Below are 55394 nucleotides of genomic sequence, written 5' to 3'. Positions count from 1 at the left end.
GTGGGCATGTTCCGGCGGTGCGGGTCCTCGCTCATGCTGTCGCGGAGCAACCTCATCGCGGACGCGCCGTCGGCGAGGGCGTGGTGGATCTTGGTGTAGATCGCGTAGCGGCCGTCGGCGAGGCCCTCGATCAGGTGCATCTCCCACAACGGCCGGCTGCGGTCGAGCAGGGTGCCGTGCAACCGTGACACCAGGGTCATCAGTTCGGCCATTCCGCCCGGCTGCGGCAGGGCGTCGCGGCGCACGTGATGTTCCAGATCGACCTCGTCGTGCGGAAGAGTGTCCCAGCCCCACTGGCCGAGTGACGTCACCGAGCGGCGGGCCCGTTTACGGAAGGGCGCCGCCACCTGGTCGCCGATCAGCGCCGCATCGAACATCGCTCGCACGTCGGACGCAGACGATCCCTCGGGTGGGGTGAACACCGCCAGGCCGCCGACGTGCATCGGATGCTCGCGGGATTCGCCGAGCAGAAACAGTGAGTCGGTCGGCGCCATCGGCAACAGCATGTGGTGTCCTTACCTTTCCCCCGGAACTGATGGTCGAGTCGATGTAATCGGGCCTCAATGTCACGTTCATGTGTGGTTCAGATCACAAAAATGTCTCGCCGGTTCTGTTCTGCAGCACCGCCACCGGCCGCGCTACCTGCGCAGATGGCCACCACTTCTGGACGTTTGTGTAGATGGCCGGAGCGTGGAGTGTGCTAGAACTGGTCAGGCATCGACAGTGACGTGACTCACAGTGTTTGTCCTAGGGGGATTCGTCGGCACACCGGCGGATCCCGGTCGATGCACGAGAGCGAAGGACCAACGCCCCATGATCGAGGACACCACCGAACCACATCTCGCCCCGGTTCCCGGCCCGACGCGCCTGATTCCCCGACGGCGGCCCGACGGTCGCGAACTCCTCGCCACCGCGAAGGGGATCCTGATCGCCGCCCGAGACTGCAGCGACGATCAGGCGTTCGACGAACTCCTCGACGTATCCCGCCGTCATCACCTGACCGTCCTCGGCGCCGCCCGGAGTTTGGTCGACCTCGCCGCCGGACCCCCACCCCGGCGCCGCCGATCCGACGCCGTCCGATTCGACGAATGGGAACAGCTGATCACCCAACTTCCCCCACGCCGCCACGCGCACGCGAGCTGACGCGACAGGATGCGCACAATCATGTCTGAGACCGACTGTTCGAACGACACCACCGGCACCACAGCGAGTCAACCGGGCGAGAGCGCGTCGCCGGTCGCCGACGACGCGATCGTGTGGCCCGAACCCAGCCCACTCGATTCCTGGTGGGAGCACGTGGTCCACGACCATTCGGCCCCGCCCGCCGCCGAGTCCGCACTCGGTACCGACACGTAGCGGTCCGGCGACCGGGCCGAGGTCGCGATTTTCGGCCGAAACCGCATGCCGCGAGACGTATCCCGTTGCTACCGTCAGTCATCGCTGGGATGGTCCTGCGTGAGAATCGAGAGGCGAGCGGCCCTCATCTTCTGAGCGCTGATGCGGAGGAGTCGGAAGGTTCCGAAGCGACCCGGGTCCGGGTTGGGACGGCTCGGCGCGCTTGTGTGGGCCACCACGGCCGCGCGGGTTGTGGCATCCTGGGTGCACAGTGTTCGAAGTCGCGGGGGTGACATGACTGTTCATACATTGCTGCGGTCCACAGGCAGGCGTGGCTGGACGTTGCGATGCGATCTGTGCGAGCACACCTTCGACGCTGCCGTCGCCGGCCGGCCCGAGGCGGTCGCTTTTGCCCGCATCAACGGATGGATCGTCGGCGAGCGCACGTGGTGCCCTATGTGCGCGGCCACCCACACCTCCCGCCGCGCAGCCTGAACCCGCGGATCTGCAGCCCTGACCCGGGACTGCGTGTTCCGCGGTGAGGATGTACCCGGGAGTTTTCGGCGTCCGCTGGTAGCTAGCCTCGATCCTTCCTGCGGCTGATGCGTCGGCCTTGTTGGGTTCGGCGTGGTTGTCACCGTCCCATGTCACAGGATCCGAGCCGGTGTCGGAACTCGAGGGGCCGGCCGCGACTCACCCCCCGATTGGCCCGCCCTGTATGGCGATCGTCATGTGGTGCTCCGAGAGGCGTTCGGGTTGCGGTGAGCGTCTGGTGGCGGTGGCTCGATCCCGGCGCGGTTGCCTTGTCCCTCGCCCGCCCGGTCGTCGTATTGCCGATAACACGGCAGGCACCGTCGTTCGAGTGGTCTCATTGGGGGAACGATCATCGCCGCAACGGCAACGGCAACGGCAACGGCAACGGCAACGGCAACGGCAACGGCAACGGCGATGTCGCGGCGCGGTCTTGGTGGTGGGTCACGTCCGGACGTGGGGGACAAACGCATGGATATGCGAATCATCGAGGTTCCACTCGATGGGAGCAGGTGGTGCTCGTCGCGGTGGACGGCGAGGATGTCGATGGGGGCGGGATGCTGTGGCGTCAGTCGTCAGCGTGGACGAGATGCTCCCAGTGTGGGGATCGGTGCGGTCGAGCGATGGATGACGTGATCATGCCGACCATGCACACGATTGTCGATCGAGTGAATGAGGGAACACCTGCCCGGGACTCTGTCGGGGTCACCGGCGACGGCGAAGCCGCCGGATTCCACGTCGACCAATCCAGGCGCTGCAGCCGCACAACGCCCGCACCCTCGACGACCGGGGGCGGGTGCTGCAAGCACAACATGACGAGGCGGTGCAGATCGCCGCCGAGGAGGTGCATCAGCGCCACATCGAGTATCTCACCGGTTCCGCCGCTCACTTCCGCAGCGGACGCATCGACGTGATGCCGGTGACCCGCGTCTACCACGGCACCGGCGGTGTGTCCGGGTGAGAGATGACGACGCGACACCGGGGACGGCTGATCCTGCCGACATGGTCGGCCGACACTTCCGTCTTCCCGACTACTACGAGGTCGGGCGGGAGAAAGTCCGCGAGTACGCGCGGGCGGTTTTCGACCCGCACCCGGCACACCGGAACGAGGCCGCCGCCGCCGATCTCGGCTACGCCGGGCTGATCGCGCCGCTGACCTTCGCCTCACTGCTCGGTGGCGCCGCCCAGCAGCGCGTGTTCGCCGACCTCGTCACCGGCTACGACCTGAGCCAGGTCCTGCACACCGAGCAGCGCCTGCACTTCCACCGACCCCTCACTGTGGGGGACCGCCTGATCTGCGACATATACGTCGATTCGTTCCGCCGCAGCCACGGACAAGACCTCATCGTGATCAAGAACGTCATCACCGACGTCCACGGCACCCTCATGCAGACCACCTGGACCACCATGGTCGCCCGCACTCCGGACAGGGCCCCACGCCCGCGACCACCTCGGCCGTGACCATCCGCAGCCCATACGGCCATGTCAATATCGCACGGTGAGACGCAACCCGTCAGAGGGAGCGAAGCGTCCGTTTCCTGGGTCCCTACTATTCGCACGCCCAACTCAGTTCGCTCCGTGCGTCACCGTTTCGCGGCTGTGGTCCACCGCGGTGACGGCCCCGTGGGTTGTCCCGTTCCCTACATGAGGGACCCGCCCGATTGCCGTGCAGACGTCTGGGATTGGCAGTAATCGCCCAGCTCATGTGTCCGGTCTGTCGGCCCGGCCGGGCCGGTGACACCCTAGGTAGCTAGAGATGGCGTAGCCGGATTGTTGAGTCAAGTTTGCGGTGTTCGGGTCACGTTCGGCGGTGTTCGGGTCACGTTCGACTGCTTGATATTCAGGCTGCGAGTTGCGCTGTGGCGGTGAGGATATCGACAGCGGTGCGGTACGCGGTCGCAATCGCTCGGAGGCGGCCGGGAGTGGTTGTCGGGGTGGCGAGTTCGGCCAGGCCGGTGCGCAGGACCCGATCGTGGACACAGGTGAGGAACTTCGCGGTGTCGAGTCCGAGGTCGGTGACCTGGTACCGGTGAGTGCCCTCGATCCGGACGATGAGGTTGCGGGTTTTCAGCCGGCGCAGGTCGTAGGTCATCTGCCCGGTGGACACCGTGTCCGGGTCGAGTCCGCGCAGCTCGCCGGTGAGGGTGCGCAGGTCCTTGTTGGTGAAGCCGTTCGGGTGCAGCCGGAAGACCAGCAGTGCGGAGAGCGGGGCGTGGCTGCGCTGATCGGCGAACCGCAAGCCCGGGACGCGGGGGCCGGCGGCGGTGGTGACAGGGCCTCCGAGTGCGGTGTGGCGGCGACCTGGACTCGAAAGCGTCGGAGAGATCGCTGGCCGATCTTCAGGGGAGGAAAATTTCCGGACGGATAGGGCTGCGGGCAGTCTGCTGTCAACTTGCCAGGACTTGTGAAAGTAGATTTCAGGTCTCGGTTTTGGAAGTGCGCCACCCACGGAAATCGCCGAATTCTATTATGGTAAACTAACTTTGGTAAGCCTCTGGAGGCTGGAACGTCGAATCGCAGCGCATTATGCTGCTGGACCATGGACGCTCCCAACTCCCTCACATCGAACGTCACAATCGGACTGCACAAGACGGAACCACATACCGATGCAATTGCTTCGCGATTGAACTGGCTTCGCGCCGGGGTGATGGGCGCCAACGACGGAATCGTGTCCATCGCCGGTCTTGTGGTCGGGGTCGCTGACGCGAGCCCCGAACGCTCGCCAATCTTCACGGCAGGAATCGCCGGGGTGGCGGCCGGTGCAGTGTCGATGGCACTCGGTGAATACGTCTCGGTGAGTACCCAGCGTGACACTGAACGAGTAATGCTTGCCGAGGAGAAACGAGAACTCGAAGAGGACCCTGAGCAGGAGTTCGCGGAGCTTGCCGCGCTGTATCAAGCGAAGGGCCTAAGCGCCGGCACAGCACTTACGGTCGCTCACGAACTTACCGAGCGCGATGCGTTCGCTGCCCACGTAGATATCGAACTGGGCATCAATCCTGACAACCTGACCAATCCGTGGCATGCAGCCTTTTCTTCCGCAGTCTCGTTCACAGTCGGCGCATTGTTGCCACTCATCGCTATTCTCATAAGCCCTGTGCCCGCGCGCATCCCGATCACTTTCGGGGCAGTCTTGATCGCACTTGCGCTCGCTGGCACGATAAGCGCCCAACTGGGCCGTGCCGCACGCAGTCGGGCGGTCCTGCGCATCGTGGCGGGCGGTGCGATCGCGATGATGGCCGCATATGCAATCGGGCACCTGATCGGTGGCCCCCTTTAATCTCAAGCTACCGCTGCCATGATTTTGAGCAACACCGCTCCGGCTGGGAGGAGCGACGACGACCCTCGCACAATATGTGTCTATCCGATCTGTGCCACGGTCCAGGATCTCTCCTGCCCGCCAGAGCTTGCGGGGGCGTCGATCTTGCCGGACGGAACGGCCATCGTCGTTCTGGCCCCGTTGAAGAACCGCCCAACCTGTGAAACTAGGGGCTCGACTCCGGCGCCTATTCCGGTGCGTGACTGCGGATGAAACCCGCATCGTGGCCTCACTACCCGCCGAGAGACGACTCGCGCTGCTGCTCTGCACCCAGGGCTCCATAGGTGGCGAGAACGGCACCTGTGGAGCGCGTTGACTGTACGATCCAGACGCGGCCGCGGACGACCTCATCCCGTTCTCCAGTTGATCTCACTCCGTTCCGGGTCGCCGACATCCTGACAGATCTCGCCAAGCTCTCCGACGGCGACATCGGCGACTTGTCATCGGACACAAGCAGGCAGAACTGGCGGTCAGCTTCGTCGACGACCCGCGACCCAGAGGCCCTACCGCTACCAACGCCACCGGAAGGGTCGGCTGCGGTTCCGGCCTCTCTCGTGCCTGGACCCCGCTGAGCTGCCCAATGTGCTGGCACGCGACAGGCTTGAGCTTCCTCGTATCTGATGCTTCCAGTCGGAACCGAACGCAGATCTGCCGACGATGCTGATGGTGCACCGCGACCCTTGATGACGGGACACCAGAGATAGCCTGGGCGTGCAGGTGCTGGCCAACCGCGGATACGCCATGCTGGAGGGCAACTTCCGGGCGTACACCGGATAGGGCACGGGCCATACCCAGGCCATGATCGGAGAGTTCGTCGGCTCGATACCACGACTTGATCGACGCCTGCTGATCCGTCCAGCGCGGGCCGGCCGCGGCCGCTGAGTGTCGAGGCGAAGCCGCTTGAGGCGGTATTTCGTCGCCAGGCCGGACAAGGTCCGTTGCAGCTGAATTCGCCACCATCATCGAAGTTCTGATGAGTGATCGTTCGGACCGGTACGGAACACTGCTGACAGTCGGCTGACTTTCTGGGCGCGCTTCAAGAGGGGGAGGTCACTTCCGTCGCGTATTGTGCTTCCCCGGGCTTCGAAATCGTCTAGGAAATTTGTCGCCCAAGCGGTTTCCGAGGGGCTTGGGCTGACTATTTCGTTGATCGTTGGTGCTTGTTCGGGGTCAAGGCAAAGTTTGCCTGTGAGCCCGAGTCCCACTGCGGTCGTTGTTCGTTTGTGGAGTAGACGACGACTGCTGCCGAGTGTCGGGCCATCAATCGGTCCGGGTAGGTGCCCGAGACGGCTGGCGACGACGAGTCGAGAACGCGGGTAGGCCATTGCGAGGTCGTTGTCGTTCGTGCCGGTGTCGCGGCGGTAGTCTCCGCTGCCGAAGGCGAGCCGGAATGTTCCGCGAGTCGAGGCGATGCGTGATGATTCTTCGATCCCTAATGCTGATTCGATCAGCCGATAACGGGTGTTGTACCGCCGAGTCGATCGAAGGTCTCGGTGACCTACTCGGCAGATTCTGTCTTTGCGAGCATGACACCGGTCAGCCCAGGTAGGCCTTTGAGTTGGTCGACATCGTCGGACCAGAATGATGTGGAGTGATCGTTGATCCGCACCCACGCCACTTCGCGTTCGAGCCAGCGGACGACTGTCTCGCGTGCTTCCGGCTTATGCTGGGGAGCAACAGCATCTTCGATATCAAGCACGATTTGGTCGGCAGCGGAACGTTGCGCGTCCTCGAGTCGGTCGAGGCGAGTGGTATTGACAAGCAGCCAGGACCGAGCGAACTCGGACGAGACTTGGCGGGATGTAGCTGGGGCTGAAAGCGACATGTTGTGTGCCTTTCAATGCAGTCCTGTGCCTGCAGTGTGGTGGCGTGGGAGAGGGGCGAAGCTCTGGTAGACAGTCGGCTAAATGAGACAGACCTTGTTCTCAAGGCGTTCCGGTGCGTTTCTACTGCTTCTGGCTGGTATCTGCAGGTGCGCACTCAGCCCGGCGGAGATCAGTGTCCGATTCTCACGGGTAGAGGCCGCGGATGCGGTCCGCGTGGGCCACTCGTTCGACGGCAACCAGTGTCGCGGCCGAGCGCAGTGACACCAGTTCTTGCGTCGCCACGTCTGCCACGTGCCGCCACGCTACGAGGATTCGGTCAGCGAGGCGGGCTTGCAATTCGTCCCGACTCCACCAGTTCGCCTGGTCGGCCTGCGCCGACTCGAAATGCGAGACGATCACACCGCCGGCGTTGGCCAGGATGTCTGGGACCACCTCGATGCCGCGTTCGGCGAGGATCGAATCGGCGGCGGTGCTGGTCGGGCCGTTGGCACCCTCGACGATCACCCGAGCCTGGACCCGGCGGGCGTTACCCTCGTGCAGCACACCCTCGACAGCCGCCGGGACCAGTAATTCGACTTCGAGCTCCAACAACTCGTCGCCGGAGATGGTGTCGGCGTCGGGTAGTCCGGCGACCGAGCCGGTGCTGGCCAGGTGCTCGTCGAGCCGGTCCGGATCCAGTCCGCGGCGGTCGTGCACCGCGCCGAACCGGTCGGAGACCGCGACAACCCGCACGCCGTGCTCGTGCAGGAACCGCACCACGCCGCGGCCGACCTTGCCATAGCCCTGGACTGTGGCCCTCGCCCCGTTCACAGTCACTCCGGCCCGCTCGAGCGTCGCCTGCGCGACGTGCACGACACCGCGCGAGGTCGCGTCCGTCCGGCCACGTGAACCGCCGATGAACAGAGGCTTGCCGGTGACGACCCCGGGCACCGTGTACCCGCGGGCGGCCGAGTAGGTGTCCATCATCCAGGCCATGGTCTGTTCGTCGGTTCCGATGTCCGGGGAGGAAATGTCGCTCTTCGGGCCGAGGAGCGACATCAACTCGCTCGTGTACCGGCGAGTGATCCGCTCGAGCTCGTGTTGCGAGTAGTCATCCGGTTCCAGTGCAATCCCTCCCGTCGCCCCACCGTAGGGGAGGTCAATGAGCGCGCACTGCCACGTCGTCCACATGGCGAGGGCACGTGCTGCGTTGAAATCGACGTCCAGATGGAACCGGACGCCGCCGATTGCCGGGCCGCGTGAGACGTTGTGCTGGACACGGTAGCCGGTGAGTACCTCGATGTCACCGGAGTCGCGGCGCACCGGGATGCTGATCCGGGTCTCGCGGCGGGCGTTGGCAAGCATGGCATGCATGCCGGCGTCGTAGCCGAGTCGAGCAACGGCCTCGGTTAGCTGAGATTGTGCGGCAGCCAGCGCCTGCGAACCCGCGGACGATGGGGTTATCGCGGCAGGAATCAGGATGTCCCTCACGGGGTGGCCTCTTTCTGGATCGGCGGTTGGGACGTGCCCGACCACCCCCAACCGCCAACCTCAGACTATTCGTCGTCGTCAGAGATCTTGTCGAATTGCTCAGGTGTGCAATACCGTCGGGCAGTCACGTGGATATGGCGATGTATGCGGGGAGAGTCAGTAGAGGTAGCCGCCGGGGCCCAGTGGGACCCCGAGCAGGTACCAGACGACGAAGAGTCCAGACCAGGAGATGAGGACTGCGATGGATAGAGGTATCGCGAAGGAAATGACCGTTCCGATTCCTGCGTTCTTCTTGTATTGCTGCACGTATCCGAGCGCAAGAATGAAGAAGGCGTTCATAGGCGTGACCGGTCCGGTAGCCGAATCTCCGATCATGAAGGCCGCCAGCGTCGCCTCCGGCCGCATGCCGACGTACATCATCATCGGCACCAGAATCGGCGCGAGGATGGACCACATCGCGGTTCCGCTCGAGATAACCAGATTCAGTACCGCGATCGCGAAGATCACAATGACCAGAACGACCAGATGAGGGGCGTTCAATTTGTGCAGGAGGTCAGCGCCCTCGACCGTGATAACGGAGCCCAGCCCGGTCCATTCGAAGTAGCCCAAGAACTGTGACGCGGCGAAGAACAACACGAGCACCGGCGCGACCGGAATGATGCCGTCCGCCATGATCTTCGGAAGCGCTGACAGCGACGTCACGCTCCCTGTCGCCCGCCCGTACACAAATCCCAGTACCGCAAACAGCAGGCCGATGAACACGGTGATGTTCAGCACCACCACCGACTGCACAATACTGCCGTTCTCGCCGAGCAGAGGGGAGCCCGGAACCAGCATAAGCGCTATCACAGCCGCGACATAGACGACGAGCGCGACGCCGGCCCGCTTCAGTCCCCGGCGTTCCAACGAGGTGAGCTGAACATCCAAGTCAGTCACGTCACCCGCGGCCGCACCGTCGGCAGGCGAATCATCATCCGCCGCAGGCCACTGGCTGAACTCAGGGCGTTTCGCCAGGACAAACTCGACCACCAGCGTGATGACGATCGACAAGTACACAGACGCGACTGCGGCATAGAAGTACGTCGCAACGGGGGTAACCACGTAGTCGGGATCGACCGTCTGGGCGGCCGCCGTTGTCAGTGAGGCCCGAATCGCTGCGGACGGCGTGACAAGTGGACTCGCGTTGAAGCCCGCCGAGACCGACACGAATGCAACGAGGACACCGAGAACAGGGCTCCGCCCCACAGCACGGAAGGCCAATGCTCCGAGCGGAATCATCACCATGTATGCCGAATCACCCAATACGTGCGAGATCATCGAGCCGAAAGCGACCGCGAACGTCACCCAGCGAGCCGGCATGCGGATCACGGTGGCTCGGAGGAGAGTAGTCATGAGCCCACTCGCCTCAGCGATACTCACGCCGAGAATCATTGCGATTACAAGGGAAACAGCCGGAAACTCCGAATAGTTGTCGAGAGCGGATTCCGCGGCATAACCGATCCCCTCGAGGGAAAGCAGGTTCTTGACCTCCACGACTTCACCGGAGTTCGGCAAGGTCACCGATACTCCGGCCAGGGAGAGGACGAAGCTGAGACCGCCCACGATTCCGGCCATGATCCAGAACAACCAGAATGGGTTGGGAAGCTTGTTTCCGGCACGTTCGATCGCGCTGATCGCCCGGAAGAGGATCTTCATCGTCCTACTGCTGCTGTCGACGACAGGGGCGGTGGTGCTTTGCATCTTTCTGGTCCAATCCGGTTTCCTGTAGGGACGATGCGCTGTCAGGCGAACGAAGCTCTGGACTGTGACAGCGATTCGATCTTCTTCAGTTCCCCGACTTCGAGACGCCGGGTATTGTGAGAGTGAGGCGAACAAGCCTGAGCCGCTCTCATATTCGCGTGGCGATACGCAGTAGTCGACCAGGTGCTGATCGCGGGAAGCGCCTTAAACCGCGTGGCTGGCGACGGCGTCATAGCCGTCTTCTTCCGCCTGGGTAATGAGCGAGTCAAACGGGCGAGAAGCGAGGACGGCAAGTCGGTCCCTGTTCCATTCCAACCCGTCGATGCACTTCTCGGCAAAGACCGGAATCACAGCGGCCAGCTCGGTTAGCGCCGGCGACAAGGAGGCGACGACCGAGGGGCTGTTCGAGTTGAAGTCGGGCTCGCCTCCGGCGACAGCCAAACTTACCGCCGTAGCTGCTGCGCGAATTGAGAAGCTGGCCTGTCCCACCATGCTGGGCACGACCGGATTGACCTTGCCCGGCATGATCGACGACCCAGGCTGAAGTTTCGGCAGAATTACCTCCGACAACCCACCGTTCGGGCCAGAGCTCAAGACCCGGAGGTCGTGGCTCAGCTTGTACAAGATGCTGCCACACCGGGCGGCGGTGTCGGCGAGCGCCGAGTATCCGTCGGCATGCGCGAAGGCGTCGATCGGGTTAGCACTTGGACGCAGGGGCAGGCCCGTAATGTCTGCCAGTTGCTGTACGACTGCGGCCGCGAATCCGTCTGGCGCCCCGACTCCGGTCCCGAGAACCGTCCCGCCGAGCGGAACGGCGTAGAGTGCCTGCGCTGCGACCTCGAACTGATCGGCGAAGCGCTCTGCAGCGGCCGCCTGCGCCATGTGGATCTCGGACACCGGAACCATGACGGCGTCCTGCCAGCCGGTGCGCCCCATCCTCTCCACACCAGAGTGTCGCTCGGCCTGTCGAATGAAGCTGCGCGCAAGGTTTCGCAAGGCGGAAGCCACGCCTAGCGCCTGGCGGGCAAGGAGCAGCCGTGCGGCTGTCGGATAGGCATCGTTGGAGGACTGGGACCGATTCACATGGTCGTTTGGGTGAATCGTCAGCTCTGATTCACTCGGAAGAAGCTGGGTTGCCCGGGAGGCCAGCACTTCGTTGACATTCATGTTCGTGGACGTTCCGCCGCCAACAGCAACGACTCGCAGCGGAAACTGATCCAGCAGCTCACCGCGCGCGACTTCGACCGCTGCCTCCTCGATGGCGTTCGCGCGGGTCTTGTCCAGCAGTCCCAGGTCTCGGTTCGTGCGGACCGCAGCCAGTTTGATTTCGGCGAACGCACGGACAAACTCGGGCAGTTGGTGCAGGCGGAGTCCGAAATCCGGCGAGTTCTGGAGTGCTAGCGATGTCACCTTGCCCCACAGCTGGGCGTTGGTGAGGTCGATCGATTCTCGCACTTTGTGCCTTTCGGTGTTGGGAGGAGTCGAGCCTTGGGGATAGCGGCGCGGAGGGCGGTGATGCTCAGGTGTTCTGCCGTGAGCCATGCCCTAGCCGTCCTGCTCGTGTAAGGGAAATCATAGAACGGTGCAACTAGGTTGTCTAGTTACTAGGTTGTCATTGTGGTTCGGCTCGGCTTAGTCCGCCTCCCACCGACCGTGTCTTCGCAGGTAAAGCCGTCGAATGAGAGCCGAAGGTGCGGGTGATTCTGCCGGGCTCGCCGGTCGAGAACTGAGCGTGCAAGGTCGGCTACCAATTCGGAGGGCACGTCTCAGGCAGATCAGTCGCCGGTGGGAGTTGTCGGGAGGAACGCCGGCTACGGCGCTAGGACGCCGGTCGCGTCAGATGGAGGCGTGAACGAGCGTCGAGCCGGCGGACCAGCTGGCACGCGGTCCGGTTGAGTACTCCTGCAACCCCCGTCCACAATCCGTCCTGTCCGCTCGCCGCGACCGAATTTGCGTCGATCGCCACAAAATTGGGTGACGATCGAGCCCGCTCCGATGGACCGGATCCCGTAATCGGGATTGGTTCTCGACACCACGTAGGGCCGACCGCGGCGGCCCATGCACCTGCGATCGGATTACGTCGAGTTCGCATTCTGCGCGCACGGTTCGTGAACCCGTGAGCGGTGGCGGTCACCAGGGTGGGGGAGCTCCACGGAGATGCGGTCGGCGCGAGCATCGCGGTGCCTGCCGGCACCACGGGCACCACCGCCATCCGAAGCCAGAGGTGGGATGGTCGGAAACTGCCGCCGTCCATCGCCAGGACCACAAGCTCGTCAATGGCGATGATCGAGTGCTCACGCAGTCCCTCGCCCAGTGCGCGATCGCGGCGTCGGTGCGGACCGTTCGCCGGTTCGGCCCTCTTACTCGCCGAGCGGTCCGCCGATCCGAGCGTGCTCGGTGATGGCGTGGAGAAGAGCATATCGTCGAATACGGCACGGCCAACCGCGTGAGATGGGTTCACTGTCGAGCTACCGACTGTGTGCGCACTCAACTCGATTCCCGAGTGCGGGTGGGGTTGGCGGGTTCGCAGGCTCCGAGGTGTTATTGGTCAGCTCTAGTCCCGATATGTGCGTGGATCGAGGACAGGCATTCTCATTCTGAACTGAACCTCGGGACCTTTCGAAAAGTGTTCCAAGAATAGGTGATTCGATGTTCTTCACCAGTCGCTGAAGTTGCGGTTTTCTGCAATTTCCGGCCGAGACGCGGGGTTGTTAGTTGCCGGCGGGTAGGGCGCGGGCGGCGCCCCGGGGAACGGTGACGTCGATCTCGTTGCCGAGCGCGGGCAGGCTGAGCGCGCCTGGATCGGGCACGGATACCCGGAGCCGAATGTCTGGGGTGATCTCGAGGACAACGGTGGCGAGACTGCCTTCGTTGACGACCTCGACCACCCGCCCCGCGATCGACGTCGCGGCATCCGTACCGCCCAGGCGGAGCGCCTCCGGCCTGAGCAGGACGTGGACCGGGTCACCCGCTGCGACCGCTCCGGAGTGTCGCGCATGCACTGTGTCGGTAGTGGACAGTCGGACGAGGCATTCACCCGACCCGACCTCCACACACACGCCGGGGATCAGGTTGGACTGTCCGACGAACCCGGCCACGAACGCGTTCGCCGGTTCCTGGTAGATCGTCTCGGGCGTACCGAGTTGCTCGATCCGGCCGGCTCGCATCACCGCTATCCGATCGCTCATCACCAGTGCCTCGGTTTGATCATGGGTGACGAAAATCGAGGTGATCCCGAGTTCGCGTTGCAGGTGCTTGATTTCCAGTCGGAGTTGCTCGCGCAACTTGAGATCCAAGTTCGATAGTGGCTCGTCGAACAGTAGTACCTTCGGGCGCACTACGATCGCCCTGGCGAGGGCGACGCGCTGTTGCTGCCCGCCGGACAGCTGAGTGGTCAGACGATCCTGGGCCCCGGCGAGGCCGACACGATCGAGCGCGTCCGAGACGCGCTCGCGGATCTCCACTTTCGGGCGTTTACGCATCCGCAGCCCGTATCCGACGTTCTGGCCGACGGTCAGGTGCGGGAAGAGGGCGTACTGCTGGAAGACCATCGCGGTGTCGCGCCGATCCGGTGGCAGGTGGTGGACATCCTGGCCGTCGAGAAGGATGCGTCCGGCGTCGGGCGTCAGGAAGCCTGCCACCATGTTCAGGGTTGTCGTCTTGCCGCAGCCCGAGGGGCCGAGCAGAGTGAGGAATTCGCCGGGATGCACGTCGAGATCGAGGTTGTCGACGGCCGCCGACGAACCGAATTCCTTACGGATACCACGCAACGCGACGGCGGAGCCGCCGGTGCTCGCTCGCGTGGCTGCCTCCGTGATGGCGCGTACGTGTGCGGTCACGTGGTACCTCCGTGGATGAACTCGGTCAAGTGGACGAACCGAGATGCCACGCCCGTGATGAGACAGATACCGACGACGCTGGTGACCGCGACACAGGCGAGGGTCGGCGAGTACTCGTACTCCATGTACTGCAGTAGTCGGATGGGCAGCGTGTTCGAATTGCGCGTGGTGAGGAACAGGGAGAGCTCGACGTTGTTGAACGACACGATGAAGGCGAACAGTGCGCCCGCGAACATCCCCGACTTCATCATCGGGAGCGTGATCGTGGCGAACGTGCGCCACGCCGAGGCACCGAGGTCACGGGCCGCGCGTTCCCACAGCGGGTTGACACCGAGCAGACTGACTCCCACGGTGCGCAGAACGAAGGGGATACCGATCGTTACGTGGGTTATGACCAGCAGGGTGGGACCGATCAATTCTCTTGCGCTGAGGAGTGAGACCAGCTGAACGACGGACAGGCTGATCACAATTTCGGGTAGCAGTAGTGGGCTGGCGAGGAACCCTTCCAGGAGGGAGCGCCCGCGGGCCGGTCCGCGGGCGAGGGCATAGGCTGCGGCTGAGCCCACCACGACCGCGCACGCCGCGGAACCGAGCGCGATTTGGGCGGACAGCGCCATGGGCAGGAGCCACTCGGGGGTGAGCGCGGAACTCCACCAGCGCAGGGAAAGCCCGCTGGGCGGAAACGCGGGGTAGATGTCGGGCTGGATGGAGGTCCAGACCACGACGAGCATCGGCACGGTCACGAAGGCGAGTACGAGCACGAGTAGCGCGGTGCGCAGCATCAGCCACGGATGGAAACGCATCGTCATGCCCCCTTCGATGAACGGCGGCCGGCCCACGCCAGCGCGGAGACCGTGATTGCACTGATCAGGAGGATGACCGCGGCGATCGCCGCGGCCTGCCCCCATTCGAGGCTGACCACCATGCGGTCGCGAACCAGGGTTGCGAGCGTTTGCACTCGTCCTCCGCCGAGGATTGCGGCCGCGGCATACGCACCGAGACTGATCGCGAACGTGAGCATGAAACCGGCGATCAGGCCGGGCCGGATCAGCGGCAGTGTGATCCGGTAGAACGTGGTGACCGGTCCGGCACCGAGATCGCGGGACGCGCGCTCGAGGACAGGATCGACGCTCTGCACACTCGCCATTGCGGTGAACACCGCGAATGGCAGGAGCACGTGCACGAGCCCGACGATCACCGCGAACTTCGACCCGATGAACGCCACCGGTGAGTCGGCAAGCCCGGTCCAGAGCAGGATCTGGTTGACCAGCCCGTCGTCCTGCAACAGCACCAGCCAGCCATAGGTACGGACCACGACGCTGGCCACCAGGGGAGAGACAACGACGAGCAGGACGAGCGTGCGGAACCGTGACCCGGATCGGACGATGAAATGCGCCACCAGCAGTCCTGCGGCCGTGCACACTGCTCCCACCACGACCGAGATCGAGACGGTGTCCCACAGCACGGACCAGAAGTAGTTATCGCCGAACAGGTTCGTATAGTTCGCGGTGGTGAGCGGTCCCGTGACCTTCGCGCCGTCGAAGGTCAGCACGCTGCTGGCTATCAGCATTGCGGTCGGGATAGCGAAGACTGCCAGGACCCAAACCGTGGCGGGCAACGTCAACCACGGCAGCCCCGAACGCCTACGCGTCGGCGACCGCCTGGACGTAGGAGTGGGGGTGGACGACACAATCGCTGTCACCGGACGGCCTCCGCCCACCGCTGTGACCACTCGGTGCGGTTCTTCACCACAGTTGCCGCATCGGCGATCTTGATCTCCTCCAGCGCCTCAGGAGTCGTGATGTGTTTGGCTGCGAAGTCCGGGGAGAACTGCAGACCGGTGATCGCGGGCCCGACGTTGTACGCAAGCGCCCAACGCTGCTGCACCTCGTCGGAAAGCCAGTAGTCGATGAGTTTGTAGGCCGAATCCTTGTGCGCGGCACCGACCGGGATACCGAGGGAGCCCAGTGACGCATACGTTCCTTCACGCGGAACCGTGAAGTCGTAGTTGTTGGTGTGGGAGTAGATCGCGGCGCGTCCATCCAGGTATGGGAAGGCTGTGGCGGTTTCCTTCGCCATGAACGGCACCGCCTCGGCCGACCTTGTCGGTGTGGCGAGGGCATACTGGGCCAGCTCCGCTGTCCGGGCGAACCCAGGATCTATGTCGTCGATTCCTCCGCCATCCAGCTCGGCGGCGGTGAGCAGCGCGTAGACACCGAGAATGTTGGCTGGGTTGAAGATCAGCGCACCCGAGCGGTATTGCGGATCCCATTGCACCTCCCAGCTCGTGGGTGGCTGTGGAAATGCCGTGCGGTTGTACATCAGCACGACCTGCTGGATGTCCTGGATCGCGCCGACGCCGTAGGTGTTGTTCAGCAGTTTTTGCGGCAGGCGGGCCATATTCGGCACCTGCTGCGGCGTCACCGGGGTGAGCATCTCGTCCCGGCTACCCTGATATAGCTCGAGACTGGTCATCACAGCGAGATCGAAACCGGGGTCGCCATTGGCGGCCCGGATGGCCGCGTACTGTTCCGCGCCAGACCCGCCTGCCGAATACTTGACCTGGATACCGGTTGCCTCTGTGAACGGCTTGGCGATCTGCTCCTCGAAAAGGTCCTGGTACTCGGCGCCGAATCCCTCGACGAGTACCACATCCACTCCATTTGCACCGTCGCTGGTACTCGTCGATACGCACGCGACTAGCGTCGTTAGGACGCCGAGCGCGAGTGCCACGCGGGCGAGCTTCTTCACCACGTCGGCCTCGCCTCCGAGATGTAAGCAGGATGGGCGAACGTGGTTTCTTGGTCCTCGATCGCGCTGATCCCGTGGAGCGGGATGTCCACCCTGCTCTTGGTGGCGGTGCCGCTACGTCGTATCCCTGTTGTCGGCATTTCTTTGTCCGATCAGGTGTTTCGTGTGAAGCACTCGCAGTCGACGGATTGTTGGCTGTTGCTCACCCCAGTCAGGAAGGGGTGCGTGAGTGGATACAGGGGCGCTACCAGCTGCGCAGATGCGCCATCGCCAGTTGTCGTCCTCAGAGTTGAATGAGGTATCGGAACTGTTGCTCCCGGTTGATCAGCCGGGGAGGTTCTGTAAGACCCGCTCGCGTGCAACGTTCATTCGCCCTTCGAGCTGCTTGCAGGCGGCTTCTGTCTGTCCTGCCCGAAGCAGGTCGACAAACTCACGGTGGTTGGCCACGGCCACGACGCGATCGGCGCCGCGCGATGTGACCGCAGCCAGTCGAGCCTCCACCAACAGCTGGGTATGCGCGGCGACCAATCGTCGAGAACCGGTCAGGCCGACAACTGCGGTATGGCATTGAGAGTCGAGCCGAACCTGTGCGAGCCGGTCGGACGAGGCGACCGCGGCCTCGAGCTCCTCGAGGCTTCGATCCACCGCCTCGCGAGCGTTCTCGGTCGCGGTGTCGAATGATCGGGCGCCGGCCGCTTCGAGATGAAACCGTGCGGTGAAGATATCGATGAGGTCTTCACGGCTGATGCGGGTAACAGCATGTGGCAACCCTCGGCCCTGCTTTTGGACCAGGCCGTCGTTCTGCAGCCGCAGCAGCACTTCGCGGACGGTAGGTCGGGCGATTCCTAGCGAATCGCTGATCTGCCCCTCGGGCAATGGGGTGCCCGGGGGCAGCGACCCATCAATGATCTGACTACGCAGTTGTTCGACGGCCTGGTCTACGAGGCTCGTCCGCTCTAATTTCGTTGCCGGTTGCATCAATGACCGATCCTAGAATCCTGCCGTCTGTATGTGTTCATTGCCCTGCCTTCGGTGTCGAGAAATACGTGCGGGGCGTAGGTGGACGGGGTCTGCCCGAGCAACTAGTCACTGAGTTCTCGCTGGTTTGTTCTGACCGCGCGTTCAACGATGAGAATCCTGACTTCGTGGATGCGGCTGGCGTCACGTTACCGCGGCCCGGTAGGCGAGTGCTGCAGTGCTAGTGAGGTCACCGGACTCCGCAGCGGACTGACAGTCATGCCTTACCTCGATTGATTGGCTGCTCGGATGAGCATCGGCTACGGAGAACGCGAGTTCGCGAATCGCCCATGCGTCGACGTTGGTCGGGCGGGTGTTTTCCTCCAGCCTTCGCGGTCCGTCGCGAGGATGACAACGCAGCTCTCGCGTGCTCCTACTCACAGCGACAACTATAGAACCATCCAACCTGGTTGTCTAGCTGTCTAGTTAGTCGCTAGGATGGCGGACAGTGGCGCAGGTGATCGAGTTGCTTGCGGACCGCGCAGCGACGGACTTCAGGTTTGCAATCGAAGTCGCCATTCCGCCGAAGCGGTGCAGATGAGGCCAGGCCTGACCGGGCCGACAAACACGATGAAGGGATACACGGTGAGCACTGCTACGGACCGAACTCGTATCGAGCACGATCTCCTCGGGGATCGTGAGGTACCAGACGAGGCACTGTATGGGGTGCACACGCTGCGGGCGCTGGAAAACTTCACGATCAGCGGCACCCCGATCAGCCGATACACCGAGCTCGTGTCAGCGCTCGCCTATGTCAAGCAAGCAGCCGCGGTGGCCAACCACGAACTGGGCCTCCTCGATAACCAATGCTGCGTCGCCATCGTGCAGGCGTGCGAAGAGATCCAGCACGGCCGCCATCACGAGCAGTTCGTCGTCGACGCCATCCAGGGGGGCGCCGGTACATCGACGAACATGAACGCCAACGAAGTGATCGCCAACCGGGCACTGGAGATCCTGGGGCACCGACGCGGCCAGTACGAATACCTGCATCCGCTCGAACACGTCAATCTGTCGCAGAGCACCAATGACGTGTATCCATCGGCACTGAAAGTTGCACTGCACTTCGCCGTAGCCCGACTCCGCAGAGGTATGGATGCGCTGTCCGTCGAATTCAGCTCCAAAGCAGCCGAATTCGCCGACGTCCTGAAGATGGGCCGGACACAGCTGCAAGACGCCGTCCCGATGACACTGGGACAAGAGTTCGGCACCTTCGCTGTGATGATCAACGAAGACAGCGCCCGGCTAAGTGAAGCGCTGGTCCTCATCTCCGAAATCAACCTAGGGGGCACAGCGATCGGCACGGGACTTAACGCCCATCCCGACTACGCCGCTAAGGTGTGCGCCGAGCTGCGGCGGATAACGGGGCTCGAGTTGTCGACCGCGACGGACCTTGTCGAAGCCACCCAGGATGTCGGCGCATTGGTGCAGTTGTCGGGTGTCCTCAAGAGGACCGCTGTGAAGCTATCGAAGATCTGCAATGATCTGCGACTCTTGTCGTCCGGTCCTCGGATCGGTTTGGGTGAGATCACTTTGCCGACAGTGCAGGCCGGTTCAAGCATCATGCCTGGGAAAGTCAATCCGGTCATCCCCGAAGTGGTGAGCCAGATCGCGTTCGAGGTGATCGGCAACGACATCACGATCACCATGGCCGCCGAAGCCGGGCAGTTGCAACTCAACGCCTTCGAGCCGATCATCGCCCATAGCCTGTTCAAATCACTTAACCATCTGACAGCGGGTTGCGACGCTCTCACAAGACTCTGCGTGCCCGGAATCGCAGCCAACGTCGAGTATTTGCGCTCCAACGTTCAGCGCTCCATCGGCCTGGTGACCGCTCTCAACCCCCACATCGGATACGAGGCTGCCACGCGTCTCGCCGCTGATGCGCTGTCGAGCGGGCAGGCGGTGGCCGACCTAGCGGTGTCACAAGGCCTGCTCAGCCCGGAAGAATTGGCAGCCATCCTCAACCCAGTGACGTTGGCCTACGCATCACGGCCCAGTGCAGCACGGGAAACCATGTCAGGGAAAGGCAGCAAGTGAACCAGTGTCAGACCGAGCGTTCCGGACGGTCATCGATGGCGCCGGTCCGTATCGAATTGCGGTAGTGGAACGTTAAATCGCACGGCATTTTGGGAACGTACCACTGGCCATCACACCACTTTGGTGCCGCGAATCCTATCCCTAGCCACCTACACATCGTCGTGTGCCTGCTCCACGACCCAGGCCGCGACTCGTGTTCGGGAGGTGAAGCCCAGTTTGGCAAGGATGTGCTCCACATGTCCTTGCGCGGTGCGCGGTGCGATCACCAGGCGGTCGGCGATGGCCTGATTGGTCAGGCCTTCGGCGATCAGGTCGGCGACCTGGCGTTCCCTCTTGGTCAGCCGCGTCGACCCGCCGGTGTCGCGTGCGGAGATGCGGGGCGGATGTTCGTGGCGTGCGTAGGCGATGGCCGCGTCGAAGCCGAGCTGTTCACCCTTGCGGTGGGCCGCTGCGAATGCTTTGTCCCCGAGCGTCTGTCGGGCCGACCGAGCGCATTCCTCTCGGTAGACAAGAAGTGTGGAGTGGATGACGGCGGCACTGCCCACCGACTTCGCCAGCCCGTCCGCAGCTCCCATCAGCACTGCGGCCCGAGCCGGGTCGTGCCGCTGGCATGAGATCCAGGCCAGCGCCTCGAGGCAGGCTGCGGCAAAGCGGGGGCTGTGCACTTGCCCGGTCAGCTCCAGCGATTGTTCGAGAAGCCGGACCGCGCGATCGGTATCGCCCTGTCGCCACACGGCAATTCCCAGGGCCCACAGCGAATGCGATCGATACACCTTCTCGCCGTGCATCTGCGTGATCGCGAGAACACGTTCGTGGCATTCGATTGCCTGGTCGGTCAGGCCGGACAGTTCATAGGCCAACCCCAACGGGTACAGAGCGGCCACTTCGAGCGTGCGATCTCCGCGTTCGCTGAACGCCGTGAGCGCGGTTTCCAGGTGAGAGCATGCGCGGGGGAGGTCACCCCTGTAGAGGGCCAGCATGCCCTCCGCGTCGGCAACGAGCGCGCGCATCATCGGATCACTGGTCTGCGCGGTGAGCGTGCGTGCCTCCTCGACGAGCGCGGTCCCGGCCTCGAGATCGCCCTGCACATTCGCCATGACGCTGTCGAAGTAGAGTGCCTTGACCCAATCGAGAGTGGGTGGGCCGCTCTGGCGGGCGAGCAGTTGGTCGAGCCAGCGCCGGCCCTCGTTGTGGAGGCCTTGGGAGCTCCAGAACCAGCGGAGTGCGGCGGCGGTGCGCAGTCCGGCGGCGGGATCGTCGTCGACGCTGAATTCGAGGGCCTCCCGCAGGTTCGGTTGTTCCCGTTTCAGGCGGGTGATCCAGTCGAGTTGGCGGGCGCTGATCCACTCGGCCTCCGCATCGAGCGCCAACGCCTCGTACCAGTCCCGATGGCGGCGGCGCACAGCCACAGCCTCACCGGTCTGCTCGAGTTTCTCGTAGCCGTATTCGCGGAGCGTCTCGAGCATCCGGAACCGCACCACCGACCCGTGCTCCTCCCGGATCAGGATCGACTTCTCCACCAACGACGTCACCGTGTCGAGTAACTCGTCCGGGTCGAGGCCCTCGCCGCAGACCAGCTCCGCGGCATCGAGTTCGAAGCTTCCCGCGAACACCGCCAGCCGACCCCACACCAGTTGCTCGCCGGCGGTGCACAATTCGAAACTCCAGTCGATACACAACCGCAGGGTCTGTTGCCGTGTCGGCGCGCCCCGGTTGCCGCGGGTCAGCAGGGTGTAGCGGTCGGTGAGGCGCCCCAGGATCTGCTCGGGCGACATCGCCCGCAACCGGGCCGCCGCCAGTTCGATCGGCAGCGGCAACCCGTCGAGGCGGTGGCAGATCCCCGCCACCGCCGCCGCATTGTCCTCGGTGAGCGCGAACCCCGGAACGGCAGCAGCGGCGCGTTCGGCGAACAGGGTCGCCGCATCGTATTTGGGCAACCCGCGCAGGGAGGGCTTCCGTTCGGGATCGGGGACGGCCAGCGGGGGAACCCGCAGCACCGCCTCGCCGCCGATGACCAGGGGTTCGCGACTGGTAGCCAGAATCCGCAACCGCGGACACACCCGCAGCAGGAGGCCGACGAGTTCAGCGACCGCGTCCACCACGTGTTCACAGTTGTCGAGCACCAGCAGCAGTTCCCGTGCCGCCAGATGCTCCACGAGGACCTCGCGCAGCGGCCTCGCCGAATGGTCCCGCACCCCCACCCCGCCGGCGATGGCGTCGACCAGCGATGTCTCGTCGCGCAGGTCACCCAACTCGACCAGGCGCACACCGTCGGCGTAGTCGCGCTGCACAGCGGACGTGACCCGCATCGCCAGCCGGGTCTTCCCAACACCCCCGATCCCGGTCAGCGTCACTAGTCGCGACCCGGTCAGCAGGTTCTTCGCCTCGGTGAGTTCGTGTCGGCGGCCGACGAAGCTGGTCAATTCCAGGGGGAGACTTCCCGTCGCGCCCAGCGTGGAGGGGGTAGTGGACCGTCGGAGGCCACGCGACACAGGTCCCCGAGCAGTGATCTCCGCATCCACCTCTGCGGTGGGTTCTGCGCGCAGGGCCATCTCGTCGACCGGGAAGCCGTGGGCGCGTTGCAGCCCGCGCAGCTGTTTCCCGAAGTCCGCGGTAGCCGGGCGCTGATCGGGGGTCCGGGACATCGCGCGGGCGATCGCCTCGGACACGTCGTCCGGGATTCCGTGCTCGCGCAGGTCGGGTACCTCCTGTGTGGTGACCCGCAGGAACTGGGCGACGACCTGTTCACCGCTGCGGCGCTCGAATGCGGCATGCCCGGTGAGGGCACTGAACAGGGTGGCGCCGAGGGCATAGACGTCGGCGGCCGGTGTCGGTGGTTCACCGCCGAGGACCTCGGGCGCGGTGTAGGCCGGGGACCCGGTGACGGCGCCGGTGGCGGTCTCGAAGCCGCCGGTGATGTGGGCGATGCCGAAGTCGGTCAATTCCGGTTCGCCGTAATCGGTGAGCAGGATGTTCGCGGGTTTGACGTCGCGATGCAGGATGCCGAGCCGGTGCGCCGTCTCCACCGCGCCCGCCATCTTCACACCGAGTCGCAGCGCCTCGTCGACCGGCAGCGGACCGTGACGGCGGATCCACACGTCGAGCGAATCCTGCGGGTGATACGGCATCACGATGTAGGGAAGTCCGCTGTCGGTGGCACCGACCTGCAGAATGTTGACGATGTTCGGGTGCCCGGTCAGCCGGCCCATCGCCCTCTGTTCTCGGAAGAATCGAGCGCGGTTCTCCTCGTCGAGTTCGACGGTGAGCACCTTCACCGCCACCGTGCGATCTAGGTCCTCCTGGGTGCAGCGGTAGACGACGCCGAAACCGCCGCGGCCGATCTCCTCGGCATCGTCGAAGCCCGTGCCTGCCAGCTCCGCGGCAGGGGAGGACGGGTACCGCTGCGTGTCGAGCGGATCACCTTCACCCATCGGACGGTCTACTCACTCCGTCGGCTCGTGGTTCCCCACACTGGTCCCGACGGCACGACCAGCGCAAATGCAACCGTGGATTTACCTCTATGGCGTGCTCTCAAGGATATCGCTGACATCGTTTTCGACGTGTATGAGGATGTCGCGGTCAACGCGGTAGCCCTTGAGGAATCACGCGATGGCCGCCCCAGTTGGGCACGCCGACGCACGCTCACCTGGCGATCGAGACGGCGTCTGCACCGCTGGTGTACCGCACGCGTCGTCCAGCCATGGATGACCGCTTTTGGCGGACGATATGAGTTCGTGGTGTCTTGCGTTGTTGTGTTGTTCGGAATTGATGTTTCAGGCTTACCGTGTCCGGCATGAGAGGTGATGAGGCCCGCGTGGTCGAGGACTTCGCGGGGTGGTTGTCGTCTCAGGGATGGACTGTCCGTACCGAGGTGGATTTTGTGGACATTGTTGCCGAGAAGGACGGCCGCCGGCTCTACGTCGAGGTCAAGGCTGCGTCCAAGGCGCCGGGGTTAGACGTCGATACCGCGATCGGGCAGCTCGTGCGGCGGATGCCGAGCGAACCGGATCAGTCGGTGTCGTTTGCATTGGTCGTTCGGGACCACCCTCTTTCGGTGGAGGCTGCGGTGCGGGCACCTCAGCGGATTCTGGGTCTGTAGGGGATGGCGCCGTATGCGGTCGATGAGGACGGCGGCGTGCGGCAGCTCTTCGGCCGCGCATGAGACTGTCCTCGCTACGAGCCGGGGCGACGGCCAGCGGGGTGGCCGGTGGCATCGTCATGCCCCGTGATGGTGGGGTTGTGCGGGTGGTGGGGCGGTAGCCCCGCCCGCCCCACCACCTCCATTACGGGCCGCCGGGGCCCGTGAGACGAAGGCATCGCGCGGGTCGAGTGTGTGCGATGAGGTGATACATGGCGGTGGCGGTCTCCGCGCAGATCAGCGCACCCGGAGGATTGCACCGTTTCTCGTGGACACGTGCGGGTCCGCGGATATTCCGACGTTTCAGGCGCAGTCGCGGCACATCCGCTGCGCGGGGTCGGCGAGGCGGCTGCGGTGATGGACGAGGAAGCAACTGGTGCAGGTGAATTCGTCGGCGTGCTTGGGGATGACGCGGACGGTGAGTTCTTCACCGGACAGGTCGGCGCCGGGAAGTTCGAAGGATTCGGCGGTGTCGGTGTCCTCGACGTCCACGGCGGGGGACTGGTGTCTTTCCGGCCGGTGGTCAGCTGTTCGAGGGACTACGGGTGATGCGCCGTAATTCTGATCCGGTTGCCGGCGGGGTCGGTGATCGTCGCTGTCCCGTCGATGATCATCTCCGGGATGATGTCGTGGTGCTCGAGGTCGGCGAGGACGCCGTCCATGCCGTCTACGGCGAGCGCCACCGTCGAGCTGCCGGCGCCGTACGGGTCGAGTACCAGTTGCAGCGCCGCGTCACCGGTGAGCTGCCATTCGGAGAGGTCGGGTAGGCGACGGTCGGCAGGGCGGCCGAAGAACGTCGTGTACCAGGCAACGTTGGCCTCGGCGTTGAGAGATCCATCCCTTGGACTTTGCGAGTGTCATGGCGGCCTTCTCGACGGTCGCATTCACCGATCAGGAGTTCGACGGCCTTGGCCTCTTCGATGACGTCGAAGTCGCGGCGGCCGACGTTTCCGATGACCGCCGCCGCGAGCAGGGTCACCCGGTCCATGGCGACCTCGTCCTTGACGACGATATCGAGGTTGGGCGGCCGAAGTTTTCGGCGGCGGCCAGGCACCGGTACCCGTTGATCACCACCCACCGGGCGAGCCCGATCTTTTCCTGCCTGCCGCCGATGCCGCTGGCGACATCGACTGGATGGTCAGCGTGGACTCGCCGTTCAACCGCGTGCACCAGCACGCCACCACCCGGGCTCAGACGCGGACGACGTAGGGATGATCGGGCCGGGCCAGTCCCTGCCGAGCAGCATGGTTGATGGCCGGGGTCTGGAGGCGTGTGTCGTTCTCGACCAGCTCTACGCGCTTTCCGTCTGGGTCGCGCACGTCGCAGACCTTCTGCCAGCGTGGTGTCTCACTCCCGTCGGGAGCCTCGACGTAGATCTCCCTGAGTGACGCCATGATGTCGACTCCGAGCTTCACCAGCCGGTCGTACTCGGCTTCGAGATCGTCGACGTCGAAGGACAGGTACGCATACCCGGTGTTCTCGAGACCACCGCCTAGCGCCTCTCGCGTCGGGGTGAACTCGTGCAGCTCGATCAGGCCGGTCTCCCCGATCGGAACGAAGGCCACCCGCTGAACGCGGCCCTGGCCGTCCGCGGACGCGTCCTCGGCGAGGATGTCGACATAGAGTCCTGGCGGTAGGCCGAACAGCGTGCGGTAGAACTCGACCGACTTGTCGAGATCACTCACAGTGATGCCGATGTGATTGAAACGAAACTGCACTGCGCCTCCTGCTCAAGGTCAATGGGGTTGTCGAAGGAGTCTGCGAGATGACCTCGCGGGCGAATTCGCTCCACGAGGCCAGGTGGCTTCATCCAGCCGTGGGCTGGGCGCGCGGAGTCACCGCGAAAAGATCGAGACGAAGCACACCGTTCTGGACGAAGGGAAGCTCGCGGAGCCGCGCCTGCGCCGCCTCGAGACTCTGCTCCACGACCACTGTGAAACCACCGCCACCGTCGCTCCTCTGGAACCCTTGGACGATGAATCCCTCCCGCTGCAGGCGGGCGATTGTCGCCGTTTCCGCGGCCTGAAGCTCGTCCTTGCGGCTTAGCTCACCCCAGGTGGAGACCACCATGAACATTGCAGCCATCGTCAGTTCCCCTCGCTCTGGCCCGGCATTCGTCTACGCCTCGTCCTTCAGCACCATGACGTCGCTGTCACGGGTTGTTCGAGGCGTGTAGTCGGTCCGGTCCTCGCCGAATCCCCTGACCGTGTCGTACTGGGTCACGGACGCCTCGACCTGCAGCAGCTCGAGGACCTCACTGCCCACGCTCTCGAACCAGTATGGGTATCCCCGAGGAATGAGGATCCCCTCCTCGGCGCTGAGCTCCGCGAGCACCTCGTCGTCGGTGGTGTAGAAGCGGGCCGCTCCGCGCAGCACAAACCAGAAGCCGTCCAGCTTTCCGTGCGAGTGGAGGTTCGTCTCGCCGCCGGACCGGACGACCTGGACCGCGGCGAAGACGATGTCGGAGCGGCACAGGACGTGAGCGGCCTTCCTCCGTCCGGTCTCCTTCTGGGTGTACTTGAACACGGTGCATTCGGTGCTGGCAGTCATTTCATCTCTCCACAGGTCTTGTTCTCGGGGGTTGCTCGGAATTTCATCGGACTCGTACCAGGGGTGGCCTTCACGACACCAAGGGCGTGATGGCGAGCGCCCGGGTCTCTCCGAACTCGTGATCGATCAGCTCCCACACCAGGCCGCCGTCCGTCGTCACCAGAACCTGTCCGTTGAGGGTGATCGCGACCATCGTGTCGGGCATGTCCGGGTGACTCGCCATGGCCCATACCTCCGAGCGAAGGACCGGGCTGACCGGCACCCAGGTGTCGCCGCCGTCGTCGCTGCGTAGGATTCCGCCGCGCACCACGTGCTCCGGAGGCCGGCGTCCCACGCCGACGAATACGACCGTAGGGTCGTCCACCTTGGTCGCGATCGACCGCGCGTAGAACATGCCCTTGTCGAAGCGGTCCTTCTCGGGGAACCGTGTTTGGTACCAGCTCTTCCCGAGGTCCTCGGTCCGGAAGTAGCCGATGGGCATGGCGACGGACAGTGCGGGATGCCCCTGCGTGGTGGTCGAGTGGGTTACGGCGTGGATGTCCGCGGGGCGGTCCTCCTTCCAGACCTCGTCGTCGCCGAGCAGGGCACGCCCACCGGTGGTCTCGAAGCGAGTCCAGGTCTCGCCGTTGTCCTTCGTGAAGTAGATGCCGTCGATCTCGATACCGGCATAGAGCTCGCCGGGTACGTCAGTGAACGTCAGGCTCAGCAGTCGGGTCTTCCCGGCGCTGCAGACCTTCGCGGCACCGATAGGCATCTCCGACCAGGTCTCCCCGCCGTCGGTGCTCCGGATCAGCCCGGCAGGCCTGGTTCCTGCGAAGATCAGCTTTGGATCATGGGGGCTGATGGCAAGGGACCAGACCTGTCGGCCGTTGACGGGCACCTTGACGCGCTGGTAGGTGTCGCCGAGGTCCGTGCTGCGAGCGATCACGTCTTCATGTTCTTCGCCCTCGATCGCGGCCCACACGACGCGCGGATCGTCCGGGGCGACGACCATCGCTCGGCAGTCGAGCTCGTACGGCTGCGCGGGATCGTCGCAGGTGCTGAGGTTCCAGTTCCGGCCCGAATCGTGGCTGGCCCATAGGCCGCCCCCGGTCGATCCAATACAGATGGTGAAGTCAGACATGTCATCTCCTGCTTCTGTGTCGAGTGCAACGCGTTCTTGCGGATGGGTGAGGAGGGTTCTGGATCGGGTCCGAGAGGTTCGGTCCGCGGCGGGCGCAACTGGACATCGGTGATGCCCTCCCGGTTGCCGGCGACGTCGTTCTCGCCATACGGGCTCGCCTTCGGTGCTACTCGATTCCCCACAAATTTATGAAGAAGGCTTCGGTATCAGCGACATCGAGAGATCCGTCCTGGTTCACCTTCGCCGAGCTGACGTTCTCCGGAGTCAGCAGTTGTGCCGGCATCATCCACTTGTCCGCCACCTCCATGGACTCGCCCTGCGTGCCGCGAGCCAGCGCGTCGAGGCCCACATAGATCAGCAGCTGGTTGCTGTAGGCGAAGTCGGCGGCCTGAAGGCCATCCCTGAGGTATTGGATGTTCGTGCGCCCAGCCGACTGGGAGTAGAGCTTGACGTCGCTCATGCCGATCGCGCGGAGAGCATCGGGGACGCCGATCGTCATGTCCCCGAAGGCCATGAAGACATACTTCACGTTGGGATGGGCCTGGAGATAGCTGACGACCGATCCGGGAAGGTCCTTGCCGATCGAGTCGAAGCCCTTGATGTTCACGCGGTCGACCGAGCAGCCCGGACACGATTCCTCGATCCGACTGGAGTAGGCGTCCGCGACCTTGTCCAACGCCGGCTGGACGGGAATGGTGAAGACCACCGACGAGCCCTTGCCGCCGCTGTCCGCCACCATCCAGTCAGCCGCGTAGCCGGAGATGTTCTTGACCACACGGTCCGCCGACTGGATGTTGACGGACTTGCTGGTCCACTTGGGGTCATCGGTGATCGAGCTCAAGACGATCGGGGTTCCGCGAGCCGAGATCTTGTCGAACTGCGACTGCCACAGGCTGGGATCGCGACTGTTGACATAGACACCGACGATCGAGGAGTCGTCTGCAACCTCATTCATCACGTCGGCCATGTCCTCGGCGGAGGTGCCGACCTGGCGGATCCACAGATTGAATCCGAGCTCCTTGCCGAGCCTCTCCCACACGGGCTCGTTGGCGGCGGATCGTGCAGTCGTGGGAAGGATGACGGCGATCTTCTTCCCGACCGGCCTGCTCTTTAGCGGACCAGGGTTGTAGCCGATGTCCGGTGGCATCGACAGCGCCGCGACGGCGTGTTCGGCCTCGTCGACGTTTATCTGCGAAGTGGCATCGTTCATCTGCGGAGTGGGATCGCTGCGCGAGCTGTCACCTTTGCCGCCGCAGGCGGCCGTGCCGACCAGGAGGAGTGCGGTGGCTGCAAGCAGCGACCGTCGGAATCGAGTATTCACTGAGGGCTCCTTTGAGGCTGCTCTGAGCATCGCCCGGTGTGGTTTCGGTCACATTAACGACGGCCGTACTATGATGTCAAGCATTTACTAACCACTGCCTTCCAGGCTTGAACTTGCGACTCGATACCTGAGATATGAAGTGCCGGTGCCGATCCCCTGATCCGTCCGCCCAGCGCTTGGACATAACCACTCACTCGGCGCGGAAGGCTCCAGGGCTTTGTCAGTATCGACAACCATCCACGACAGTGAATAGGTCCTAGCGGCGAGGAGATCGGCCCCGCACCTCCTGTGGTCGTCCCTGGGGCTACTTCCTCGCCTCGGCGCTATCGAATACCACGACAACCAAGCCATTTGCAGTACACAGAATCACGCCAAATCCACAGGAATTGGGGAACTCACGGGTGTCGACGAGCAGGCAGCACCTCGCGCGGCAGATCGACGCGCTCACGAAGGCGGGGATCGACCAGGCGAACATCCACGTGGACAAGAAGTTGCGGCACTGGACTTGCCGGGACACCCGATGCGGGAGTGGCCCGCCGGCCGGCAGGTGTTCGACCTGCCCCCGACCACCATCCGTGTCACCGAGCACCAACCGGTGGCCCGGCACCGTGCGTGCGGCACCGATAACAGCGCCGATGCCCCGACCTGGGTGAATGCCCCCAGTCCAGTACAGTCCGCGAATCCTCGCGGTTATCGTGTATCTCTACATGGGCCAGTACCCCTCGAAACAGCGCACTGCGCAGGCACTGAGCGAACTGTTCTCCACACTGACGCCGCTCGCTGAAACTGGATCCAACGCGGTCGTCATGATTCCTATGGGGCGCTTGACTATCCGTCGTGTAGGACACGTTTGCGGAGCAGGTCGAGGTTGGCGCGTCCATACATCTGCAGCTCGAGCATTAAAGTTACGTGGAATCTGGCCCTGCGGATATCATGCCTCCTCGGTGTTGACCACGGAACTGAGGAGATGGCTTGAGCGGCATGCTGGTGGTGAAAGAGAAGTGACCGGTGCTGGGCAGGCATGTGCAGGCGACCGCGTGGCTGCGGGTGTGGACCGATCTCGGGCGGGCGCCTCGGACGATCGACGCCTACGCCCGGGGGCTTGCCGAGTCCCTGGAGATGTGCGAACGGGAGGGCGTCGACCCGATCACAGCGAGTCGGGCGCATGTCGGCTCACGACCCGCAGCCTGATGACCCGGATCGCCGGCACCCACTGCTACCTGGTCACCAACCACGGACTCGACACCGTGAAGTTCCTTACCTGAGTCCATGACCGGATCCTGCCCACCGGCCTGGCCGAACTCGCCACCCCGACAACCACTCCCGGTCACCTCCGATCGGCTGCCACCGCGTACCGCACCGCCGTCGACAACCTCACCGCCACAGCGCAACTCGCGCATGCAGCATCAAGCAGTCGAACGTGACCCAATGCACCATAAACTTGACCTCAAGAACCGGCCACGCCGCCACTGACCTGGCCTTAGACTAGGATGTCGTCGGAGATCCCCGACGCCTCCACCATCCGGGTCAGGCCCAGATTGGGGAGGCGAGCAGCACCTCGATCAGGTTGTGTTTCCACTCGGAGCCGCGGGCCTGCTTTGCCGCCGGCGTGGGCGAAGCAGTCCAGGTAGCCGGTGCGTTTGTTCAGCTCAATCAGCAGCGAAACGGTCGGCGCCGTCGCCAACCGGGTGTACACCAGATGGTGGATCTGGTCGACCGTCCGTCAGCGCGTCGGATCGTGTCCCGCGCCTGCGACGGCGGTGATGGTTGCACTCGCAGGCAGCTTTGTAGTGAGTACTTGACATAATTACTGATAGCGGCTAGAAATTGCTCGCGTGAGTTCGACGGCTACGCCGGTGCAGCTCAAACGACTCAACCTCGCTCGTCCTTCGCCGAGACGGATCCGGCTGCGGTGTCGCGCTGTTCGCCGAGATTCGAGACGAGCCCGCGACTGACGATCGAGCGTTGCACTGAGTACCGGATCGTCCGCGTTTCAAGCGTTTCAGCGGTGTGCATGCTTGCCGACAGGTTCCGTTTGGGACGCCGAGGAGGTCCGGCCTGTGGTGGAGAACGGGAGCAGGCTGGGTGAGTACCTGCGCGCTCGACGTGCATTGGTCAGCCCAGATGCTGCGGGAATTACCGATAGCGGACGCCGTAGGGTACCGGGTCTGCGCCGCGAAGAGTTGGCACAACTGGCGGGCATCAGCGTGGTGTACTACGTCCGGCTGGAACAGGGGCGTGACCGGCATCCGTCACCGGACGTGCTACGCGGACTCGCCCATGCACTCCAGTTGGACGACGAAGCGGCCCAGTACTTGCTCAAGCTCGGCCGATCCGACGAATCCGCGCACCGGATCCGCCTACGTGAGCTTGTGGCCCCGGGGATCGAGCAGGTAGTTCGGCGGATCTCAGCTCCTGCATACGTGCTGGGGAGAATGCGCGACGTGCTGTGCTCGAACCCATCGGCCGAAGCACTGTCGCCGATGTTTCATCGGGGCAGCAACCAACTGCGTAGACTCTTTCTGGATCCGGACGCGCGAGAGCTGCTGGTGGACTGGAACATACTGACCGAGGATGCGGTCGCCAGCCTCCGGATCGCGACGAACAACGATCTCGAAGACCCCGTGGTCGGGGAGTTCATTGCCGACCTGACTACCCGCAGTTCACGGTTCCGACAGTTGTGGGACCGGCATGACGCGGGCCTGCGTCCGAGCGACGTCGTACGTTTCCGGCATCCGCAGATCGGTGAGGTATCGCTGCATTACAACAAGCTGGCGGTCGTGGGAGCGGATCGTCAGACGATCGTCGTGTTTCATGCCGTCCCCGGCAGCGACGCGGAGCAGGCTCTGTGTCGGCTCGGGCCGCGAGGGTGACAGTGCCGGTACTACTCCCGCTTCGGTTCTTCCTGTCAGGTATCGCAGGTCGCAAGATCGTCAGCACCGGCAGTGCGATTGCGGCGACCATCGCCACGAGGTACTGCCACTGGACGCGAAGGAGATGCGATGAAGACCTGCGTTGACCCGGTACGGGAGATCACAGACGACGAGGCGGCAGCGTTTCGGCGAGACGGCTGGGTCCTCCTTCCGCGATACGTCGATACCGATGCTGTGAGGGCGATGGCGGATTTCTTGGTTGAGCACATGGGGACAGACGGTGCCCAGGTACCCGATGCCGCGGCGGTGCAAAATACTCGGTACTTCGATGCGGGTGCATGGCGAGACTGGCGGTTCCTGGCCCGCGACGGAAATGTGGAGCCCTTCCACAGGGTGTCCATGTCGAGGTCGATGGGTCGCAATGCGCAACGACTGCTGGGCCGCGAGATCGGAATCCACCTGGGTCTGGACGGAGCGTTGGTGAAACTGCCCGAGCAAGGGGAGCAGCGCAGCACGGCGACGGACTGGCATCAGGATTGGCCGAATCTCTCGCACGATCGGATCGGATTCATCACGTTCTGGGTGGCGCTGCAGGATGTGCCACCCGAACGAGGTGCGCTTCGGTTCCTGACCGGATCGCACTTGGAAGGGCCTCTTGGGCGCTCGTTGCGATCCGACATCGATCTGGTCAGCCAGTATCCTTCTCTCACGGAGGAGTTCGACGTGAGTCCGCCGTTGCACTTTCAGGCAGGAGACGCCACCGTCCACCATGGCATGATGGTGCACAGCGCGACGCCCAATCTCACCGAGGAGCCTCGATGGGCGTGGGCGATGGGCTGTTTTCCCGGCGACGTGCGGTATACGGGGGCGCGGTTCGCCGACACCGACGACCTCGGTCTCGAGCCGGGTGCCCGACTCGGCGATCATCCAYGCTTCGTGCGTATGACCGAGGACGCGTAATCAGCCTGGAGCGGAGTTTGTAGGCATTTTCCGGGTCGATAGAGAGCATCTACGCTGGTGGTGGCGCTGTGAGGTTTCCGCGACTCGGTTTTGGAAATGTCGTGTACGGCGTGGGGGCTGTTTCGCCGGATCGCCTTACCCGGGTTCAGGTGTGCCGTGAATCGATCGTGCGCGAGTAGTGGTGTCGCTCCGGCTGGTTAGTGGCGGTGGTCGTCGTCGATCCAGTGGGTGAAGGTGTACCGGCTGACGCCGCGCTCATTGGTGGTCAGGATCGTCTGAAGGGGCAGATGGGACCAGGTCCGGATGCCTTGGACTGCAACTGAGCGACGGCCTGCGCCTCCACGTCTGCTGGAGTCGAGTTTGCCGGCAGTTCCAGTAACACTCGTTCGATTCCCACCGGGAACACAGTAAGGCAGCGATGTGAGCCCATACTCCTCTACCCGTCCGGTGGATGCAGGCAACAGACGGTGTGACAGCCGTGGAGGAATCCGTTGTGCGGTTCTGCAAGAAGCCCCGCCGATCTCTGCGCGCACATTTCATGCATGCTCGAGCGTAAGAAGGCAGGCACGTACATTCGCGTCAGGACTGCCCTCGCGCACAAAGTGATTCGAGACCAGCACGTGGTGATTTCTCAACGGCGGCCGGACTCGACCCGTGCGGATTGATCGCTAGGTAATCACAAAGGTGCGTCGTGCTTTGTGCTCGAGTCCGTCGGCCAGACCTGTGGGTACGGAGGACAATTCCTGCTTCCGGTACCCCGGTGAGGAGGAACGGGCTCAGCCTGCAGGGGGAGTGCCTCGGCAAGAACTCGGCCCGTACCTACGCGCAGTAGTGCGCCGATCTCAACGTGGGCATTCGCGAGGTCGATCATCCACAGGCTAGGCGATGAACATGCCGGCTCTCGGGAAATCCTGGTGGTGGGATTTCACATCAGAAGGATGCCTGGAGCCACCACTCGGTGGCACTGGTTTCGATTTCGAGAGCGTGGGCGGGCGAGTCGGGATCGGCGATCAGCGACGACATGATCACGGTGCGGGCGGCAAACGTGTACCCATCTGCGATAGACCAGCTCGTCAAAATCGGTATCCGAGCTCGGGTCGCCGGAATACCAGGTGATCGTCGACCGCGTCGGTAACCCTCGATGCGATGACTCGGCGGCATTCACGTCGAGGACGTCCCCGGCACGCAGTGGCGGCAGGGCGGGCGCGCCCTGGCCGAGGTGGGCGATCGCCGCATGACGGGTTCCGCGCGTGCGGATGGCGCGGGTGATGTGTGGCCACGGACTCGGCCCGTGGAAGGTGGTCCTCACACTCGAAAACGGTAACAGGTGCGAACACGCGGTTGGGTGGGTTCCGGTATCGGCGGCCTCACGTTCGAGCCACGGATGCAGGCCGCTGAACTGTGAAGATGACATGTCCCCTTCCCCTAGAACTGATTCGTAGATCCCGCTTCTGGTGCGAAGGATGGATGCCGTCACGGGCGCCCCTCGTTCGCGGTGTGGGATGGGTTCGGCGCGCCAGCGCGGGTACCGAGCGTGCGCGCCGAGGCCGGCAGCGCGGTTGACGACAACGTGCGCCGTGTCAGAATACGCCGCCGTGGGTTAGGGATTCCTCCACCGGCGCGCGCCGGGGCAATTTGGACCGCGTCTACTAGGTTGGAGCGCAACGGTGATCGATACCTGGCTGGTGCTCGAGCCGCCGGCCGGGCCGCCATGATGCCCGCCGGCCGGCGGTTCTGCACCCTTTCCGGGATGTGCACTCCGGAAAGGGAAACCTAGGGCGCACCGCACCAGTTGTCCCTGGCAGTAATTAGCGGTCGCTTCCTCGTGCACGCTGTGCGGTGGTCGTCACAAGTACGAATAGATGTTGTGTGCACAATAATTAATGACTCTTGTGCCCCACGTGAACCGTCGCGACGATTCACACTCAACCATCACCTCTGCATGGCCGCAATAATTCTCGGGAGCTTCGATACCGGGGGATCTCGCATTGTGTTCACGTCCGGATTGTTTGTGTTGCGCGGCGTAGCCTGTTGAGGCTTGTCTCAGGTGGAACGTTCTTCGAACCAGTGGCGGCGGACGGTGTGGCCTCGCTGTGAACTTTCGGATTGTCTGCGAGCGCTGGTTCCGATTGTGGCGCGTCGTCTGACCGAAGCAATCGGCGTTGCAACTTGCCGGCTTCGGTACGGGGTAGGCGCGAGCGGAACTTGAAATGTCGGGGGTGCTTGTAAGGGGCGAGTCCCTGGCGGCAGTGGGCGAGGAGTTCCCCGGCAAGTTTGTCGTCGTCGGTGACGTCGGCCGACGGTTGGACGAACGCGACTATGCTCTGTCCCCAGTCGGGGTCGGGTACCCCGATAACGGCGACGTCGTCGACCTCCGGGTGCGTCAGGAGACGCTCTTCGATTTCGCGGGGGTAGATGTTGACGCCGCCCGAGATGATGAGGTCGTCACGTCGATCCAGCAGGAAAAGGTATCCATCGCTATCCAGGTAGCCGATGTCTCCAGCGGTCGTCCATGGTCCCTGGCGGCTCGCAGCCGTCTTGTCGGGGTCGCCGTGGTATTCGAACTCGAATGATCCCCGCAGATACACCGGCCCGGGTGTATTGGGTGGTTGCGTGGCACCAGTTTCGTCGATGATCGCCACTGACACTCCGGGAGCGGGGCGACCGACGGTGCCGGGCCGGGTGAGCCATTCGTCGGGGCCCACGATGCTTACCAGACCGCCGTCCGTTGCGCCGTAGTATTCCCAGACGATCGGGCCGATCCAGGCGAGGATGTCCCGTTTGGTCTCGGCCGGGCACGGTGCACCGGCATGCACGAGGGCCTGCAGGCTTCTCGGATCGAACGTGCGTCGGGTCTCGGTTGGTAGCTGGAGTAGGCGGCGGAAGTGCGTCGGGACCATGTGACTATTGGTGACCCGGAAATGCTCGATGTCACGGAGGGTGACCTCGGGATCAAATCGCAGTCGGCACACGATTGTGTGACCGTCGTGAAGCGCTGCGGTGGAGAACATCCCGGGTGCCGAGTGGTACAGCGGTGAGCACACCAGGTGCACACCGCCGGGGCCGCCCAGCCCCCACCGAATCGAGCGGACGAGACCTTGTGCATGCCGCTCGGGGCCGATCCCGGCAACGCGTCGGCGGACACCGCGGGGTCGTCCGGTGGTCCCGGACGTGTATCCCATGACCGGGCCGTATCTTCGGTCGGTTGGAGTGTCCGTTTCGCCAGCACACAGGTCTTCGTATGGACGCCATCCCTCGACCGGGCTGCCGATCGCATACCGACTCTCGGGCAGGTCGACGTGGATCGACGTGAGTTGTTCGGCGAGATCACTGTGTGCCACCAGTGTCAAGGATCCGCTGTCTCGCAGTATGTATGCGATCTCCTCTGGCGTCAGATGCGTGTTGATTGGGACGATGTACATGCCGACCTGTCCGGTGGCGAGTTCCATCTCCCAGAACGCGGGCGAATTGTGGGTAAGCAGCGCGACAACATCCCCGGCATCGAGGCCTTCGCGACGAAGCCCGTTGGAGATGGCGTTCACTCGTGCTAGCAGGTCTCCGTACGTGCGATGTTCGGTTCCGTCGGCGTCGACGACGGCCGGTCGGTCCGGGTATCGCTGTGCGATCTCGTAGAAACTCTTTGGTGTCGTGCTCATCGCACCCTCCCTCCTACCCATGCCGGATTCCACCCCTTGTGGAGTGGGCGCTCACCACGTCGTCGACCATCGTGTGTCCTCGTCGTTCGATTCGGTGAGTGCAATCCGAAAGGAGTGCACCTCAGCGATGGTGGTTGCGTCGTGCTGGACAGCTTCTGCTAACTATGTATAGTACCTACTAATATTATCCGGTCAATCGGAGGCACAATGGACTTCGACTTCACGCCCGAGCAGCTTGAACTCAAGGAGCGCGCCCACAAGGCGGGAATGGCCTGGCGCGGACGGCACACGAGTTGGGATCGCGACGATGCCAGCCCCTACCGTGAGGTCACCGAGTCGATGCGCGAGGCAGGACTGCTCGGGCTGACCATCCCCACCGAATACGGCGGCAAGGGTGGCACAGCCCTGGATTACGTCATCGTGGTCGAGGAACTGTTCCGCTCGTCGCAGAGTTGGATTCTCGGGGAACCCCCGTTCTGCACTACAGGTCCGGGACCCTCCATGGTCCTGCTCGCCGAACAGGAGGAGACCCGGCGTAAATTTCTCCCCGACATCGTCAACGGGTTGAAGGGCTGTGCGATCGCACTGACCGAACCCGATCACGGGTCTGATTTGACGGACCTCGAGACAACTGCGGTGCTCGACGGTGACGACTACATCGTCACCGGTTCGAAGCGGTTCATTACCGGGTCTCCCGAGAACGAGATCTACGCCGTATTTGCCCGTTTCGACGACATCCCCGGCGCGAAAGGCGTGGGGTGCATCCTCGTGGAGAAGGGGACCCCCGGGCTCGATCTGGAGCCCGGTGCGCAGTTCGTAGGATCGCGGGGGCTGCCTCACGGCGAGGTCCACATGCACGAATGCCGCGTGCCCAGGATCAACCTCATCCGTGGCGCAGGAGGATTCTCCGACCTGATGACCGCTTTCAACATGGAGCGGTTGCATAATTCGATCTACAGCCTCGCCTTTGCGGAGGCCGCATACGACGAGACCGTCCGATACTGCGAGGAACGTAAGTCCTTCGGACGTCCCATCATCGAGTTCCAGGCCACATACCACTCACTCGTCGACATGCACGTCGCGATCGAGGCGCACCGGCTGCTCACCTACAAGGCCGCGGTCACCGCGATCGATTCGCGATTCCCGCGACCGCTCGACTCCACGGTTTCCAAGCTGTCCGGCGCCACAATGCTCCCGAACCTGACACAGCAAGGGGTTCTCCTCCACGGCGGCGACGGTGCGACGCTGGACTTCCCGATACAACGTCTGCACCGCGACGCGATCGCTGCGATGGTCGCCGGTGGATCGCCGCCGGTGTTGCGTAACGCCATCGCCGCACAGCTATTCCCCGGCCACCGATTCCGGCAACACGCGTAGTCCGGCCCCGACTTCGTACCCGACCCGTGGCACAGACGTAATGCCCCCCGACTCACAAGGAGTGATACATGCCTCTCGATCCCGATCTCGCCGTGTCCACGCCGCAGAAGGATCATCACGACAGCTGGGACGCCGACCGGGTGTTGCTCTATCATCTCGGTCTAGGAGCCGGAGCAAATCCGGTTCATGCCGACGAACTCGGATACGTCAATGAACGGGTGCTCAAGGTGCTGCCGACGTTCAGCGTCATCCCCGGCTTCGAGGCCGTCCGACCCGCCATGCAAGGCCCAGGTCTGGACTACCACCTGTCGACCATGCTGCACGGCGAGCAGGAACTCGTGGTCCACAACCCGCTGCCTCCCGAGGCGGACATCGTGACGACCCCGGCGGTCGAGGCAGTCTATGACAAGGGAAAGGCCGCGCTGCTGGTCCTTCGTGCAGACACCCGCACGATCGACGGGACCGAGCTGTGCACAAACCGCTTCAGCCTTTTCATCCGCGGTGAGGGCGGTTTCGGTGGAGATCCGGGCCCGCAGCCAGCACCGTGGGAAGTGAACGGCGAACCCGACCTGCGTGTGGAAGTGCCGACGCTGCCCCAGCAGGCCGCGATCTACCGGCTCTCCGGCGACCGCAATCCGCTGCATATCGATCCGAAGTTCGCCGCCCGCGCCGGATTCGACCGTCCGATTCTGCACGGCCTCTGCACATACGGCATCGTCTGCAAGGCCGTCGTCGACCATCTCCTCGACGGAGACCCGACGGCGGTACGGGGGTGGTCGGGACGATTCGCCGGCTCGGTCTACCCGGGCGAGACCCTCGTGGTCTCGGCCTGGAAGTCCGGATCGGACCGGATACTCGTTCGTGTCGACGTAAAGGAACGGGACGTGACAGCCCTGAGCCACGGGGTACTCCGATTCCGTTGAACATGGACGCCGAACCGGGGGTGAGCCCACGCCTGACCATGATCCTCACACACGGCTACGGCGATTCACGGGCTGTGTGGGAGGCCCAGGTCCGTGCGTTCACACCTCGGATTGATGTCCGCACCTGGGACCTCCCCGGACACGGCGACCGCCACGGTTCGGTCGAAACCGACACCGATATCGGCAGGACGACCGCCGAACTCGAGGCTCTGGTAACTCAGGCGAGTCGGCCGGTTGTGTTAGTAGGGCACTCGGTGGGGGGCTACGTCGCGCTCCGATGCGCCTTGACAACGACCGCACCCGTCGTTGGAGTCGTGCTGATCAGTACCGGTCCCGGATTCCGTAGCCCCACCGGGATCACGCGCTGGAATCAGATGATTGATCGTATGACATCCGCGTTGTCGTTGCCTGCCGAAACGGCGCAGGTCGTCCGGATGACGGATTTCATTGTGGCCGAGCGCCTGTCCAGGTCTGACCTGCCGACACTTGTCGTACGCGGCGTAGAGGACCGACAGGTTTACCTCGACGGTGGCGCCTACATCGCGACCCGAATGACGCGGGCGCGTCTGTGCGACGTCGCAGGTGCAGGCCATGACCCACACCGCACCCACGCTTCCGAAGTAAATGCGGCGATCGCACAGTTCATGGCCGAGCTGTGGCCCGGCCCGCGGTCGTGCGGCATGCCGACCTGACGGGCGGATGACACGGCTGATGCCCGCCCCGACCTGCATAGGTGGGGACCGAATGGTTCCTGTGATGACGGGTCGGGGCGGGCGCGTGTCCGTCCAGGGCCCGATGTCACACGATGAGCGACGGCCAGGTGAAGCGGCCGGGGCGCCGGCTGCCTGAAGAATCCGGTGTCAGTGCCACGCGGGAGCGCACATACGCGCGATCGACCGGGCTGGTTCGAGACCAGTTGTCCGGGAAGAGTATCGCCACGTCCTGATCGACCGTTTGACTTCATGRGTAGGTCCGAAGTTGTACCAGTGTCTCGTTCGATCGGATCTACATCGGGCGAGCGCTGGAAATTGACGCGGGCATACGGCGGATCCGCCCCCATGCGGACACGGGGGCGGATCCGCCGTATGCGATCGTGCGATCCTCAGACGGCGCGATTGGGAAGCACGACGACTCCGGTTCCGATGGCGGACACGTTGCCGTGCTGGTTATGCGCCTGCTGCTCGATCGTGACGCATGAGCGCCCCTGCTCGTCAATGCTCTTGTCGGTTACTCGACCGGTAATGGTCACCGCGTCACCAACGATGTTGTGGTGACGGATCTGCGCCGTGTGCCGTGCGAGAAAACCGGTGTCGCCCATCCAGTTCGTGAGCTGGTGGGTCAGCCAGGAGCAACGCTCCGGGCCGTAGTCGTAGGCACCGGGTGTGCCGACATCGGCGGCGAGCTCCTCCTCCCAATGCACGCGCTCGGGGACGTCGGGGATGCCGAGCGCGTTGGGGATGCCGAGACCGGGGTGCTTCTTGATCTGCTGATACGCGATCTTGTTGGCGCGGATGTAAAGACCACCCCAACCCTGTGCGAACGCGATGAAGCCCGTCACCGTCATCGGGCCCTTGCCCATCGGGGCAAGCTCCTGCCCGACTTCCACGTCCTCGAAGTATCGCGGCTTCGCGCCCTGGATCGACTCCTGCTCGTACAGCGCGTAAATGCGGTCGAGATCGTCCTGGGTGTAACGAGTCTTCCCGAGAGCCTTCTGCTCGCTGTACTTCGAACCCCGCTCGCGCGCTGCGTCACGTTCGGTGCGGAAGCACCAGGAGTCGCCGGAGACCAGCGGCTCGCCGCCCTCGGACGTGATCTCGACGTGGTAGATCTGCTGAAAGGCCCGGCCCGCGAAGCGTGTGTCGTGCTCGACGAGGTCCTTCAGGTACGCCGACGTACGGACACGGGTGTCGCGCAGGATCGGCCGGTGCCAGGTGAGGTCCGCGCCGGCCCACATAGCGTGCACGCCGGGCAGTCCGCCGACGTACCCGGACAGGATCCGGCTCAGGGCGAACGCGAAGCTGGGCGGCGCGACGAGAGTGCCATGGTGTGTCGTGGCAGCGTAATCGGGATCCGACCACAGGGGGTTGTCATCGCCGATGCCGTGGGCGTAGTGGCGGATGTTGTCCCGGGTGGCCTCGTAGCACCACGGTTCGACGGTGTCGGTGATCGGAACCCCGATCAGGCTGCGTAGGTCGTCGAGCGCTCGGTCGGTGATTTTGGCGTACTTGTCCTCGCCACTACCGGTGACGTGGTCGACCACGGATTGCGACATCTGGAGCTCCATTCGGTGTGCTCGGTCGGGGAGTCATGCGTGTCGGCGTCGCGTCGAACGGTCGGGCCGTGTCGAGATCGCGCGCAGGGCGACCGGCGTCGGAGTGCCCATGCTGGGCCTCAACGTCCCGGATGGGAGCCGGTCTCGGATTCGAGCATGCCTCCACCTCGTAATATTGTCAAGTACTTACTATCAAAGTTGATGTGACTGAGCCCTAAATACGCGGTCTGCCTGGGATTAGCCAGCTTTATGGTGTGTCATTTACTACAATCGTGCATATTTCCGAAGCTTCAGCGGGAGGCACTGCTAGAGTTCGGGGGATGACCCGATCAATTGCGCCGGGCGATCGGCCGGAAGCGCGCAAGCGTCTCACCGCCGCTGAACGCCGGACCCAGATCATCGCCATGGCCCGCGAAGTCTTCGTCGAAGAAGGCGTCAACGGTGCACGGTCGCGCGACATCGCGGACCGCGCCGGCATCACCGAGGCGTATCTGTACCGCCACTTCCATTCGAAGGACGAGCTTTTCCAGCTCGCGATCGACGAACCTCTCGATCGAATGATCACCGTTCTCAGTAACGACACCCGCGAGCTGGCCGCCCGCAACGACGTCGATCGGGTCGAAGTGGTGCGGCGTACACACGAACTCCTCCTCGGCTGCATGGTCGAGATCGCCCCCCTCGTGGCCGCGGCGCTGCTATCGGGAGGAACCGGAAAAAACCAGTTCTACGCCGACTACCTGTTCCCCCGACTGCGCGACGTGCTCGCGCTTGTCATCCCCGACATCACCGGCTATCCAACGAAGGCAATCGAGCTCGATCTCTTCGTCGATGCAATGATCGGCATTCATCTCACCATCGCGCTTGAACACCTGCTCGAGGACAAGCCGGTGGACGTGCCTGTCGTGGCGGAACAGGTGACCACGATGTTCGCGGTCGGTGTGGGGAGACGACCGCGGTAGGCGCAGGCCGCCGCGATGCACGCGAAAAACATCGGCCCATGCTTGGATGTCGTGATCGACCCGCAGAACAGCCGTTCGTGTCATCGAAGTAATCGATATACAATCTTCCAGGCGGGAAACCAGAAGGTGGTGCAGTAGTGACGGTCAATTCACCGACCGATCAGATCCTCGTCGAGGTGACCGAACGCGTCGGCTGGGTTGTGCTGAACACTCCCGAACGACGCAACGCACTCACACCCGAGATGATGCGGGCGATCCCGCAGGTCCTCGACGACCTGATCGGCAGCGCCGGAGCCCGTGTAATTGTGTTTCGAGGCGCTGGCGGTCGTGCTTTCTGCGCGGGGGCAGACCTCAGCGCCGTCGCGGACACTCCGCAATCAGGGGACGCATCGTCGCTGGATACGCACTACGAAGCCATGCTCGCGCGAGTTCGGACGCTCCCCGTCCCGTCGATCGCCATGATCGAGGGAGCATGCCTCGGAGGCGGATTAGCATTGGCATTGGCGACTGACCTGCGGTACTCGACGCGGGACGCGCTAGTGGGGGTCCCCGCTGCGCGGCTGGGAATGGCCTATGTCGACGTCGATCCACTCGTCGCCGCCGTGGGATACCCGCGCGCGGCTGAACTGCTCTTCACGGCGCGCAAGTGGTCCGGCGAGCAGGCATATGCGGCCGGGCTGGTGAATGCAGTCGTGGCGCCCGGCGAACTGCTGACCACCGTGCAGGATGTCGCCGGTTCGATCGCCCGGAACGCGCCGCTCGCGATCGTCGCGACAAAGCGCGCCCTGGGTGAAAGTCGCAAATGCGCCGGCGACCGCGATGCGGAAGCCCTCGCAGCACTCGCTGCACAATGCCGACAGTCAGAGGATTTCGCGGAGGGCCGCCGAGCCTTCCTCGACAAGCGCAGCCCACAGTTCCAGGGACGGTGAGAAATGGCACGACAGACCGGCAGAACAGCGAAGGATTCCCACGCGGACGAGGACGCGTCTGCTGACTCGAGAACAGCGGTCGAGCGCCCCAAACAGGTGCGCCTATCGGCAGCCGAACGGCGCAAGAAGATCATCGCCGCGGCCAGCGAGGTGTTCATCGAACAGGGCTACAGCGGCGCGCGGACAAAGGAGATCGCCGAGCGTGCAGGCGTGACCGAGGCGTTCTTGTACCGTCATCTCGCCTCCAAAGAGGAAATGTACGAGGTTGCGATCGTCGAGCCGCTCCGCAGCGGTCTCGCCGCTCTTGCCTACGACATCCAGGTCTTCTACGACCGGTACGACGACCGAATCGAGTTCATGAACGCCGTGAACGAGCGGTGCCTGCGCTTCTACACGGAGTCAGCGGCGATCCAGGCTGTCGCCCTGTACTCCGAACTGGGCAGTGGTCGACGGCTCTATCAGGAATCGTTGAAGCCGATTCTGGACCGGATCGGTGTGCTCCTCGCGGATCGGATGGGGTGGGCGGACCGCGGCCTGGAACCGGACCTGGTCAGGCGGGCGATCCTCGGATCGCAATGGGCGATCGGACTAGACCTGATATTGCGCTACCGCAAGCTCGACCTGCCAGAGGCCTCCGAACGGCTGACGACGCTGTTCACCAGCGGTGTCCGAGAGAAGCAGCGGAAAAAGACCTCCAAGTAGCCGATCCGCGATGATCCCCCACGCTCGGCACGACCCGATTCGTGGGGGATCGCTACGCGCTATACGACGCCGTCGCTGCGAAGCTCAGCGATAGCCTCGGGTGTGTAACCGAGCTCGCGGAGAACCTCCCCGGTGTCCGCGCTGGGACCCGGGGCCGGACGCTTCGATACCGCAGAGGTGCGGCTCATCGTGATCGGGCTGCGAAGGACGCCGACGTCGCCACGGACCGGATGGACGATCTGTTCCACGACGCCGAGGTGGCGTACCTGTGGATCATCGAACGCCTCTTCAACGGTGTTCACCGGCCCGCACGGGACGCCGAACTCGTCAAGACGCGAAGTCAGCTCGGCACGCGTCTGCGACGAGAAGAACTTCTCCAATAATTGCTTCAGCCGCTCCCTGTTATGGAAACGGCTCGCGACGGTGGCGAAGGCCGGATCAGACAACTCCGCCGGAGTGCCGAGTGCCTCGCACAGTCGGGACCACAGGCGGTCGTTGGGTGCTGCGACGTTGAGATATCCGTCGGCGGTGCCGAACGTTCCCATCGGCGCGATCGTGGGGTGGTCGTTGCCGACCCGCTCCGGGACTTCCTGGTCGACGGTCCACCGGGCGGCCTGGAAGTCCAGCATCGACAGCAACGCCTCGATCAGGGACACCTGGACCCACTGCCCCCGTCCGCTGTCATGGCGCTCGAGCAGGGCCAAGAGCGTGCCATTGGCGAGCAGGTATCCCGCAGCCATGTCAGCGACCGCGATACCCGTCCGGGTGGGCGGGGCCTCAGCGGTCCCGGTAAGGCTCATCAACCCGGCCATCCCCTGGATGATTTGGTCGACCGCACCTTTGTCGCCGAGTGGGCCGTCCTGCCCGAATCCGGAGATACTCGCGTACACGAGACGCGGGAACCGCTGTGCGAGAGTCGGGTAGTCGATGCCGAGGCGGTTCTTGACCGGGGGCCGAAAGTTCTCGACCAGCACGTCAGCGGACTCGAGCAGTTGATCGAGGATGTGCCGTCCGCGGACATCCTTGAGGTCGACGGTCACAAGTCGCTTGTTGCCGTGCAGGTTGATGTAATCCGAGCTGTTGTGGTCGGCCGCAATTCCGCCGGTCTCTCCAGGGATCTCGATACGGATGACCTCGGCGCCCCACTCGGCGAGGAGGCGGACTGCCGCCGGGCCTGCCCGCGCCACAGTGAGGTCGACCACCCGAATCCCGTCTAGTGCTGACGTCACGATTTGTCACCTCTGCTGATAGGGGCGCGCGGTGCGCTGCCCGTCTCGAGTCCCCGCGGACCTTGACCGAGGGGCTCCTCACTCAGCAAGATGGTATATCACTTACTAACTTATGGAAAGCGAGCAAATCGTCATGACGAACCTCGTCGATGTGTCCTCCGAATTTATCGACACAGCAAGGCAATTCCTCGAATCGGCAGCCGATCAGTGGAGGGGTGACGGAGCTACCGAGGCTGACGCGTCCACGCCTGAACGCGTCGCACTGTTCCCTGATCTGACCCCCGACGAGGAAGCCGCGGAAATGTCCGCGGCACGGTCGTGGCGGCAACAGCGGTTCGACGCCGGATTCGGGTGGATCACCGGCCCGACCCAGCACGGCGGCGCCGGGATGACCTCCGCCCACGAACGCGCGTATCAGAGCCTCGAGCGCAATTACACGTTTCCTGCGCAACGCATCTACGACATCGGAATCGGTATGGTCGCCCCGACGCTGCTCGCATACGGGTCCGACACCGCCAAGTCCCGCTACCTGACTGCGCTGCACCGCGGCGATATCGTCGCGTGCCAGCTGTTCAGCGAGCCGGGGGCCGGTTCAGACCTGGCCGGAATCGCGACCCGCGCGGTCCGCGAGGGCGAGGGATGGCGCATCAACGGGCAGAAGATCTGGAGTTCGGGCGCACATCTGAGTGCTCTCGGTTTGCTGGTGTGCCGCACCGGCGACCCTGACAAGAGGCACGCGAACCTCACTGCGTTTGCGTTGCCGATTGACAGCGAGGGAGTCGCGGTAAAACCGATCCGACAGATGACGGGCGGATCATCGTTTAACGAGGTGTTTCTTACCGATGTGTGGATCCCGGACGAGCTGCGCTTGGGTGAGGTCGACCGGGGATGGGAGGTCGTGATCGCTACCTTGATGAACGAACGCGCCGCGGTGGGTGGTCCGGCCGCCGGCGGCAGCGGGATCTTCAGTACCGAACGACTCGCGTCGCTTCTGCGCCGATTCGGGCGAGCTGACGATCCGGTGATGCGGCAGGAGTTCATGCGCCTGCATAGCGAACTTGCGGTGGCGAAGTGGACCCGGTTGCGGAGTCAGGCACGGTTGCGGGCGGGGCAGCGTCCGGGTCCCGAGATGTCCATCGGCAAGCTCGCATTGACGAACAACCTGGCATCTCTGAGCCGGTTGGTATCGCATGCCTTGGGGCCCCGAATCGTCGCGAACACCGGGGAGCCCGCAACCTACATGTGGTCAGAACTCGTCCTGGGACAACCCGGTCTGCGCATCGGCGGTGGGACGGACGAGGTCCAGCGGAACATTCTCGCCGAGCGCGTTCTCGGGCTGCCCCGCTGACGCGTCCAGTGCAGCACTCTTGAAAAGTAAATACCCACTATACTAATATCGAGCACTATGACGGACATCATCGAATCCGGCGATTCATGGGGTAGCGACGTAGCGGAGATCGAGGTCCTCGGCCACCCGTGCCTCAGCTTCGTCAAGCGCCGGCATCACATCGCGGACCTACTCGCCGACGGGCGACGCTTCACCGATCGAAATTACCTTGTACAGGGATCGCGACGCATGTCGTTCGCGGAACACGAAGTCGCCGTCGACCGGATCACCGCGCTACTCGATGAACGCGGCGTGCGCCCCGGGGATCGCGTCATGCTGTTCGGGGCGAACTCAATCGAGTGGGTCGTCGCGTTCTGGGCGGCGATCAGATCGGGTGCTGTGGTCGTGCTGGCGAACGCCTGGTGGAGCCGGACCGAAGTAGACCATGCGCTACGCACGGTGACGCCCCGCTACGTCGTCGCCGACGACGTGCGGGCGCCCCTCCTGCCGGACACCCAGGAGCGGATCGATTTCGCCGACATCACAAGCACACTCGAAGGCGACGCCGCCCCCGCGATCACCCGTCCTACCGCAACCGAGGACGACGCCGCGATCGTCCTGTTCACCTCCGGAACAACGGGCCTGCCCAAGGGGGCAGTCCTCTCACACCGAGGCGTCCTGGCGACCCTGCAGAGCCTCGCGCTGCTGACCCGCCGCCTCCCAGGGGCCAGCAGCAAGTTGCCCGCACCGAGCACTGCGCTGCTGAGTATCCCTCTCTTCCACGTCGGTGGACTGCAGCAGATCATCACCCCGATGCTGGCGGGCGGATCCCTCGTCTTCACAGAGGGACGGTTCGATCCGCAGAAGGTTCTACGATTGCTCGACGAGGAACAGGTATCAGTGTGGTCGACGGTTCCAACGCTGGTCAGCCGCGTCATGGACCACATGGAGGCAGTGGGGCACGAAGGTGCCTCATCAGTGCGAACGGTCGGTCTGGGCGGTTCCCCGGTCGGGGCCCAGCTGCGGAACAAGGTTCCGCGATGGTTTCCCAACGCCTCCCGGGGCGTTGCGGTCACCTACGGGCTCAGCGAGGGCGGTGGTGTCCTGGCCACCGGGATCGGCGCCGACCTCGTCAACAGGCCCGGTTCTGTGGGACGCCCACTACCCGTCGTCACCATCCGGATCGAAAACCCGGACGAGAACGGCGAAGGCGAGATCCTCGTCCGCAGCCCATCGGTAATGTTGCAGTACTGGACCGCGGAGGAGCGCTCACTCGAGCCGGTCGACGATCCGATCACACCGGACCGGTGGCTACGGACCGGTGACATCGGCCGGCTCGACAACGATGGGTTCCTCTATGTCACCGACCGCCGCAAAGACATCGTGATCCGCGGTGGTGAAAACATAGCCACACCCCACGTGGAGAACCGTTTGCTCGAGCACCCCGGCGTCCGGGAGGTGGCCGTGGTCGGGCTACCCCACCCGAACCTCGGGGAAGAGGTCGGTGCGATCGTCGTTCTCCGTGACGACTCGACCGTAACCGAGGAGGAACTGGCCGCGTTCGCACGCGAGCAACTCGCGTATTTCGAGGTACCTACCCGGTGGCGAATCAGTCTGAAACCACTACCTCAGAACGCCACCGGAAAGGTCGTCAAACGCACCGTGCGCGACGAGTGGATCGCCGAGATGTCCTCGGTCAGTACCCCTTCGTCGCACTGATCACCCGTCTGGCGCGAGACGAGCGAGGCTGACCATGTGCGGACGAAATCCACCGTGCGCGCGCAATTCACACGGCACATCTATTCCTGAGCAAGGTACGAAACCATGAACTGTCACGAGTATCGCCGACGGCGTCAGAGGCGCCGTGCCGCTTCGATCGACGTCGACCGCAAACACAGAAGTCCTGAGGCAGAGCTCCTCATCGCGTTCGCCAGCAAGTGGGCACCATACGGTGGCGCAACCGAGGCGGAAATATTCGTCCACTTCGGAATGACATCGCACCGGTTCATCGACCGTTTGTGGCAGGTAGTTCCTGAATCCGACTGTACTCGAGAAGAACTACGCAGCTTGGCAAGCGCATATCCGCACTACGGCCGAACGAGCGGCGCTCAGCCCGTTCCTTAGGACCCTCAATGTTCGATTTGGATCGACCAGGGCACCGAGCGGTCCGACAGATCCCACGAACAACCGCAAAATAGAGTAGGCAACGAGGCCGAATTCAAATGTGGCACAGCGATCGCGACAACGACATTCTCGACTTTGCGCTTCTCTGGGAACCGCTCGGAGGGCCCACTCCGGAAAACGTTGCAGCCGCCTTCGCGATCGATATCAGCGAGTACAACCGTCGGCTCCGAGCAGCTGCGAGGCTCCAGTTGGCTCGACTTCAACAAGGTGTCACCTCCTCCGAGCACATCTATGGGCTCTCCGTGATGGCCGCGCTCGATCGAGGCCTACCGCTAGAGCACACCGAGTGGCCGGATTCTTCTAGTGGCATGACGTTGAAGATGTTGGACGACATACCTTCCTGATCGCGGAGGCGACCTTCTGGGTCGCGCGAAGTAGTGCGCCACTGGTCGTTCCTTGACGAACGCGCTCATCCCGTCGGGTCCCTCCGCGGGGCGGACCCGACGGTGCCGCGTGGGATGGCTTTGCGCTTGCTGACGCCGAGCCGCAGCTCCGACGAGGTTCACCACCAACGGCGRCTCCGGGTTGAATGAGAGTGATACGGGCTTGGTGGCGGCTGCACCCGTACGCGCGAAACCCTCGGTAGGGTGCCGCGGTTGATCCGGAGGGGGAGCGCCAGCAGACGCGAACGCCTTTGACGCAAACTGTGCTTCATTTCAGTGGTGTGACAGACGTGGCGGTGATGATCTGGTCGCGATCCGCGGATGCCGGACTTGTCGCCGGCATATCCCACGAAAACACGGCCAGCTCATGCCGTGCTCGCCACCAAATTGGCATCTGGAGTGAAACACCTAGTTGCCGAACGATTCCCGCGTGCGACAACAGCAGACCTCAACGGAATGTCCGGGCATGAACGCAAGCATCAAATCGGATCCGATCGACCGCGAGCGCACCCACCGGACAACTCCCCGCAGTGGATATCAGGAAGGTTCAACTGCTCGCAGCGCGGTCAACTCCGCCAGCATCAAACGAAGACATCATTCACCCGCCCGTCTTGAAAGCTGACACCGTGCTTTTCGATTGTGCTTGCGAACATGAAAGCGTCAGCAGCCCTTGATGATATAGACCACAAACGTCTAACATGTGTGATCGGCACCATATTTCGAGTCGAACAGACCCCCACACAATTCTGCTTGGCAAAAGGAGACTTCATGCCACTCGAATCACACATGCACCTGGTCTCAGTCGATGACCATCTCATCGAGCACCCCAATGTCTGGCGAGACCGCCTGCCGCAGAAATACCGTGACATTGGACCGATGATCGTGGAGACGACCGGCGACGAGATCGACTCCTACGGATTCGGGCAGAAGGTCTCGAAGGGCCGTCAGGTGTGGCAGCTCGACGGACAGATCTATCCCGAGCTCGGACTCAACGCCGTGGCCGGAAAGCCGCGCGATCAACTCGGCACCGACCCGGTCCGGTTCGACGAGATGCTGCCAGGCTGCTACGACCCGGCGGCGAGGGTCAACGATATGGATGTCGACGGTGTGCAGGCGGCTCTGCTGTTCCCATCGTTTCCGCGTTTTGCGGGCACCCTCTTCAGCACCCTCGCCGATCGCGAACTCGCCCGACTCTGCATCAGGGCCTGGAACGACTTCGTGATCGAGGAGTGGTTCACCCCCTATCCGGACCGATTCATCCCGATGGCGATTCTGCCATTCTGGGACCTCGATGAGTCGATCGCTGAACTCGATCGAATCGCCGACCACGACATCCGCTCGATCTCGCTTCCGGAGAATCCAGCCAAGCTGGGCTATCCCTCGTTCCACTCCACGCACTGGAACCCGCTCTTTGCGGTCCTGGAGGAACGCGGCATCGTGATCAATCTTCACTTCGGGACATCGGGTCAGGTGCAGCGAACGTCCGACGACGCACCCATGGCCGTCATGATGAATCTGATGGGGACTAATTCGATGGCCGCGACTTCGGATCTGCTCTTCTCTCCGGTGTTTCACACGTTTCCGAATCTAAAGGTCGCTCTCTCGGAAGGGGGGACAGGCTGGATCCCGTGGCTACTGGAGCGCGCGGACCTGATCTGGGAGCGGCATCGGTTCTATCAGAACATCAACCAGAGTGTGCGTCCCTCCGAACTGTTCCGGCGGAACATCTGGGGCTGCTTCATCGTCGACCAGTACGGCATCGACAACCGCCACGCGATCGGCGTCGATCGCCTGATGTGGGAGTGCGACTATCCGCACTCGGACTCGTTCTGGCCGAACAGCCGCAAGATCGTCGAGGAGATGTGCCACGCCGTGCCATCCGACGAAGTGCACCAGATCGTCGAGACCAATGCCCGCGAACTCTTCCGATTCCCGCGCGCATGAGTGAGGAAACGGTGATCCCGGCCGAAGAGATGCTCGGTGAATCTGATTGGGACGATCAGGACCTGCTCACTTTGGATGAGGCAGCGACCCGCCTCGACGCCGAGATAGCCGCATGTCGGCAACGACTCGATGACCTACGCAACACGTCCCACCCACCTGCCGACGACATCGGTCGCACGCAGCGGCGCCTCGACGCCCTCCTGAGCTGTCGCGACGCCGTAGCGCACGGGCCAACCGCACTGGCTAAACCCTAGCGAGAAGGACTCCAGCGTAAACGTGTGTTCGGCGCGGCCGATCGGTCTACGCGACCCCGCCGGTGAGTGCTCTACCGATTGTGTTCAAGGCTGGTCGCACAAATGGGAGGAAAGCGCGCGTCGGCCCCTCTGGAGCTGAGCATCAAGCACGGTCCAATCCGCCCGTTCTGCGACGTGCAGGTTTCGCCGACTCTCATACGTCGACGGTTGCGGCAGCGCCGAGGCAATCCGGCGCCGCCGCCACCGTCGTCGGCGAACTTCCGTCAGCCCGAGGGTCCGATCAGGTCGATGACTCAGAGCAGCGAATGGATGACCTGTGTGACTGCCCTAGAGCTCGGCCGGAGCATTTCCAGGCCGAGTGGATGCCCTGGTCAAACCGATCTCCGAAACTGAGGCCCACCAGCGACCGGCTAGAACATCACCGCCACCCGAATCCTCCGCGCCCTGGCCGAGGGGGACGGGAGCGGGAGCCTGGCAAACTCAGACTCACCGCTGGTCGTGCGCCCGACCTTGTCCGGCAGGCAGACAAAAGCAGTCGACAACTGCAGCCAATGCCTCGGCTACGGTGTGGTCTGCGAGGACCCCGGGTGAAAGCGAGCCGAGCAACCTCGATGGCGACCAACGACCGCGCTACGGTGGAGCGCAACGTGAGCCTGGGCAGGATCGACCACCAATGGGCGCAGCGCGTGACTCATCAAACGCCATCGCCTCGATCAGGCCGGGCGACGTTCGTCATGGAAGGACATCGAGATCGGCTTCACCTGGCCTGCCGCCGATCGGATCGCAATTGTCCGCTGCTCGACGGACGATTCCCACCTCGTGCTCCGCTCGGGTAGATGCCACCTCGCTGAACGTATTGTCGCTGTCGCGCCCGCATTCCCCCACGGTCTCGTGCACAGTGTGGACTCGGATTCCGTGCGGAACCAGCTGTCGGGCGAGGGCGTCGACATAACGCATGACCGCCCGTCGCGCCCATGTCCGACCCGTAGGTTCAGGTGCTGGCGTGCCCCTCGCGGTGCCCGGCGCCGCCGACGTGATGACAACGACGATCGACGAACCCGGCTTCAGGTGCGGCAGACACACCGCCACGGTATTCATCACCCCGATGAGGTCTGCGTCCACGGCGTCGACGAATCTTGCCCGGCTATCGGCGCCGGCAACTGGCAGGTTGCCGGTGACGGCGACGACGAGATCGAGGCGTCCGAGTCTTCGGACCCCATCGTCGACCGCTGCGCGCAGGCCCTGACGGTCGCGAACATCGACAAACGACGCCACAATTGTGCGCCCCCGTTCCTCCACCTGTGCGATCGTCCGCTCGAACTCGTCCACAGTTGCAAGTGGATGGTCGACGGTGTCGATCCGACCGCTCGCGTCGACAGCGACGATGTCGGCGCCGGCGGAAGCCAGTCGGACAGCGTGGCGGCGTCCTGGACCGCGGGTGGCGCCGGAAATGAAGGCGACCTTACCTTCGAGCCTCCCCATTGGGATATCTCCTGTTCTGTCGCAACGGTAGTGGCTTCGCGGCGGACCGGAGCATGGCGAGGCGACTCCGGTGCGATGATCGACTCGCCGGTGTGCCGGCCATAGTCGTCCCGCTCTGTACCCACGCCGCTGGAAAACCGAGCCTAATGACGCCGTCGCAGACAAGTCAAGTAGGCACTATACTTAGTGTGGTCCATGGAACTTGGCGACACCGCGCACGGCGCGGCGGCAATGGAGGCATTGATGGTTCACCATCCCGACGCATTCGTGACACTCACCCGCGTCACGGTTGACGACGCGAACCGCGACGCGGTGCTCGAGATACTGCGGGAGATTGTCGCGCTCGACGCGACTGAGCCCGGTACGCTGGTCCAGACCGTCCAGGTGGACGAAGAGAACGATCAACACGTGTGGCTCTACGAACTGTGGGCGAGCCCGCATGATCGGGATCTCCACCGCGACAACGGTGCCGAACTCCGGGGGCGCCTTGCGCCCTTGATCTCGGTGCCTTTCGAGGTGATCACCTGTCGACCGCTGTTCGGGCATGGTCTCGACCTGGCCCGCCTCGTCACGGGGGAGTGAGGGCTGCGCCCGATCGTGCGATGTGTCGAGTTACAGAACGTGCCTGACCTCGTGGATTTCGACGGTCATCGCGCCGGCGATATAGAAGGGCAGGTGTTCGATCTCGGCTCGCGCCGCCGCGGCCGACTCTGCCTCGACAAACGTGTACGACTGCGCGCCATCGACTCGCGAGTACACGCGTTCGATGACACCTCGGCTGTGCAGGCTCTGCACGGCGCGAGTCTCCTCTGCCTGTAGGGGAGTGCGGTCGACAGACGGCACGGGAGTCGCGATGACGACGAACTTCACGGTTCCACCTCTATTGCGGGGGCTAGTACCCGCTCAGTCTAGTACGGATAGTAGTTACTTCGATAACATCGGTTTGATGCCAATCGCTTCGACGCCCGCGGCCGTAGGCGTCGGTGAGCGACCAATCTGTGAAGAAAGAGATGCCGTGAGCACAACAACCGAAACCGCGACCCCCACCGAGACGGGGATCCTCCTCGCCAGGGACAACCGAAACGCCGAAGTCGTCACCGTGACGTTGAACAAGCCGAACCGTAAGAATGCGATGAGTTGGGCGATGTGGCAGGAGCTCCGAGCCGTCCTCGACGAGATCGCTCTCGATCCGGCGATCCGTATCGTGATCCTCACCGGTGCGGGGGGCTCGTTCTGCTCGGGTGCGGATCTCGCTGCCCCGTCGCCGCGGATGCACCCGCTGGGCCAGATGGAGGTGATCAACTCCGTTGTGCTTGCGCTGCATCGTCTGCCGAAAGTCACCATTGCGAGGGTTGACGGCGACGCGGTGGGGGCGGGTATGAACCTCGCTCTGGCGTGCGATCTCACCGTAGCGACGGAAAAGAGTCGATTCTCCGAAATCTTCGTACGCCGCGGATTGTCGATCGACTGCGGTGGATCGTGGATCCTTCCGCGGCTGATCGGATTGCACCGTGCGAAGGAGCTGTGCCTGACCGGTGACATCGTGTCGGCCGCGGAAGCCAGAGAACTGGGTCTGCTGAATCGGGTGGTACCGGACGGGGCGTTGGACGAGGCGATGGACCTACTCGTCGAGCGACTTCTGCTCGGCGCGCCGATCGCCCAGCTGGTCACCAAGCGCCTGTTGACTGCAGGCGGGTCGTCATCGCTCGACGAGAGTCTCGACCGTGAATCGATGGCGCAGATCGACAATCTCGGGTCGAGTGACTCAACTGAGGCACGGGCGGCGTTCGTCGAGAAGCGCGCCCCACGGTTCACCGGCGCCTGGCCGGGGCGATCGTAACAAGGCGACCGACGTAGGGGACGGCGGCAATTCGAAGGTTTCGGAAGCCGCCATCCCCGACGCCGGACAGGCGTCAGTTTCCGCGTGGAAGTCCCAGTACGCGTTCCGCGACGATGTTGCGCTGGACTTCAGCCGTGCCACCCCAGATCGTGCTCGAACGGCTCTGAAGCATGCTCGCCGTCCAATAGTCCGGTTCGTACCGACCGGCCGACTGCATCGGGAGGATCATCGCCTCCGCCCCCCGCACATTCGCCATCCGATCGAGGAATACGCGTGAATACTCCGACCAGAACATCTTGATGATCGATGCTCGTGCACCGGCCGTACGACCTGCGATCGCGTCGCTGAGGGACGCTAGGCCCTGATATCGCATGATTTCGACATGCGTATGAGCCCACGCAAGCTGCTGGCGTACTACCGGATCGGTGTTGGTCCCATTGGATTGTGCGAGCTCAATCGCCATCCGCAACTGGCGTGCAAAGGGAAGGTGCTGCGTTGTTGTGCTACCCGCACGCTCGCTCCCTAACGTCGTCATCGTGACGTTCCACCCGTTGTTCACGCCTCCGATGATGTTGTCGACGGGCGCACGCGCTTCATCGAGAAACGTCTCCGTGAAATCGGAGTCGCCGGTCATCTGTCGGATCGGGCGTAGCTCGATACCGTTCGCCGAGCCATCCGGGTGCCGCATCGGGATCAGTACGTAGGAGATCCCGCGATGCCGCGGAGCATCAGGGTCGGTGCGACACAGACAGAACAGCATGTTCGCGCGAGTGGCGCCGGACGTCCACACCTTCTGTCCGCTCACGACGATCTCATCACCGTCTATGCGCCCCGCCGTACGGAGTGAGGCAAGGTCTGAGCCGGCTTCCGGCTCGGAGAACCCCTGGCAATAAACGTCGGTGCCATCGAGAATCCGCGGAAGAAAGTACTTCTTCTGCTCGTCCGTACCCCAGGCCATGATCGCAGGCGCGACCAGCCATTCGCCGACGCCGCGGGTCGGTCGTGGGACATCAGCCCGTGCGAATTCCTCGTCCAATACCGACATCTCGATAGAGGAGAGGCCTCGCCCGCCATGTTCAACCGACCATGAAATGCACATCAGA

The 55394-nt window shown here is 63.7% G+C and carries 45 protein-coding genes and 6 pseudogenes (1 of these 51 running past the window's edge); 22 read left to right on the top strand and 29 right to left on the bottom strand.

Annotation, left to right across the window (positions count from 1 at the left end):
* Positions 1 to 506 (bottom strand): wax ester/triacylglycerol synthase domain-containing protein (locus AC1DWT_RS02525; protein ID WP_477919569.1); only part of this gene is annotated, 506 nt, incomplete at its 3' end.
* Positions 507 to 813: 307 nt separating this feature from the next.
* Here AC1DWT_RS02525 and AC1DWT_RS02520 point away from each other — a divergent pair.
* From AC1DWT_RS02520 to hadA, 5 genes are all read left to right on the top strand, one after another.
* Positions 814 to 1143, top strand: a complete 330-nt coding sequence (locus AC1DWT_RS02520) for an ANTAR domain-containing protein (protein WP_477919568.1) — start codon at positions 814 to 816, stop codon at positions 1141 to 1143.
* 21 nt (positions 1144 to 1164) lie between these two features.
* Entirely contained in the window at positions 1165 to 1356 is a 192-nt protein-coding gene (locus AC1DWT_RS02515) for a hypothetical protein (RefSeq protein WP_477919567.1), read from the top strand.
* A gap of 273 nt (positions 1357 to 1629) precedes the next feature.
* Positions 1630 to 1830 (top strand): hypothetical protein, encoded by a 201-nt coding sequence (locus AC1DWT_RS02510; RefSeq protein WP_477919566.1) that lies wholly within the window; start codon positions 1630 to 1632, stop codon positions 1828 to 1830.
* 766 nt (positions 1831 to 2596) lie between these two features.
* A complete protein-coding gene (locus AC1DWT_RS02505; protein WP_477919572.1) occupies positions 2597 to 2827 on the top strand; it encodes a class I SAM-dependent methyltransferase in 231 nt (76 codons plus the stop codon).
* Positions 2828 to 2868: 41 nt separating this feature from the next.
* Positions 2869 to 3327, top strand: coding sequence for a (3R)-hydroxyacyl-ACP dehydratase subunit HadA (hadA, locus tag AC1DWT_RS02500; RefSeq protein ID WP_477919564.1), 459 nt, complete (start codon positions 2869 to 2871; stop codon positions 3325 to 3327).
* Between the two features lie 379 nt (positions 3328 to 3706).
* Here the strand turns inward: hadA and AC1DWT_RS02495 are convergent, their stop codons facing one another.
* Positions 3707 to 4105 (bottom strand): hypothetical protein, encoded by a 399-nt coding sequence (locus AC1DWT_RS02495; RefSeq protein WP_477919562.1) that lies wholly within the window; start codon positions 4103 to 4105, stop codon positions 3707 to 3709.
* Between the two features lie 300 nt (positions 4106 to 4405).
* Here AC1DWT_RS02495 and AC1DWT_RS02490 point away from each other — a divergent pair, with 300 nt between their 5' ends.
* A complete protein-coding gene (locus AC1DWT_RS02490) occupies positions 4406 to 5146 on the top strand; it encodes a VIT1/CCC1 transporter family protein (protein ID WP_477919561.1) in 741 nt (246 codons plus the stop codon).
* Positions 5147 to 6144: 998 nt separating this feature from the next.
* Here the strand turns inward: AC1DWT_RS02490 and AC1DWT_RS02485 are convergent.
* The 9 genes and pseudogenes from AC1DWT_RS02485 to AC1DWT_RS02445 all read right to left on the bottom strand — a co-directional run bounded on the left by AC1DWT_RS02485 (position 6145) and on the right by AC1DWT_RS02445 (position 17789).
* Positions 6145 to 7010, bottom strand: a pseudogene (locus AC1DWT_RS02485) (HpcH/HpaI aldolase/citrate lyase family protein).
* Between the two features lie 184 nt (positions 7011 to 7194).
* Positions 7195 to 8364 (bottom strand): Glu/Leu/Phe/Val family dehydrogenase, encoded by a 1170-nt coding sequence (locus AC1DWT_RS02480; protein ID WP_477919559.1) that lies wholly within the window; start codon positions 8362 to 8364, stop codon positions 7195 to 7197.
* A gap of 273 nt (positions 8365 to 8637) precedes the next feature.
* On the bottom strand, positions 8638 to 10221 hold the full coding sequence (locus AC1DWT_RS02475; protein ID WP_477919557.1) for an AbgT family transporter: 1584 nt from the start codon (positions 10219 to 10221) through the stop codon (positions 8638 to 8640).
* A 204-nt stretch (positions 10222 to 10425) separates the two neighbouring features.
* Complete coding sequence (locus AC1DWT_RS02470; protein ID WP_477919555.1) at positions 10426 to 11676, bottom strand: lyase family protein; 1251 nt, start codon at positions 11674 to 11676, stop codon at positions 10426 to 10428.
* Positions 11677 to 12932: 1256 nt separating this feature from the next.
* Positions 12933 to 14060 (bottom strand): ABC transporter ATP-binding protein, encoded by a 1128-nt coding sequence (locus AC1DWT_RS02465; RefSeq protein ID WP_477919553.1) that lies wholly within the window; start codon positions 14058 to 14060, stop codon positions 12933 to 12935.
* Entirely contained in the window at positions 14057 to 14869 is an 813-nt protein-coding gene (locus tag AC1DWT_RS02460) for an ABC transporter permease (protein ID WP_179377507.1), read from the bottom strand. The genes AC1DWT_RS02465 and AC1DWT_RS02460 overlap by 4 nt, the downstream gene beginning before the upstream one ends.
* Complete coding sequence (locus AC1DWT_RS02455) at positions 14866 to 15630, bottom strand: ABC transporter permease (RefSeq protein ID WP_477919552.1); 765 nt, start codon at positions 15628 to 15630, stop codon at positions 14866 to 14868. Before AC1DWT_RS02455 ends, AC1DWT_RS02460 begins: the two co-directional genes overlap by 4 nt.
* 128 nt (positions 15631 to 15758) lie before the next feature.
* Complete coding sequence (locus tag AC1DWT_RS02450; RefSeq protein WP_477919551.1) at positions 15759 to 16793, bottom strand: extracellular solute-binding protein; 1035 nt, start codon at positions 16791 to 16793, stop codon at positions 15759 to 15761.
* A 342-nt stretch (positions 16794 to 17135) separates the two neighbouring features.
* Complete coding sequence (locus AC1DWT_RS02445) at positions 17136 to 17789, bottom strand: GntR family transcriptional regulator (RefSeq protein WP_095860546.1); 654 nt, start codon at positions 17787 to 17789, stop codon at positions 17136 to 17138.
* A 609-nt stretch (positions 17790 to 18398) separates the two neighbouring features.
* On the opposite strand from AC1DWT_RS02445, the gene AC1DWT_RS02440 reads away from it, so the two are divergent.
* A complete protein-coding gene (locus tag AC1DWT_RS02440; protein WP_095860545.1) occupies positions 18399 to 19865 on the top strand; it encodes an aspartate ammonia-lyase in 1467 nt (488 codons plus the stop codon).
* Positions 19866 to 20014: 149 nt separating this feature from the next.
* Here the strand turns inward: AC1DWT_RS02440 and AC1DWT_RS02435 are convergent, their stop codons facing one another.
* The gene (locus AC1DWT_RS02435; RefSeq protein WP_477919550.1) at positions 20015 to 23296 is read right to left on the bottom strand and encodes a protein kinase domain-containing protein; all 3282 of its coding nucleotides are present in this window, start codon (positions 23294 to 23296) and stop codon (positions 20015 to 20017) included.
* 383 nt (positions 23297 to 23679) lie between these two features.
* On the opposite strand from AC1DWT_RS02435, the pseudogene AC1DWT_RS02430 reads away from it, so the two are divergent.
* A pseudogene (locus AC1DWT_RS02430) lies at positions 23680 to 23961 on the top strand (hypothetical protein); the annotation flags it as partial.
* A 345-nt stretch (positions 23962 to 24306) separates the two neighbouring features.
* Here AC1DWT_RS02430 and AC1DWT_RS02425 read toward each other — a convergent pair.
* From AC1DWT_RS02425 to AC1DWT_RS02385, 9 genes and pseudogenes are all read right to left on the bottom strand, one after another.
* Positions 24307 to 24600 (bottom strand): annotated as a pseudogene (locus AC1DWT_RS02425) (DUF4193 family protein); the annotation flags it as partial.
* Positions 24543 to 24686, bottom strand: a complete 144-nt coding sequence (locus AC1DWT_RS02420; RefSeq protein WP_179377502.1) for a hypothetical protein — start codon at positions 24684 to 24686, stop codon at positions 24543 to 24545. The gene AC1DWT_RS02420 and the pseudogene AC1DWT_RS02425, both read right to left, overlap by 58 nt.
* 136 nt (positions 24687 to 24822) lie before the next feature.
* Positions 24823 to 25104: pseudogene (locus tag AC1DWT_RS02415) on the bottom strand (peptide transporter); the annotation flags it as partial.
* An 89-nt stretch (positions 25105 to 25193) separates the two neighbouring features.
* Complete coding sequence (locus AC1DWT_RS02410; RefSeq protein ID WP_477919548.1) at positions 25194 to 25721, bottom strand: VOC family protein; 528 nt, start codon at positions 25719 to 25721, stop codon at positions 25194 to 25196.
* Between the two features lie 88 nt (positions 25722 to 25809).
* The gene (locus tag AC1DWT_RS02405; protein ID WP_143548865.1) at positions 25810 to 26088 is read right to left on the bottom strand and encodes a YciI family protein; all 279 of its coding nucleotides are present in this window, start codon (positions 26086 to 26088) and stop codon (positions 25810 to 25812) included.
* Positions 26089 to 26121: 33 nt separating this feature from the next.
* On the bottom strand, positions 26122 to 26553 hold the full coding sequence (locus tag AC1DWT_RS02400) for a cupin domain-containing protein (protein ID WP_095860537.1): 432 nt from the start codon (positions 26551 to 26553) through the stop codon (positions 26122 to 26124).
* Positions 26554 to 26623: 70 nt separating this feature from the next.
* Positions 26624 to 27676 (bottom strand): WD40/YVTN/BNR-like repeat-containing protein, encoded by a 1053-nt coding sequence (locus tag AC1DWT_RS02395; protein WP_143548864.1) that lies wholly within the window; start codon positions 27674 to 27676, stop codon positions 26624 to 26626.
* 166 nt (positions 27677 to 27842) lie between these two features.
* Complete coding sequence (locus AC1DWT_RS02390) at positions 27843 to 28997, bottom strand: sugar ABC transporter substrate-binding protein (protein WP_477919545.1); 1155 nt, start codon at positions 28995 to 28997, stop codon at positions 27843 to 27845.
* Between the two features lie 1486 nt (positions 28998 to 30483).
* Positions 30484 to 30681, bottom strand: a pseudogene (locus AC1DWT_RS02385) (Tn3 family transposase); the annotation flags it as partial.
* 376 nt (positions 30682 to 31057) lie between these two features.
* Here AC1DWT_RS02385 and AC1DWT_RS02380 point away from each other — a divergent pair.
* On the top strand, positions 31058 to 31870 hold the full coding sequence (locus AC1DWT_RS02380; protein ID WP_477919543.1) for a helix-turn-helix domain-containing protein: 813 nt from the start codon (positions 31058 to 31060) through the stop codon (positions 31868 to 31870).
* A 129-nt stretch (positions 31871 to 31999) separates the two neighbouring features.
* Positions 32000 to 32830: a phytanoyl-CoA dioxygenase family protein gene (locus tag AC1DWT_RS02375; RefSeq protein WP_477919541.1), complete on the top strand. Its 831-nt coding sequence runs from the start codon at positions 32000 to 32002 to the stop codon at positions 32828 to 32830.
* 930 nt (positions 32831 to 33760) lie between these two features.
* On the opposite strand, the gene AC1DWT_RS02370 is transcribed toward AC1DWT_RS02375, so the two are convergent.
* The 3 genes and pseudogenes from AC1DWT_RS02370 to AC1DWT_RS02360 all read right to left on the bottom strand — a co-directional run bounded on the left by AC1DWT_RS02370 (position 33761) and on the right by AC1DWT_RS02360 (position 36486).
* Complete coding sequence (locus tag AC1DWT_RS02370; RefSeq protein ID WP_477919574.1) at positions 33761 to 33907, bottom strand: hypothetical protein; 147 nt, start codon at positions 33905 to 33907, stop codon at positions 33761 to 33763.
* Positions 33908 to 33956: 49 nt separating this feature from the next.
* Positions 33957 to 34139: pseudogene (locus tag AC1DWT_RS02365) on the bottom strand (phosphatidylserine/phosphatidylglycerophosphate/cardiolipin synthase family protein); the annotation flags it as partial.
* A gap of 685 nt (positions 34140 to 34824) precedes the next feature.
* Entirely contained in the window at positions 34825 to 36486 is a 1662-nt protein-coding gene (locus tag AC1DWT_RS02360; RefSeq protein WP_477919539.1) for an AMP-binding protein, read from the bottom strand.
* A 207-nt stretch (positions 36487 to 36693) separates the two neighbouring features.
* On the opposite strand from AC1DWT_RS02360, the gene AC1DWT_RS02355 reads away from it, so the two are divergent.
* From AC1DWT_RS02355 to AC1DWT_RS02345, 3 genes are all read left to right on the top strand, one after another.
* Positions 36694 to 37863, top strand: a complete 1170-nt coding sequence (locus AC1DWT_RS02355) for an acyl-CoA dehydrogenase family protein (protein WP_095860529.1) — start codon at positions 36694 to 36696, stop codon at positions 37861 to 37863.
* A gap of 68 nt (positions 37864 to 37931) precedes the next feature.
* The gene (locus AC1DWT_RS02350; protein ID WP_073362286.1) at positions 37932 to 38786 is read left to right on the top strand and encodes a MaoC/PaaZ C-terminal domain-containing protein; all 855 of its coding nucleotides are present in this window, start codon (positions 37932 to 37934) and stop codon (positions 38784 to 38786) included.
* A gap of 2 nt (positions 38787 to 38788) precedes the next feature.
* Positions 38789 to 39478, top strand: coding sequence for an alpha/beta fold hydrolase (locus AC1DWT_RS02345; RefSeq protein ID WP_095860528.1), 690 nt, complete (start codon positions 38789 to 38791; stop codon positions 39476 to 39478).
* A 410-nt stretch (positions 39479 to 39888) separates the two neighbouring features.
* Here AC1DWT_RS02345 and AC1DWT_RS02340 read toward each other — a convergent pair whose 3' ends face one another.
* The gene (locus AC1DWT_RS02340; protein ID WP_095861027.1) at positions 39889 to 41058 is read right to left on the bottom strand and encodes a MaoC family dehydratase; all 1170 of its coding nucleotides are present in this window, start codon (positions 41056 to 41058) and stop codon (positions 39889 to 39891) included.
* Between the two features lie 320 nt (positions 41059 to 41378).
* Between AC1DWT_RS02340 and AC1DWT_RS02335 the strand changes: the two genes are divergently transcribed.
* From AC1DWT_RS02335 to AC1DWT_RS02325, 3 genes are all read left to right on the top strand, one after another.
* Positions 41379 to 42017 (top strand): TetR/AcrR family transcriptional regulator, encoded by a 639-nt coding sequence (locus AC1DWT_RS02335; RefSeq protein WP_073362281.1) that lies wholly within the window; start codon positions 41379 to 41381, stop codon positions 42015 to 42017.
* A gap of 137 nt (positions 42018 to 42154) precedes the next feature.
* A complete protein-coding gene (locus AC1DWT_RS02330; RefSeq protein ID WP_073362279.1) occupies positions 42155 to 42946 on the top strand; it encodes an enoyl-CoA hydratase-related protein in 792 nt (263 codons plus the stop codon).
* Between the two features lie 3 nt (positions 42947 to 42949).
* On the top strand, positions 42950 to 43648 hold the full coding sequence (locus AC1DWT_RS02325; RefSeq protein ID WP_073362277.1) for a TetR/AcrR family transcriptional regulator: 699 nt from the start codon (positions 42950 to 42952) through the stop codon (positions 43646 to 43648).
* Between the two features lie 59 nt (positions 43649 to 43707).
* Here the strand turns inward: AC1DWT_RS02325 and AC1DWT_RS02320 are convergent, their stop codons facing one another.
* Positions 43708 to 44877 carry a CaiB/BaiF CoA transferase family protein gene (locus AC1DWT_RS02320; RefSeq protein ID WP_477919536.1) on the bottom strand — a complete coding sequence of 390 codons (1170 nt, stop codon included), beginning with the start codon at positions 44875 to 44877 and terminating at the stop codon, positions 43708 to 43710.
* A gap of 133 nt (positions 44878 to 45010) precedes the next feature.
* On the opposite strand from AC1DWT_RS02320, the gene AC1DWT_RS02315 reads away from it, so the two are divergent.
* The 4 genes from AC1DWT_RS02315 to AC1DWT_RS02300 all read left to right on the top strand — a co-directional run bounded on the left by AC1DWT_RS02315 (position 45011) and on the right by AC1DWT_RS02300 (position 50969).
* Complete coding sequence (locus tag AC1DWT_RS02315) at positions 45011 to 46225, top strand: acyl-CoA dehydrogenase family protein (RefSeq protein WP_073362274.1); 1215 nt, start codon at positions 45011 to 45013, stop codon at positions 46223 to 46225.
* 57 nt (positions 46226 to 46282) lie between these two features.
* The gene (locus tag AC1DWT_RS02310) at positions 46283 to 47923 is read left to right on the top strand and encodes a class I adenylate-forming enzyme family protein (protein ID WP_095860527.1); all 1641 of its coding nucleotides are present in this window, start codon (positions 46283 to 46285) and stop codon (positions 47921 to 47923) included.
* 1616 nt (positions 47924 to 49539) lie between these two features.
* The gene (locus AC1DWT_RS02305) at positions 49540 to 50715 is read left to right on the top strand and encodes an amidohydrolase family protein (RefSeq protein WP_073362267.1); all 1176 of its coding nucleotides are present in this window, start codon (positions 49540 to 49542) and stop codon (positions 50713 to 50715) included.
* On the top strand, positions 50712 to 50969 hold the full coding sequence (locus tag AC1DWT_RS02300; RefSeq protein ID WP_073362266.1) for a hypothetical protein: 258 nt from the start codon (positions 50712 to 50714) through the stop codon (positions 50967 to 50969). The genes AC1DWT_RS02305 and AC1DWT_RS02300 overlap by 4 nt, the downstream gene beginning before the upstream one ends.
* A gap of 732 nt (positions 50970 to 51701) precedes the next feature.
* On the opposite strand, the gene AC1DWT_RS02295 is transcribed toward AC1DWT_RS02300, so the two are convergent.
* Positions 51702 to 52451, bottom strand: coding sequence for an SDR family NAD(P)-dependent oxidoreductase (locus AC1DWT_RS02295; RefSeq protein ID WP_073362265.1), 750 nt, complete (start codon positions 52449 to 52451; stop codon positions 51702 to 51704).
* 195 nt (positions 52452 to 52646) lie between these two features.
* On the opposite strand from AC1DWT_RS02295, the gene AC1DWT_RS02290 reads away from it, so the two are divergent.
* Complete coding sequence (locus AC1DWT_RS02290) at positions 52647 to 53033, top strand: putative quinol monooxygenase (protein WP_143048772.1); 387 nt, start codon at positions 52647 to 52649, stop codon at positions 53031 to 53033.
* A 30-nt stretch (positions 53034 to 53063) separates the two neighbouring features.
* On the opposite strand, the gene AC1DWT_RS02285 is transcribed toward AC1DWT_RS02290, so the two are convergent.
* A complete protein-coding gene (locus AC1DWT_RS02285; RefSeq protein ID WP_073362261.1) occupies positions 53064 to 53321 on the bottom strand; it encodes a hypothetical protein in 258 nt (85 codons plus the stop codon).
* A 145-nt stretch (positions 53322 to 53466) separates the two neighbouring features.
* On the opposite strand from AC1DWT_RS02285, the gene AC1DWT_RS02280 reads away from it, so the two are divergent.
* Positions 53467 to 54291, top strand: coding sequence for an enoyl-CoA hydratase/isomerase family protein (locus AC1DWT_RS02280; protein WP_257015244.1), 825 nt, complete (start codon positions 53467 to 53469; stop codon positions 54289 to 54291).
* Between the two features lie 73 nt (positions 54292 to 54364).
* On the opposite strand, the gene AC1DWT_RS02275 is transcribed toward AC1DWT_RS02280, so the two are convergent.
* Positions 54365 to 55394 carry the 3' portion of an acyl-CoA dehydrogenase family protein gene (locus AC1DWT_RS02275; protein WP_095860525.1) on the bottom strand. 170 nt of this gene lie beyond the right edge of the window, so only the last 1030 of its 1200 coding nucleotides appear in the window; the start codon falls outside the window, past its right edge — the gene reads right to left on this strand; its stop codon occupies positions 54365 to 54367.

It is taken from the genome of Rhodococcus sp. P4_B6 (assembly GCF_056402215.1).
This window is presented reverse-complemented; position numbering and strand designations above follow the sequence as displayed.

Bases quoted from the DNA above. Each gene is read 5' to 3' on its own strand.
- AC1DWT_RS02295 (WP_073362265.1), bottom strand. From the start codon at position 52,451: ATGGGGAGGCTCGAAGGTAAGGTCGCCTTCATTTCCGGCGCCACCCGC.
- AC1DWT_RS02480 (WP_477919559.1), bottom strand. From the start codon at position 8,364: ATGCATGCCATGCTTGCCAACGCCCGCCGCGAGACCCGGATCAGCATC.
- AC1DWT_RS02400 (WP_095860537.1), bottom strand. From the start codon at position 26,553: ATGACTGCCAGCACCGAATGCACCGTGTTCAAGTACACCCAGAAGGAG.
- AC1DWT_RS02455 (WP_477919552.1), bottom strand. From the start codon at position 15,630: ATGCTGATAGCCAGCAGCGTGCTGACCTTCGACGGCGCGAAGGTCACG.
- AC1DWT_RS02360 (WP_477919539.1), bottom strand. From the start codon at position 36,486: ATGAGCACGACACCAAAGAGTTTCTACGAGATCGCACAGCGATACCCG.
- AC1DWT_RS02300 (WP_073362266.1), top strand. From the start codon at position 50,712: ATGAGTGAGGAAACGGTGATCCCGGCCGAAGAGATGCTCGGTGAATCT.
- AC1DWT_RS02520 (WP_477919568.1), top strand. From the start codon at position 814: ATGATCGAGGACACCACCGAACCACATCTCGCCCCGGTTCCCGGCCCG.
- AC1DWT_RS02345 (WP_095860528.1), top strand. From the start codon at position 38,789: ATGGACGCCGAACCGGGGGTGAGCCCACGCCTGACCATGATCCTCACA.
- AC1DWT_RS02355 (WP_095860529.1), top strand. From the start codon at position 36,694: ATGGACTTCGACTTCACGCCCGAGCAGCTTGAACTCAAGGAGCGCGCC.
- AC1DWT_RS02445 (WP_095860546.1), bottom strand. From the start codon at position 17,789: ATGCAACCGGCAACGAAATTAGAGCGGACGAGCCTCGTAGACCAGGCC.
- AC1DWT_RS02325 (WP_073362277.1), top strand. From the start codon at position 42,950: ATGGCACGACAGACCGGCAGAACAGCGAAGGATTCCCACGCGGACGAG.
- AC1DWT_RS02350 (WP_073362286.1), top strand. From the start codon at position 37,932: ATGCCTCTCGATCCCGATCTCGCCGTGTCCACGCCGCAGAAGGATCAT.
- AC1DWT_RS02315 (WP_073362274.1), top strand. From the start codon at position 45,011: ATGACGAACCTCGTCGATGTGTCCTCCGAATTTATCGACACAGCAAGG.
- AC1DWT_RS02395 (WP_143548864.1), bottom strand. From the start codon at position 27,676: ATGTCTGACTTCACCATCTGTATTGGATCGACCGGGGGCGGCCTATGG.
- AC1DWT_RS02475 (WP_477919557.1), bottom strand. From the start codon at position 10,221: ATGCAAAGCACCACCGCCCCTGTCGTCGACAGCAGCAGTAGGACGATG.
- AC1DWT_RS02435 (WP_477919550.1), bottom strand. From the start codon at position 23,296: ATGGGTGAAGGTGATCCGCTCGACACGCAGCGGTACCCGTCCTCCCCT.
- hadA (WP_477919564.1), top strand. From the start codon at position 2,869: ATGGTCGGCCGACACTTCCGTCTTCCCGACTACTACGAGGTCGGGCGG.
- AC1DWT_RS02490 (WP_477919561.1), top strand. From the start codon at position 4,406: ATGGACGCTCCCAACTCCCTCACATCGAACGTCACAATCGGACTGCAC.
- AC1DWT_RS02340 (WP_095861027.1), bottom strand. From the start codon at position 41,058: ATGTCGCAATCCGTGGTCGACCACGTCACCGGTAGTGGCGAGGACAAG.
- AC1DWT_RS02460 (WP_179377507.1), bottom strand. From the start codon at position 14,869: ATGACGATGCGTTTCCATCCGTGGCTGATGCTGCGCACCGCGCTACTC.
- AC1DWT_RS02290 (WP_143048772.1), top strand. From the start codon at position 52,647: ATGGAACTTGGCGACACCGCGCACGGCGCGGCGGCAATGGAGGCATTG.
- AC1DWT_RS02510 (WP_477919566.1), top strand. From the start codon at position 1,630: ATGACTGTTCATACATTGCTGCGGTCCACAGGCAGGCGTGGCTGGACG.
- AC1DWT_RS02305 (WP_073362267.1), top strand. From the start codon at position 49,540: ATGCCACTCGAATCACACATGCACCTGGTCTCAGTCGATGACCATCTC.
- AC1DWT_RS02310 (WP_095860527.1), top strand. From the start codon at position 46,283: ATGACGGACATCATCGAATCCGGCGATTCATGGGGTAGCGACGTAGCG.
- AC1DWT_RS02515 (WP_477919567.1), top strand. From the start codon at position 1,165: ATGTCTGAGACCGACTGTTCGAACGACACCACCGGCACCACAGCGAGT.
- AC1DWT_RS02440 (WP_095860545.1), top strand. From the start codon at position 18,399: ATGAAGGGATACACGGTGAGCACTGCTACGGACCGAACTCGTATCGAG.
- AC1DWT_RS02335 (WP_073362281.1), top strand. From the start codon at position 41,379: ATGACCCGATCAATTGCGCCGGGCGATCGGCCGGAAGCGCGCAAGCGT.
- AC1DWT_RS02405 (WP_143548865.1), bottom strand. From the start codon at position 26,088: ATGGCTGCAATGTTCATGGTGGTCTCCACCTGGGGTGAGCTAAGCCGC.